This window comes from Maribacter aquimaris, assembly GCF_014596745.1.
Classification (GTDB): domain Bacteria; phylum Bacteroidota; class Bacteroidia; order Flavobacteriales; family Flavobacteriaceae; genus Maribacter_A; species Maribacter_A aquimaris.
On the sequence record NZ_JABTCF010000013.1, the window covers coordinates 1 to 57,671 of the forward strand.

Annotated in this window: 54 protein-coding genes and 1 tRNA gene (1 of these 55 running past the window's edge); 11 read left to right on the top strand and 44 right to left on the bottom strand. The window is 41.9% G+C overall.

The window, feature by feature from the left end:
• Nucleotides 1-127: 127 nt before the first annotated feature.
• Nucleotides 128-1,909 carry a GmrSD restriction endonuclease domain-containing protein gene (locus HPE56_RS17090; RefSeq protein WP_188244975.1) on the bottom strand — a complete coding sequence of 594 codons (1,782 nt, stop codon included), beginning with the start codon at nt 1,907-1,909 and terminating at the stop codon, nt 128-130.
• A gap of 275 nt (nt 1,910-2,184) precedes the next feature.
• On the opposite strand from HPE56_RS17090, the gene HPE56_RS17095 reads away from it, so the two are divergent.
• Nucleotides 2,185-2,517 carry a single-stranded DNA-binding protein gene (locus tag HPE56_RS17095; protein WP_188244976.1) on the top strand — a complete coding sequence of 111 codons (333 nt, stop codon included), beginning with the start codon at nt 2,185-2,187 and terminating at the stop codon, nt 2,515-2,517.
• Nucleotides 2,518-2,840: 323 nt separating this feature from the next.
• Here the strand turns inward: HPE56_RS17095 and HPE56_RS17100 are convergent, their stop codons facing one another.
• The 14 genes from HPE56_RS17100 to HPE56_RS17165 all read right to left on the bottom strand — a co-directional run bounded on the left by HPE56_RS17100 (nt 2,841) and on the right by HPE56_RS17165 (nt 14,207).
• Nucleotides 2,841-3,359 carry a ferritin gene (locus tag HPE56_RS17100; RefSeq protein ID WP_188244977.1) on the bottom strand — a complete coding sequence of 173 codons (519 nt, stop codon included), beginning with the start codon at nt 3,357-3,359 and terminating at the stop codon, nt 2,841-2,843.
• A gap of 76 nt (nt 3,360-3,435) precedes the next feature.
• The gene (locus HPE56_RS17105; protein WP_188244978.1) at nt 3,436-4,269 is read right to left on the bottom strand and encodes a phosphatase PAP2 family protein; all 834 of its coding nucleotides are present in this window, start codon (nt 4,267-4,269) and stop codon (nt 3,436-3,438) included.
• 53 nt (nt 4,270-4,322) lie between these two features.
• Nucleotides 4,323-6,455: a Tex family protein gene (locus HPE56_RS17110; RefSeq protein ID WP_188245084.1), complete on the bottom strand. Its 2,133-nt coding sequence runs from the start codon at nt 6,453-6,455 to the stop codon at nt 4,323-4,325.
• A gap of 102 nt (nt 6,456-6,557) precedes the next feature.
• A complete protein-coding gene (locus HPE56_RS17115) occupies nt 6,558-6,956 on the bottom strand; it encodes a GIY-YIG nuclease family protein (protein WP_188244979.1) in 399 nt (132 codons plus the stop codon).
• Nucleotides 6,957-6,970: 14 nt separating this feature from the next.
• The gene (locus tag HPE56_RS20490; RefSeq protein ID WP_188244980.1) at nt 6,971-7,171 is read right to left on the bottom strand and encodes a GIY-YIG nuclease family protein; all 201 of its coding nucleotides are present in this window, start codon (nt 7,169-7,171) and stop codon (nt 6,971-6,973) included.
• A 14-nt stretch (nt 7,172-7,185) separates the two neighbouring features.
• Entirely contained in the window at nt 7,186-7,386 is a 201-nt protein-coding gene (locus HPE56_RS20495) for a GIY-YIG nuclease family protein (protein WP_188244981.1), read from the bottom strand.
• A 14-nt stretch (nt 7,387-7,400) separates the two neighbouring features.
• Complete coding sequence (locus HPE56_RS17130) at nt 7,401-7,646, bottom strand: hypothetical protein (protein ID WP_188244982.1); 246 nt, start codon at nt 7,644-7,646, stop codon at nt 7,401-7,403.
• A gap of 49 nt (nt 7,647-7,695) precedes the next feature.
• A complete protein-coding gene (locus HPE56_RS20500; RefSeq protein ID WP_188244983.1) occupies nt 7,696-7,881 on the bottom strand; it encodes a GIY-YIG nuclease family protein in 186 nt (61 codons plus the stop codon).
• A gap of 14 nt (nt 7,882-7,895) precedes the next feature.
• Nucleotides 7,896-8,045 (bottom strand): hypothetical protein, encoded by a 150-nt coding sequence (locus HPE56_RS17140; protein WP_188244984.1) that lies wholly within the window; start codon nt 8,043-8,045, stop codon nt 7,896-7,898.
• Nucleotides 8,046-8,191: 146 nt separating this feature from the next.
• Nucleotides 8,192-8,377, bottom strand: a complete 186-nt coding sequence (locus HPE56_RS20590; protein ID WP_188244985.1) for a GIY-YIG nuclease family protein — start codon at nt 8,375-8,377, stop codon at nt 8,192-8,194.
• A gap of 14 nt (nt 8,378-8,391) precedes the next feature.
• Complete coding sequence (locus tag HPE56_RS20505) at nt 8,392-8,592, bottom strand: GIY-YIG nuclease family protein (protein ID WP_188244986.1); 201 nt, start codon at nt 8,590-8,592, stop codon at nt 8,392-8,394.
• A gap of 124 nt (nt 8,593-8,716) precedes the next feature.
• A complete protein-coding gene (metG, locus tag HPE56_RS17155; RefSeq protein ID WP_188244987.1) occupies nt 8,717-10,795 on the bottom strand; it encodes a methionine--tRNA ligase in 2,079 nt (692 codons plus the stop codon).
• Nucleotides 10,796-10,972: 177 nt separating this feature from the next.
• The gene (locus HPE56_RS17160; RefSeq protein WP_188244988.1) at nt 10,973-12,688 is read right to left on the bottom strand and encodes a DUF1501 domain-containing protein; all 1,716 of its coding nucleotides are present in this window, start codon (nt 12,686-12,688) and stop codon (nt 10,973-10,975) included.
• A gap of 10 nt (nt 12,689-12,698) precedes the next feature.
• On the bottom strand, nt 12,699-14,207 hold the full coding sequence (locus HPE56_RS17165; protein ID WP_188244989.1) for a DUF1800 domain-containing protein: 1,509 nt from the start codon (nt 14,205-14,207) through the stop codon (nt 12,699-12,701).
• Between the two features lie 193 nt (nt 14,208-14,400).
• On the opposite strand from HPE56_RS17165, the gene HPE56_RS17170 reads away from it, so the two are divergent.
• Both HPE56_RS17170 and HPE56_RS17175 read left to right on the top strand, forming a co-directional pair.
• Nucleotides 14,401-14,760: a YraN family protein gene (locus HPE56_RS17170; protein WP_188244990.1), complete on the top strand. Its 360-nt coding sequence runs from the start codon at nt 14,401-14,403 to the stop codon at nt 14,758-14,760.
• A 65-nt stretch (nt 14,761-14,825) separates the two neighbouring features.
• The gene (locus HPE56_RS17175) at nt 14,826-15,485 is read left to right on the top strand and encodes an aspartate kinase (protein ID WP_188244991.1); all 660 of its coding nucleotides are present in this window, start codon (nt 14,826-14,828) and stop codon (nt 15,483-15,485) included.
• 3 nt (nt 15,486-15,488) lie between these two features.
• Here the strand turns inward: HPE56_RS17175 and HPE56_RS17180 are convergent, their stop codons facing one another.
• The 6 genes from HPE56_RS17180 to HPE56_RS17205 all read right to left on the bottom strand — a co-directional run bounded on the left by HPE56_RS17180 (nt 15,489) and on the right by HPE56_RS17205 (nt 26,031).
• Nucleotides 15,489-16,811: a TlpA family protein disulfide reductase gene (locus tag HPE56_RS17180; RefSeq protein ID WP_188244992.1), complete on the bottom strand. Its 1,323-nt coding sequence runs from the start codon at nt 16,809-16,811 to the stop codon at nt 15,489-15,491.
• A gap of 69 nt (nt 16,812-16,880) precedes the next feature.
• The gene (locus HPE56_RS17185; RefSeq protein WP_188244993.1) at nt 16,881-18,797 is read right to left on the bottom strand and encodes a CocE/NonD family hydrolase; all 1,917 of its coding nucleotides are present in this window, start codon (nt 18,795-18,797) and stop codon (nt 16,881-16,883) included.
• A 170-nt stretch (nt 18,798-18,967) separates the two neighbouring features.
• On the bottom strand, nt 18,968-19,306 hold the full coding sequence (locus HPE56_RS17190; RefSeq protein ID WP_188244994.1) for a tellurite resistance TerB family protein: 339 nt from the start codon (nt 19,304-19,306) through the stop codon (nt 18,968-18,970).
• Nucleotides 19,307-19,375: 69 nt separating this feature from the next.
• Nucleotides 19,376-22,777 (bottom strand): transcription-repair coupling factor, encoded by a 3,402-nt coding sequence (gene mfd / locus HPE56_RS17195; protein ID WP_188244995.1) that lies wholly within the window; start codon nt 22,775-22,777, stop codon nt 19,376-19,378.
• Between the two features lie 152 nt (nt 22,778-22,929).
• The gene (gene pdeM, locus HPE56_RS17200; protein ID WP_188244996.1) at nt 22,930-23,562 is read right to left on the bottom strand and encodes a ligase-associated DNA damage response endonuclease PdeM; all 633 of its coding nucleotides are present in this window, start codon (nt 23,560-23,562) and stop codon (nt 22,930-22,932) included.
• A gap of 3 nt (nt 23,563-23,565) precedes the next feature.
• On the bottom strand, nt 23,566-26,031 hold the full coding sequence (locus HPE56_RS17205; protein WP_188244997.1) for a ligase-associated DNA damage response DEXH box helicase: 2,466 nt from the start codon (nt 26,029-26,031) through the stop codon (nt 23,566-23,568).
• A gap of 106 nt (nt 26,032-26,137) precedes the next feature.
• On the opposite strand from HPE56_RS17205, the gene HPE56_RS17210 reads away from it, so the two are divergent.
• Nucleotides 26,138-26,560: a TerB family tellurite resistance protein gene (locus HPE56_RS17210; protein ID WP_188244998.1), complete on the top strand. Its 423-nt coding sequence runs from the start codon at nt 26,138-26,140 to the stop codon at nt 26,558-26,560.
• Nucleotides 26,561-26,594: 34 nt separating this feature from the next.
• Here the strand turns inward: HPE56_RS17210 and fbp are convergent, their stop codons facing one another.
• Nucleotides 26,595-27,605 carry a class 1 fructose-bisphosphatase gene (gene fbp, locus HPE56_RS17215; protein ID WP_188244999.1) on the bottom strand — a complete coding sequence of 337 codons (1,011 nt, stop codon included), beginning with the start codon at nt 27,603-27,605 and terminating at the stop codon, nt 26,595-26,597.
• 108 nt (nt 27,606-27,713) lie between these two features.
• Here fbp and HPE56_RS17220 point away from each other — a divergent pair, with 108 nt between their 5' ends.
• The 3 genes from HPE56_RS17220 (at nt 27,714) to HPE56_RS17230 (ending at nt 31,344) form a co-directional block, all read left to right on the top strand.
• The gene (locus tag HPE56_RS17220) at nt 27,714-28,193 is read left to right on the top strand and encodes a GNAT family N-acetyltransferase (protein ID WP_188245000.1); all 480 of its coding nucleotides are present in this window, start codon (nt 27,714-27,716) and stop codon (nt 28,191-28,193) included.
• On the top strand, nt 28,190-29,440 hold the full coding sequence (locus HPE56_RS17225; protein ID WP_188245001.1) for an aspartate kinase: 1,251 nt from the start codon (nt 28,190-28,192) through the stop codon (nt 29,438-29,440). The genes HPE56_RS17220 and HPE56_RS17225 overlap by 4 nt, the downstream gene beginning before the upstream one ends.
• An 86-nt stretch (nt 29,441-29,526) precedes the next feature.
• On the top strand, nt 29,527-31,344 hold the full coding sequence (locus HPE56_RS17230) for a GNAT family N-acyltransferase (RefSeq protein WP_188245085.1): 1,818 nt from the start codon (nt 29,527-29,529) through the stop codon (nt 31,342-31,344).
• Here HPE56_RS17230 and HPE56_RS17235 read toward each other — a convergent pair.
• The 16 genes from HPE56_RS17235 to HPE56_RS17310 form a co-directional block, all read right to left on the bottom strand.
• Nucleotides 31,341-31,760 (bottom strand): arsenate reductase ArsC, encoded by a 420-nt coding sequence (locus HPE56_RS17235; RefSeq protein ID WP_188245002.1) that lies wholly within the window; start codon nt 31,758-31,760, stop codon nt 31,341-31,343. The genes HPE56_RS17230 and HPE56_RS17235 overlap by 4 nt on opposite strands.
• Nucleotides 31,761-31,836: 76 nt before the next feature.
• Entirely contained in the window at nt 31,837-32,370 is a 534-nt protein-coding gene (locus HPE56_RS17240) for a GNAT family N-acetyltransferase (RefSeq protein WP_317173223.1), read from the bottom strand.
• Nucleotides 32,336-32,824 carry a DUF6428 family protein gene (locus tag HPE56_RS17245; protein WP_188245003.1) on the bottom strand — a complete coding sequence of 163 codons (489 nt, stop codon included), beginning with the start codon at nt 32,822-32,824 and terminating at the stop codon, nt 32,336-32,338. Before HPE56_RS17245 ends, HPE56_RS17240 begins: the two co-directional genes overlap by 35 nt.
• A 90-nt stretch (nt 32,825-32,914) precedes the next feature.
• Nucleotides 32,915-33,382: a TM2 domain-containing protein gene (locus HPE56_RS17250; RefSeq protein WP_188245004.1), complete on the bottom strand. Its 468-nt coding sequence runs from the start codon at nt 33,380-33,382 to the stop codon at nt 32,915-32,917.
• Between the two features lie 144 nt (nt 33,383-33,526).
• Nucleotides 33,527-33,913, bottom strand: coding sequence for a VOC family protein (locus HPE56_RS17255; protein WP_188245005.1), 387 nt, complete (start codon nt 33,911-33,913; stop codon nt 33,527-33,529).
• Between the two features lie 3 nt (nt 33,914-33,916).
• On the bottom strand, nt 33,917-34,375 hold the full coding sequence (locus HPE56_RS17260; protein WP_188245006.1) for a DUF1801 domain-containing protein: 459 nt from the start codon (nt 34,373-34,375) through the stop codon (nt 33,917-33,919).
• Between the two features lie 4 nt (nt 34,376-34,379).
• Entirely contained in the window at nt 34,380-34,841 is a 462-nt protein-coding gene (locus tag HPE56_RS17265; protein ID WP_188245007.1) for a DUF4199 domain-containing protein, read from the bottom strand.
• Between the two features lie 97 nt (nt 34,842-34,938).
• A complete protein-coding gene (locus tag HPE56_RS20595) occupies nt 34,939-35,349 on the bottom strand; it encodes a response regulator transcription factor (RefSeq protein WP_317173224.1) in 411 nt (136 codons plus the stop codon).
• Nucleotides 35,350-35,359: 10 nt separating this feature from the next.
• Nucleotides 35,360-36,298, bottom strand: a complete 939-nt coding sequence (locus tag HPE56_RS17275; protein ID WP_188245008.1) for a 2-hydroxyacid dehydrogenase — start codon at nt 36,296-36,298, stop codon at nt 35,360-35,362.
• Nucleotides 36,299-36,489: 191 nt separating this feature from the next.
• Nucleotides 36,490-37,842 (bottom strand): magnesium transporter, encoded by a 1,353-nt coding sequence (gene mgtE / locus HPE56_RS17280; RefSeq protein ID WP_188245009.1) that lies wholly within the window; start codon nt 37,840-37,842, stop codon nt 36,490-36,492.
• The gene (rsmA, locus tag HPE56_RS17285; RefSeq protein ID WP_188245010.1) at nt 37,829-38,698 is read right to left on the bottom strand and encodes a 16S rRNA (adenine(1518)-N(6)/adenine(1519)-N(6))-dimethyltransferase RsmA; all 870 of its coding nucleotides are present in this window, start codon (nt 38,696-38,698) and stop codon (nt 37,829-37,831) included. Before rsmA ends, mgtE begins: the two co-directional genes overlap by 14 nt.
• A gap of 2 nt (nt 38,699-38,700) precedes the next feature.
• Nucleotides 38,701-39,012 (bottom strand): DUF4286 family protein, encoded by a 312-nt coding sequence (locus HPE56_RS17290; RefSeq protein WP_188245011.1) that lies wholly within the window; start codon nt 39,010-39,012, stop codon nt 38,701-38,703.
• Nucleotides 39,013-39,140: 128 nt separating this feature from the next.
• Nucleotides 39,141-40,925, bottom strand: a complete 1,785-nt coding sequence (locus HPE56_RS17295) for a tetratricopeptide repeat protein (protein WP_394355061.1) — start codon at nt 40,923-40,925, stop codon at nt 39,141-39,143.
• Between the two features lie 66 nt (nt 40,926-40,991).
• Nucleotides 40,992-42,263, bottom strand: coding sequence for a serine--tRNA ligase (gene serS, locus HPE56_RS17300; protein WP_188245012.1), 1,272 nt, complete (start codon nt 42,261-42,263; stop codon nt 40,992-40,994).
• A gap of 65 nt (nt 42,264-42,328) precedes the next feature.
• Nucleotides 42,329-43,660, bottom strand: a complete 1,332-nt coding sequence (locus tag HPE56_RS17305) for an HTTM domain-containing protein (protein ID WP_188245013.1) — start codon at nt 43,658-43,660, stop codon at nt 42,329-42,331.
• Nucleotides 43,660-44,586 (bottom strand): bifunctional riboflavin kinase/FAD synthetase, encoded by a 927-nt coding sequence (locus HPE56_RS17310; RefSeq protein WP_188245014.1) that lies wholly within the window; start codon nt 44,584-44,586, stop codon nt 43,660-43,662. The genes HPE56_RS17305 and HPE56_RS17310 overlap by 1 nt, the downstream gene beginning before the upstream one ends.
• Before the next feature lie 52 nt (nt 44,587-44,638).
• Between HPE56_RS17310 and HPE56_RS17315 the strand changes: the two genes are divergently transcribed.
• Both HPE56_RS17315 and HPE56_RS17320 read left to right on the top strand, forming a co-directional pair.
• Complete coding sequence (locus HPE56_RS17315; RefSeq protein WP_188245015.1) at nt 44,639-48,415, top strand: reprolysin-like metallopeptidase; 3,777 nt, start codon at nt 44,639-44,641, stop codon at nt 48,413-48,415.
• Nucleotides 48,412-49,098, top strand: coding sequence for a hypothetical protein (locus HPE56_RS17320; protein WP_188245016.1), 687 nt, complete (start codon nt 48,412-48,414; stop codon nt 49,096-49,098). Before HPE56_RS17315 ends, HPE56_RS17320 begins: the two co-directional genes overlap by 4 nt.
• Here HPE56_RS17320 and pth read toward each other — a convergent pair.
• From pth to HPE56_RS17335, 3 genes are all read right to left on the bottom strand, one after another.
• Complete coding sequence (gene pth, locus HPE56_RS17325) at nt 49,095-49,724, bottom strand: aminoacyl-tRNA hydrolase (RefSeq protein WP_188245017.1); 630 nt, start codon at nt 49,722-49,724, stop codon at nt 49,095-49,097. The genes HPE56_RS17320 and pth overlap by 4 nt on opposite strands.
• Nucleotides 49,725-49,802: 78 nt before the next feature.
• Entirely contained in the window at nt 49,803-50,432 is a 630-nt protein-coding gene (locus tag HPE56_RS17330; protein ID WP_188245018.1) for a 50S ribosomal protein L25/general stress protein Ctc, read from the bottom strand.
• 36 nt (nt 50,433-50,468) lie between these two features.
• Entirely contained in the window at nt 50,469-51,410 is a 942-nt protein-coding gene (locus HPE56_RS17335; protein WP_188245019.1) for a ribose-phosphate pyrophosphokinase, read from the bottom strand.
• A gap of 149 nt (nt 51,411-51,559) precedes the next feature.
• Here HPE56_RS17335 and HPE56_RS17340 point away from each other — a divergent pair.
• Nucleotides 51,560-51,640, top strand: a tRNA-Leu gene (locus HPE56_RS17340).
• Nucleotides 51,641-52,329: 689 nt separating this feature from the next.
• Here the strand turns inward: HPE56_RS17340 and HPE56_RS17345 are convergent.
• Nucleotides 52,330-52,737: a response regulator gene (locus HPE56_RS17345; RefSeq protein ID WP_188245020.1), complete on the bottom strand. Its 408-nt coding sequence runs from the start codon at nt 52,735-52,737 to the stop codon at nt 52,330-52,332.
• Nucleotide 52,738: 1 nt separating this feature from the next.
• Nucleotides 52,739-54,340, bottom strand: coding sequence for a sensor histidine kinase (locus tag HPE56_RS17350; RefSeq protein ID WP_188245021.1), 1,602 nt, complete (start codon nt 54,338-54,340; stop codon nt 52,739-52,741).
• Nucleotides 54,341-55,207: 867 nt separating this feature from the next.
• On the opposite strand from HPE56_RS17350, the gene HPE56_RS17355 reads away from it, so the two are divergent.
• On the top strand, nt 55,208-56,605 hold the full coding sequence (locus HPE56_RS17355) for a short-chain fatty acid transporter (RefSeq protein ID WP_188245022.1): 1,398 nt from the start codon (nt 55,208-55,210) through the stop codon (nt 56,603-56,605).
• 200 nt (nt 56,606-56,805) lie between these two features.
• Here HPE56_RS17355 and HPE56_RS17360 read toward each other — a convergent pair whose 3' ends face one another.
• A protein-coding gene (locus HPE56_RS17360) for an alkaline phosphatase (protein ID WP_188245023.1) crosses the window boundary here: on the bottom strand, nt 56,806-57,671 show its 3' portion. It continues 550 nt past the right edge of the window; only the last 866 of its 1,416 coding nucleotides appear in the window; its start codon lies off the right edge, out of view; it ends in the stop codon at nt 56,806-56,808.

The window sequence follows — 57,671 nt, forward strand, 5'->3', positions numbered from 1 at the left end:
AACCTTCTTCTTTGCCAAGGGCTAGGCAAACCTCTCGTATTCCCCCTTATCCCAAACCCCGGATCAGTCAACACGTCATATAGCGCTAGCCTATCGGCGCGCCATATGCTTAGTTATTAGCCTTTCGTTATTCTTTTTCCGCTATTACACTTTCTCTCGTATCTATAACTTCAAATTTAATTCCGTTCAGTTTTGATTTCAACTGCTCGATTATCAAATCAATTCTTTGCTCTATAAATAAGTCCAAAGCGTTTTCAGGCATTTCGGGTAAACTTGACCATTCCAATATTTGTTCAGGAATTAAATGTGATTTAATAGCCGTTGGAAAGTCAGGGTTTTTGTCATAGTCGCAGATATAATCTAAAGGATTTTTATTGCTAATTTCTAAATTCGTTATTTGGGTCAAATACGCAATATTCATTAGAGAATTATTGTCAATAGTATTAGAACCTGGATTTTTCGCAATGTAGTCTGTTGGAAAAATGTGGTGTAAATTTGGTTTATCAGTTGAGAAAAAGAAGTTTTCCGCAATTACATTTCTATCTGTAAATTTCCAATCTTTCGGTTGGTTAGTAGATAAAAGTGCAAGTATTGCTCTTGAAGAAACACCTTTTGAACTATATGAAGCTTTTCTCAAAGTGTCTCGGTCAATTAAAAAGCGTTCAAATTGATATTCTTCTTTATTTTTCTCTTTGTTAAGAAAAGTAATATGATTTTTAATATCCGTTGTATTGCTCAATAAGTCGTCTCTATGTAAACTATTAAACCAAAAGTATTTCTTTAGAAAATCGTAATCTGGATTGCTGTTTTGATAGAAGTAATTTGATATTGTAAGATAGAAATATCTGTATGGTATTAACTGTGGACCTTTTAAGTTTAATGTGTTCTCGAAAAAGTCGAATGTCTTTAAAATGGCTTTTTTTGAATCTGTCCAAATTGTTTCTATCTGTTCTGTTTTTATGTCGTTTAAGTATCGAGGCGTAATATTTACAATTCCTGAATTTTCGATATTTTCTCTAATTAGAATTGATAGAATTTGCAGATAGTCAAAGTCACTTAATTGCAGAAATCTACTGTTGTTAATTTCTCGAAATCCGTCTATTAAATCTCTTAAATAGAATCCGCTGTCCGAATCCGATTTAGGTCTAAATGTTTTTGCTACAACTATATCAAAAATGTCTAACGGTTTTCCTGCTTGATTTATACGCTCAAATATTTGACAAACTTCTGAAACTTGAATACCTTTTAATTCAATGAATGAAAGTCTGTAATTGTCAAGAACTTGTTTTATGCGACCAAGTTCCTCAATATATTGGTGGTCAAAATTTAGGTCGATTTCTGGGTGTTTGATAACCGTTTTTTGAATGTCGTTGTACTTTTCTTTAATGTCAATAAGCTTTAAAATCAGTCCTTCGTCAAACTTTTTTTTCTTGCCAATATTCCTTTTAAAAGTCCCGTTTTTGTCGTCTATTTCGTCCCAATAGAGAAATCGTTTTTTGTAGCTTTCGTCATCTGTGTCGTCTGAACTTTCAACTGTAATATCCACAAAAAGTGCTGGGTCAAAATCTTCTCTTCCCTCAATCTTTCCGCCATAAAGTGAAGTCAGAAGGGAAGTCGTTCTTTGTTGTCCGTCTAATAAATATTGATATTCGGTTCGGTTGAAATTATCATTAACGATTTTATGTCCGCCAATTTCTCTGTGATTTTGAAGCTTTAAATCAGTTTTCCAAACGAGAATACTGCCTAACGGATAGAATTTATAAATACTGTCCCAAAGTTTTTTTACATTTTCCTTTTCCCAAACTACGTCTCGTTGGAATGTCGGAATTTGATAATCTTGATTTTTCAGTTCGTCAAGATATGTTGTTATTCCTTTGTCTGTTGGTTTGATTCTATCTGTAAAGTTCATTCAGTTTCTCGGTTTTTTTTTAATGAAGGCTAACGTAGGAATATAGATCATATGATCTATATATCCTTAATTCACTAAAATTCCTACAAAAAACTAGAAAAACCAAGTAATTCAATGGAAAAGAGCGATTTAAGTAAATACAAACGACTACAAACGTTTACAAACGAAAGTAAATACTTCATAACCGAATAACTGGTTGAGGCGGTCTTAGGTTTGCAGTGTCGGGTCAAGGAGGCTCGATAGTATTAACTGTTTAACACGTAAAATCAGATATTATGAACGCACTTAGAAACAAAGTACAGTTGATTGGAAACCTAGGGAATGATCCCGAAATCGTAAACTTGGATGGGGGTAGCAAATTGGCGAAATTCTCCATCGCTACCAATGAGACCTACAAAAATGCAAAAGGGGAGAAGGTCACCGATACCCAATGGCACCATGTGGTCGCCTGGGGGAAGACGGCCGAAATCGTCGAAAATTATTTGACCAAAGGCAACGAGGTGGCCGTGGAAGGCAAATTGACCCATCGCTCCTATGAGACCAAAGAGGGCGAAAAACGATATGTCACCGAAATACGCTGTAACGAATTGCTCATGCTGGGCAAATAAACAACCGATAAAAAGAAAAGCCCCGCTATGATGCGGGGCTTTTTTATAGGTTCTTTTAAGATTAGACGTACTAGGCTACTTTCTGCATAAGATCAAAACACGGACACTTTTTGCAGCGTTTCGATTCCTTCTTTTTGTACTTATCGCAACACTTGGGTTTTAAGTCAACGGAAGAATTTACCAAAGCGGATTTCTTCTGTTTCTTCTTGAGTTTTTTCAACTCCTTTTTTTTCGCCTTTTTCTTTTTGCCCATGTATATGCGATAGCAGACAAAACAAATGTACTATTTTAATTAAATCTAAATAAGGTTTATGTGTTAAATCTTATTGTGGCATGGCGTTGGCCGCACTATTGGCCGTAATCTGCTGTACATCCCTATCAAAAAGATAAAGTCCGCCCTTATCATTACCGATAAGGTTTATTTTATCTAAAATAGTCCTCGCCAAGGCTTCTTCCTCGATTTGCTCGGCCACATACCACTGTAAAAAGTTATGGGTGGCATAATCCTTTTCTTCAAGGGTTATGTGCACCAGGTCATTAATGCTCTTCGATACGAATATCTCATGTTCCAATAATTCAACGAACATCTTTTGAAACGTGCCGAAATCCAATTTTGGTGCTTTTAGGGCAGATACCTTGGCATGTCCCCCACGTTCGTTCACGAATTTCACCAATTTGAGCATATGCTGGCGTTCCTCGTCCGATTGGGCGTACATAAAGGAGGCAATACCTTCCAACCCTTTCGTTTCGGCCCAAGAGGCCATTGATAAATATACCTGTGAGGATTCCGCCTCGATCTGTATTTGTTTATTGAGTGCTTTATCTAATTTTTCCGATAACATAATTTACTTTTTTATATGCATATAAAGTTACGTTTTTTAAAGGGAAACACGGTACGACTTTAGGCTTTCTATAGGATTAAAACCGCGCGATGACCCCTATCTGTCCCGGGGCAAAAGTCAGGTTCCAACTTACAAGTTTGTTTTGGTCGTTATATTTTTCAGCGTATTTCGAGTCCAAATAACGATCAATGGCCTCAACGGTGAATACACTCATGGCCACACTAAAGGCCACATCGCTCAACCAATGCTGTCCGTCCCATACCCGGGAAATCCCCGGAACCAGCCCTACGGTATAAATCCCCGCTTTGACCCAAGGGTTCTTAAATTGCTTGCCGATGACATAGGCATTGGTAAAGGCCATCATCGCATGGCCAGAGGGAAAAGAGTGGTAGTTCCTACTCGCATTGAAGGGATCAAAGGTGTCTTTGGATTGTCCGCTTATGGGGCGGGCCCTACCGGCCAATGATTTCATGATCTGTTGTAACAACCCGGTGGCCGATGCCGAGGAGATAAGCAGCACCCCGGTTCTCCGCAATTTCTCGTTTTTGGTGAAAAGACCGGTAAAATATACACCTGCGGTTACCGAATAGTTGTTTTCAGGGTTGCCAATGAATTCCCCATAATCACGAATAAAGCTCGGAACATTATCCTTGCCATCCCTAAAAAATTTGGAGGTTTGGTCGTCAAAAAGGTATAAAAATCCCGTGCCCCCGGCCACGGCCCCCATGGTCTGCCATTGTTGGCCTTTCCAATGTAAGGGTCTGGTATACGCATACCCAATGCTTGTAAACATGGTGCCGGCATCATAGGTGAACATCTGCCAGGTCGTCTTGGGTGCTTTTATAATGGGATCTTGACCCCACGAAATGGTCATCACAAGGGTTAGGATCAAGGGTAGTATAGACTTCATTGACATGGATTACAGGGGGTTTTTAAATACATGGCTGTTTTGTTTAACCCGAATTATTGGTGTAAGGCCAATTGAATTCTTTTTCGGGGCACATCGACCTCGAGCACTTTAACAATAATCTGTTGGTGCAAGCTTACATGGGCGTTGACATCCTTTACAAAGGTATCGGATAAATTGGAAATATGGATCAGTCCACTTTCCTTGATCCCAATATCCACAAAACAACCGAAGTTGGTAATGTTGTTCACGATGCCCGGTAGTAGTTGTCCGGTTTCCAGGTCAGTGATCGACCTAATGTTTTGGTCAAACGTGAATACCTTGGCTTTTTCACGGGTGTCCAATCCGGGTTTTTCCAATTCCTTAACGATGTCCTTTAAGGTGAAAAGCCCAATATTTTCAGTACAATACGCATTCAGGTCAATGCTTTGTAATAGTGGTTTGTTTCCGATGAGGTCCGATACCTTTTTGCCGAGGTCCTTCGCCATTTTTTCAACGATACCATAGCTTTCGGGGTGTACGGCGGAATCATCCAAAGGGTTTTTGGCCTGTTTGATACGCATAAAAGCCGCTCCCTGTTCAAAGGCCTTGCCCCCCAAACGGGGAACTTTTTTAATGGCGGTCCTGCTTTCATAGGCACCATGTTCATTGCGATAGGCAACGATGTTCTCTGCCAGTTTGGGGCCAATACCCGAAACGTAGCTCAAAAGGGGTACACTTGCCGTATTGATGTTGACCCCGACCGAATTCACACAGCTCTCGACTACGGTGTCCAACGAGGTTTTTAGTTTGTTCTGGTCCACATCGTGTTGGTATTGCCCTACACCAATCGATTTTGGGTCGATCTTGACCAATTCGGCCAAGGGATCGGCCAATCTTCGCCCGATGGAAATCGCTCCCCGAACGGTGACGTCATAATTGGGGAATTCATCACGGGCGATTTTCGAGGCCGAATAGATCGAGGCTCCCGCTTCACTCACCACAAAGACCTCAATGGGATTTCTGAATTGGATGCGTTTTATCAGCTGTTCCGTTTCCCGGGATGCCGTACCGTTACCTATGGCAATGGCCTCAATTTTATAGGCTTCGGCCAGGGAACTTATTTTTTTAATCGCCCCTTTACTGTCGTTTTTGGGGGCATGGGGATAAATGGTCTCATTGTGCTCCAAATCGCCCTGAGCGCTCAGGCAAACCAGTTTACAGCCGGTTCTAAAGCCCGGGTCAAGGGCCAAAATTCGTTTTTCACCCAAGGGAGAGCCCAACAACAACTGTTTTAGGTTGTTTGAAAAGACCTGAATGGCCGATTCATCGGCTTTTTCTTTTGCCTTTTTTAGGGTTTCGTTGGATAAGGAAGGGAACAATAAACGTTTATAGGCATCCTCAATGGCCAGTTTTATCTGTGTGCTACACGCATTGTTGCTTTTAAGGATACGCTCTTCGATTTTTTGAAGCGCCCTTTCGTTATCGATTTCGATTTTAACACGGATAAAGCCTTCATTTTCCGCCCTGAGAATGGCCAGAAGACGATGTGACGGACAGCGGCCCAAAGATTCGCTCCAATCAAAATAATCCCGGAACTTCTGGGCTTTTTCCTCCTCTTTTTTGGTGGAGATGACCTTGGTGGTGATTTGGGCGAATTTCTCCAACTGGTACCGTATCTGATTCCGGATGTCGGCACGTTCATTGATCCATTCCGCGATAATATGGCGGGCACCTTCTAGGGCCTTATCTTCGTTTTCTACGGTGTCACTCAGGTATTTCGAGGCTTCGAATTCAATCTCGTCCCCGAAGTTTCGGGACTGTGCCATGATGATCTTGGCCAAAGGCTCCAATCCGTTTTTACGGGCCGTCTCGGCCTTGGTCTTTTTCGACTTTTTAAAGGGCAGGTAAATGTCCTCAAGCGTTGTCAAATCGCCGGAATTCCCTATTTTTTGGCGGAGCTCGGCAGTCAGTACCTCCTGTTCCTCCAAAGCTTTGATAATGGTGGCCTTGCGTTTTTCGAGTGCCTCGAATTGGGCCTTGAACGTGACTATAGCCCCAATCTGGACTTCATCCAGATTTCCGGTACGTTCTTTTCGATAGCGCGAGATAAAAGGTACCGTGCAATCTTGCTCTAGGAGTTCAACGGTATTCTTGACTCCTTTTTCGGGGAGTTGGGTATGCTTTAGGATGTAGGGGATGAGTTGCATGGGGTACTGTATTTTGGGTTGTTTTATGTGTTCGTTTAAGGTCTGATTTATTAAGGTTTGTCCGGTCGAGCGCAGTCGAGACCTTAATCCGTGCATGGGGTACTATTTATGAGTTGTTTTATGTGTTCGTTTAAAGTCTGATGTATAAGGTTTGTCCGGTCGAGCGCTGTCGAGACCTTCATCGGTATCAGTCGGTTTAAAATCGGAATGGGTGGCGTTTCGGCATTGGGCCAAAATCTGTAAAAGGTCGTATTCGCCATTAGCCAAGGCAAGCTTCTTTGTACCACTCCACTTTTTTATTTTCTTTTCAAAAGAAATGGCTTGCACCACATCATTGAATTCTTGATGGAAAATCAACTCGACAGGTCTTCTCCTATAGGTAAAGCAAGTTTTATTAAGGCCTTTTTGGTGTTCATCAAACCTTCGTGCGATATCATTGGTGATTCCGGTATATGTCAATCCGTCCGAACATAATAGTATATAAACATAGTAAAAATTCATTAAGGTTTTCTGCTTTAAACTAGGTCTCGACTGCGCTCGACCGGACATTGGGTTTTTAATTCAATCATTTCCAGTACCGCCCCCACTTGGAAAAGTCCAACCGTATTCCGTACTCCTTTTTGGTGTTCGTTGAATCTTCTTGCGATATCATTGGTGATTCCGGTATATGTCAATCCGTCCGAACACATTAATATATAAACATAGTAAAATTTCATTGAAGTTTACAGCTTTAAACTAGGTCTCGACTGCGCTCGACCGGACATTGGGTTTTTAATTCAATCATTTCCAGTACCGGCCCCGCTTGGAAAAGTCCAACCGTATTCCGTACTCCTTTTTGGTGTTCATCGAATCTTCTTGCGATATCATTGGTGATTCCGGTATATGTCAATTCATCCGAACATAATAGTATATAAACATAGTAAAAATTCATTAAGGTTTTCTGCTTTAAACTAGGTCTCGACTGCGCTCGACCGGACATTGGGTTTTAAAATCAATCATTTCCAGTACCGGCCCCGCTTGGAAAAGTCCAACCGTATTCCGTACTCCTTTTTCGGGGAGTTGGGTATGCTTTAGGATGTAGGGGATGAGTTGCATGGGGTACTGTATTTTGGGTTGTTTTAGGTTTTCGGCTAATGTCTTGTTTATTAAGGATTGTCCGGTCGAGCGCAGTCGAGACCTTAATCCGTGCATGGGGTACTATTTTTGAGTTGTTTTATGTATTCGTTTAAGGTCGGGTTTATTAAGGTTTGTCCGGACATTGGGTTTTTAATTCAATCATTTCCAGTACCGGCCCCGCTTGGAAAAGTCCAACCGTATTCCGTACTCCTTTTTGGTGTTCATCGAACCTTCTTGCGATATCATTGGTGATTCCGGTATATGTCAATCCGTCCGAACATAGTAGTATATAAACATAGTAAAATTTCATTGAAGTTTACAGCTTTAAACTAGGTCTCGACTGCGCTCGACCGGACATTGGGTTTTTAATTCAATCATTTCCAGTACCGGCCCCACTTGGAAAAGTCCAACCGTATTCCGTACTCCTTTTTCGGGGAGCTGGGTATGTTTTATGATGTAGGGGATGCTTTGCATGGGCTACTGTATTTTTGAGTTGTTTTAGGTGTTCGTTTAAGGTCTGATTTATTAAGGATTGTCCGGTCGAGCGCAGTCGAGACCTTAATCCGTGCATGGGGTACTATTTTTGAGTTGTTTTATGTATTCGTTTAAGGTCGGGTTTATTAAGGTTTGTCCGGACATTGGGTTTTAAAATCAATCATTCCCAGTACCGCCCCCACTTGGAAAAGTCCAACCGTATTCCGTACTCCTTTTTGGTATTCATCGAACCTTCTTGCGATATCATTGGTGATACCGGTATATGTCAATCCGTCCGAACACATTAGTATATAAACATAGTAAAATTTCATTGAAGTTTACAGCTTTAAACTAGGTCTCGACTGCGCTCGACCGGACATTGGGTTTTAAAATCAATCATTTCCAGTACCGCCCCCACTTGGAAAAGTCCAACCGTATTCCGTACACCTTTTTGGTGTTCGTTGAATCTTCTTGCGATATCATTGGTGATTCCGGTATATGTCAATCCGTCCGAACATAGTAGTATATAAACATAGTAAAAATTCATTAAGGTTCTCCGCTTTAAACTAGGTCTCGACTGCGCTCGACCGGACATTATAGGGTGCGTATTCAATCGAAGACCCTTCGCCTATCCCAAAAACACAACCAATAATCGTACCCTGCTGAAGGGTTTAATTTATTGTTAATCCATTCCCGACATTATCCTCGTCAGGATTTACAAAGACCAATTTACCATCAGCATTCTCGGTCATAAGTATCATCCCTTCACTTTCAACACCGCGTAATGCCCTTGGGGCTAGGTTAATCAGAACAGTCACTTTTTTACCTACGATTTCCTCAGGCGTAAAACTTTCCGCAATACCCGAAACGATGGTTCGCGTATCTAGGCCGGTATCTACCTTAAGTACCAATAATTTCTTGGCCTTGGCCATTTTTTCGGCTTCGACTATAGTGCCTACGCGCATGTCGAGTTTTGAGAAATCATCGAAAGTAATCGTGTCCTTTTGTGGCATAAGTGCTTTGTTTTCGTTTTCGTTCGCTTTTTTGGTGGCTTCCAACTTATCCAATTGGGCCTGAATTTCGCTGTCCTCCACTTTTCTAAAGAGCAGTTCGGCCTTATTGATTTTATGTTGGGGTGCGAGTAGGGTTTCCTGGGTTGCGACATTCGCCCATAAGGCCTCGTCTGCGCTTGACCCGAGCGCAAGTATTTGTTTTAATTTTCCGGAAGTAAAGGGCAAAAAGGGTTCGCTCAATACGGCCAATCCTGTTGCAATCTGTAGGGCGACGAACATAATGGTCTTTACCCGTTCCCCATCTTGTTTGATGACTTTCCAAGGCTCTTCATCGGCCAGGTATTTGTTGCCCAAGCGCGCTAGGTTCATCAGTTCCTGACCGGCTTCCCTAAAACGGTAGCGTTCAATGGAACTCGTAATGATCCCAGGGTATTTTCGTAACTGTTCCAAGGTTTCCTTGTCCACTTGGGAAAACTCGGAAGGACTAGGAACGACGCCTTCGTAATATTTATTCGTCAAGACCACGACCCGGTTTATAAAGTTCCCCAGTATGGCAACCAGTTCGTTATTGTTACGGGCCTGAAAATCCTTCCAGGTAAAGTCATTGTCCTTGGTTTCGGGTGCGTTGGCCGTTAGGGTGTACCGCAATGCATCCTGCATATCTGGAAAATCCACTAAATACTCATGCAACCATACCGCCCAGTTTTTTGAGGTGGAAAGTTTGTTGCCTTCCAAATTCAGGAACTCGTTGGCCGGTACATTGTCCGGAAGAATATATTCGCCGTGGGCCTTTAAGATACTAGGGAAGATAATGCAGTGGAAAACAATGTTATCCTTACCTATAAAATGTAGTAATTTGGTGTCCTTATCCTTCCAATAGGGTTCCCAATCCTTGCCCTCGCGTGCAGCCCATTCCTTGGTCGATGAAATATAGCCGATAGGGGCATCGAACCAAACATACAACACTTTGCCCTCGCCACCTTCCACCGGTACGGGAATACCCCAATCGAGATCGCGGGTAACCGCCCTGGGTTTTAATCCGTCATCGATCCAACTTTTGCATTGGCCATAGACGTTGGGTTTCCAATCTTTCTTATGGCCTTCGAGAATCCATTTCTTAAGGAAATCCTCATAGCGATCCAAGGGTAAAAACCAATGTTTGGTTTCTTTGGTGGTTGGCACCGTACCTGTAATGGTCGATTTCGGATTAATAAGGTCCGTCGCATTCAGGGTAGAGCCACAATTCTCACATTGGTCGCCATAGGCTTCCTCATGGCCACATTTTGGGCATGTGCCGACTACAAAACGATCGGCCAAGAATTGTTTGGCTTCCTCATCGTACAATTGTGCCGTGGTTTCCTCAATAAAATCGCCTTGCTCGTATAGCTTTACAAAAAAGTCGGAAGCCGTTTTATGGTGGATTTCACGTGAAGTCCTGGAGTAATTGTCAAAAGTAATACCGAACTCCTCAAACGATTTACGTATGATACCGTCATACTTATCAATGACCTCCTTGGGGGTAATACCTTCCTTTTTGGCTTTCATTGAAATGGCCACCCCGTGTTCATCACTTCCACAAACAAAGGCTACGTCCTTACCTTGTAGTCGCTGGTATCTGGCATAGATATCGGCAGGTACGTATACACCCGCCAAGTGCCCAATATGTATGGGACCATTGGTATAGGGTAATGCTGCTGTAATGGTATATCTGGCTGGGGATTTTGCGTTATCTGTCATCAACTTTCGAAATTAAACGACAAAAATACAGATTTTGATGGGAGATTTACCTATTCCTACGGATTTGTGTTGGATTACCCGAGCAATAACAATGGTGTTTTTTGGGTCTAAATCGATTAAAAAAAGAAAGGGCCCTTTTCATATAGAAATAGGGCCCTTAAGGGTAGTGGGGTTTGTTTAAGCAACCATTACCGATTTACTCATTTTCTGATTCTGTACATTAATGCGATAAATATATTTACCGGTAGATAAATGACTTGGCATTCGCTCCCTAATATTTATCTCTGTAGAACCTTCAAACATCATCTCGTTGAAGACGGTCCCCACATTTTGTCCAAGAATATTGTACAATTGAATATCTACGTGGGCACTAAAGGGCATTTCCAAGTAAATATGTGGTGTACTATCCGTAGGATAAAAAGGTTTGTGTACAATAGCATCCAACAATTGGGGATCAAAGGGTGTCTCTGGGGTAGGTCCCGTTGTTGGTAAAGTAGGTTCCCCATCACTGTAAACAATATCCGGGAAATCAGTACCACTACAGTTGAATCCGAGATTTACAGGTGCATAGGGGTGGTTTAATAAATGTTGTTCTACCAAAGGAATATCAACACACAGCCATTCCGCCAGTACCGTGGCATAGAGATCCCTAAAGTCCATCGTAAACTCAAGGTTACCGCGCCCATCGGGATTGTCCAAGGTAGGATGTTCCCCTACAAAGGCACTGCCGTTTAAGCCTGAGCCAAAGAAAAGTGTTGGAGCGGCCTTACCGTGATCGGTACCATTGGAACCGTTTTCGAAAATACGTCTCCCGAATTCGGAAAAAGTCATGCTCAAAACCTTCTCATCCTGTTGGGTAAAGGCAATATCATCGTAAAAATTATCCACGGCAACCGATAAATTGGTCATAAGGCGTTCATGGGTCAAGGGCTGGTTTCCGTGGGTATCAAAACCTCCCATGGAGATCATATATACCTTGGTACCCAAATTTCCTTTGATCAATCGTGCCAAAATGGCCAATTGCCTAGCAAAACTATTGTCTTGGTATTCCACTTGGTTTTGACCACGCATATAGGCCTCATGGATTATTCCTGCATATTCATTGGTGACATTCGATACACCCCTGAGAAACTTGATTTGATCGGAATACATACAATCATCAAAAAGGGCTTCGTCTACGGAATATTGTAGGCCTGTTTCGGCGATTTGCTGTAATTGGTCAACATTATTGGTCACAAAGGCATAGTTGGTTTCCTCACCTTCAAAAACAAGACTACCATAGTTTCCGACTTGTATGGCAGCAGGACCATCGGTAGGTCTGCTTCCAGGAAAATCGGATAGATAATCGGGGAATAAATGTTCAAAATGCCTGCCCATCCAACCCGTGTCCTCCCCTGAGAACCCGGTGGTATTGATATCGGTGCTTCCAAAGATGTCAGTTCCCGTAAAGTGGGAAAGGCTTTGATTTTGATACCCGACACCATGTACCGCTTTAAATTGGCCATCGCCCCACATGGGCTCCAGCGATTTCATATAGGAAGGCACCCCGAATTCATCGGTTAGTTTTAACACCTTACTTTCAGGAATATAAATATTGGGCCTTGCATTGGCATAGGAATCGTATTGTTCCATGGGGATAACCGTACTTAAACCATCATTACCACCATTCAAACGGATAAGGATAAGGATGTTATCGGTTTCAGCCGCGGCTATGGCAGAGGTCAATGGGGATGGGGCAGAGGCCGTTAACATCTGTGATCCCAAGAGCATTGATCCAGAGCCTGCTATGCCTAGCGCCTGTAAAAAGGAACGTCTGCTCCATGCCTTATGTTCGTGATCATGGCCCTCATGTTCTAAGCCTTTAAATGGAGTTTTATCGTGAGTATCGCACATAATCGTAGGTTTATTTTAGTTGAAATTCGGGTTGTCTCGAAAGATGACGTAAAAGCAAGTGTACCTGTGATGGAACGGATGCCGATATATTCAAAATCCATTGTGATGTTCCACCATCCACGAAATCGGGACTGTAGTACGACATAGGAACTTCAGAAATGGTAAATGCCGATACGGCATTGTCGAATTGTTCCGTGGTATACATGCCTTTGGGGGCAATCTTGTTGACGATAGCGGTCACTACGATTTCGGGGTTACTGGTACCGCTATCCGCAGTTCCAACGGCGTTGGTTGCAAATGCTCGGAATTGTTCAGGGTCGTTTTGGTAGAGACCATCAATAATGGTTTCCATGGTAAGCCAACGACCGATCATGAAATTGGTGTTGATCCACGTTCTATTGCGCTGCCAACCTTCAACCTCAACAGGATTGAACAATGTTTGTCCCAGTAGGTCACTGTAATTGATCATACTGGCCAAAGTGGTGTCGGAATAGTTAAAGCTGGTTTCGTTCAGAAAGTTCAAATAAACATCGAACGGACTTTTTATGATGACCCCAATAGCCTCATCATCAAAGAAATGTTCACTTTTAAAGAGTTGGGATAAAACCGGTGCAATGTCATAATCGTTGGCCATGAAAGTGGCTGCCATGCCGTCGATAATAACCTGGGCATTGTTCGAGGCATCCCTGGAATCCGGGTGCACGAAAAACTCATAAAGCTTTCGGCATATAAAATCGGACAATTGGGCACCGCGTTGTTCAAAGAGGATATCAATGACATCGTCATACCCCCAGTTACCGGTTTGACCAAAAATGGTCTTGTTGTCCGTATTGAATTTGGTAGGATCGAAGGTTACGGGTTCGCAGCCTATCTCACCCCGTTCTACATAACCTGAAAGGGCCTTGGCCGTTTCCACAATGTCCTCCTCGGTATAGCCATTGCCATCACCTAGGGTAAAAAGTTCATACAGCTCCCTCGCATAGTTCTCATTCGGGTTGTTACCATTGTTATATACACCATCCAAATAATAGAGCATGGCGCTGGTTATACCGATCTCACTGACAAAAGTCTTGAAATTCGCGATGGAATTGCGTTGCAGGCAATTGATATAATCATAAAGGAAGGAACTACAGTTGTATATAGAGAGTTGGGTTACAAAATGGTTGCTCCAAAAGAAACTCAATCGGTCCCTTAGGTTGTTATTGAGCATGGCATTCGTGTAGGTCAAACTCCATTCGTCTATCTGGGCCCTGCGTAGTTGCCCGGCGGCATCATCATCTGCGGGATAGTTGCTATTGTTCCAATCTGCCCAACTCGGTGCTGGGGTCGGCGCCATATTTATGGCTTGGTTAATAAGATTGTCTACCAAAGCGCCAGCCGATTGTCCAACGACTTGATCAATAGTTTCGACAGAGGCACTAAACCCCAATCTCCGGTACAAATGTGCTGCTTTGGATTTATCCAAAGGCGCAGTGTACGGCGCTAATGTAGAGGTGTTACAATTAACGAAGTATTCCATAGTAATTTTAGGCTTTAAGAACGTTCATGTGCGTAGGGGGCAAATTCTTAACGTCTAAACGAATTGGATATTATGTAAATCCAATTATTTTCGTTGTTATGCCTTTCAAATAACGGTGATACGATCTAAAAATACGACGAAAGTCATATATTTTCGATGAAATGCATTTATTTTGATAAAAAAGAAGGAAAATATGGGTAAACATAACGAATTTGGTAAGGAAGGAGAGCGAATTGCAGTCGATTTTTTGATGCAAAAAGGCTATGTGATAAAGCATAGGAATTATAGGTATTTAAAAGCTGAGATCGATATCATTGCACAGAAGGGTTCGATTTTGGCCATTGTTGAGGTGCGTTCCCGAAGTACTGATTTTGTTGAGAATATTGCAGAGACCATCACCAAGCGGAAAATAGACTTATTGGTAATGGGGGCAGACCACTATGTAACGGAACAGGATTTGGACGTTGAGGTGCGCTTTGATGTCATTACGATTCTAAAGAACAATAAGGTCTTTGAAATCGATCATATGGAAAGTGCTTTTTACCATTTCTAAATTTAATATCCCACAATTTGTTTTATTTGTAACATTATGTTATATTTGTAGACATTTTAAGCATTATGAAAACAATATCGTCCGTAGTAGAAGAGTATATTAAGAAGAAACCTTTTCTTCAAAGTGCTTTGGCGCAAGGGATTATCAACCTAACATCGCTGTCTAGAATCGTAAAGCCGGAAATTGAGGAGCAATTGGGTAAAGATATTCGTAATGGTGCCATTGTCATGGCCTTAAAACGATTGTCTGATGACCTGGAATTTAGGGCTACCCATAAAATCATCAAGGTTTTAAAGAATATCGGTGAAATAACGGTACGGTCCTCTTTGACCGATTATACCTTTTTGGCATCGGAGACCATCCTTACCCAGCAGGCAAAACTCCTTTCGGAAATTCATTCCAACCAGGATGTGTTCTATACGTCATCGAGGGGTGTCAACGAAATCAATATTGTCATTAGCAATATAATGGACAGTACCGTTGAAACTCTTTTTAAGGCGGAACGATGCACCCAGAAGGCGAATAACCTGTCCTCCATAACGGTAAAACTTCCCGCTGAGAATGTCTCGGTACCGGGAATCTATTATTTCATTTTCCAACGGTTGGCTTGGGAGGGTATTGTACTCTATGAAGTTATATCAACGACCAATGAGTTCACCATTATCGTAAATGATGACCAAGTGGATATAGCCTTTAAGACCATTAAGGACCTTAAAATGTTATAAGGGTCATTCCTTTTCCAAAAATTCAACAACTTCCTTATCGTTATCGGGTTTTGCGATAATTCGTTTGTCCTTGTCCAATATAAAATAGGTGGGTGTTTTTTGGATATTATAGGTTCTGGCATAGGCACTTTCCCATTTGCCCAACGCTATGGCATGTTCAAAAAGGGATAGATCCGCCGTTACCTTTTTCCAATTTACATCGTCGTTTTCAAGTCCGACCGCCACAACCTTGACCGTATTGAAGTCTTCCAGTTTTTTATGCAAAGCCGGAAGTTCATGTAAACAGTGGCTACAGGTGCTGCTCCAAAAGACGAGCACATAGTTTTCGGCCCCTTTCAAGTGACTTAATGATTGGGATACGCCGTCTTTCTTCCATTGGATGTCAGGAGCCAATGCACCTATCCGTAATCGATTGTGCACTTCCACTTCGTCGATTATGGTTTTGTTTTTTGCTGTCGATGCAAGTCCTTTTAAATAGGTTTTGTAGATATAGTCAGCGGTTATATTGGAGGTAGTTGCGGAAGCTTGCGTCCATAAACTGTAAAAAAGATGCAATTTATACGGATCATCGACCGATTTCAATTTTTCATTGATGGTGTCCACGTTATGGTTCATGGCCTTCTGTTTTTCAATATCGGTCATGGGCTTTAGGGGCAATGCCGTAAAAACGTAATTGATCATTTTGTCTGTCAAAAATCCCGAAGCCTGTAAAATGGGGTTGTCAAAATCCAAGGCATCGAAATAATGGGTCTTCTTGTTGTTCACATAGACTTCAACCGATTCCGCATTTGTGGGAATATAAGGTTTATTGCTTTTGATGAAATGATAGGCCATAGTGCCCTCCGTCTTTTTTTCATAGGTATCCTGAGTGCTTTGAAGCTGTTTTGTCAGGGCCTTGAATTCTTTTTCATTGGTGCTTGAACTTGTATAGTAATTCGTGATCTGTTGTTCCAAGTCGTTGATTTCCTTAAAATAGGTATTGAAGAGTATATTTTCTTTCGACGTAAAGAACGAGACCCCGTTTTTGGAATCAAAGGCAAAGGTGATATCTTCCTTTCCGTTATAGATGACATCAAAATAGAATTGTTCTTGGGGAACGGCGTAGACCAGTCTATAGGTTCCCGGTAAGGCATTAGCGGGAATCTTTAGATTGAATACCCCATTCTTGACGGCGGTATCGGCGATATAGCTTTGTGTGCCTGGTTTTAGGCGATAGGCGATCAACCACTTGTAATCCTTGGCGGGTGAAAATGTGCCGGAAATGGTATGTTGGGCATGTAGTGGTATGCCGATGATCAGGGCAAGTAGAACAACTAGTTTTTTCATAGATCAAGTAAAATCAAAAATCGGTCCAAATTACAAATTAGATGCTGGACCAATAACGGTTAGCAGGTATTAATTCTTGATAATCGGTTCTTTCAGGCGTACCAAGGGAGGTTGGCAACATTCCGTATTCCCGATCTCTATCTTGGAGGAGCCATATATTTTAATGGTCGATTTAATAAAATCCGCTTCGTCGGCCTTGTAAATATTGTCCACATATTTCTGTGGGTTACGGTCAATGTACGGGAACCAGGTGCTGTGTATCTGGATCATGATGCGATGTCCTTTTTTAAAGGTATGCAATACATCCTGTAAACGAAAACCAACATCGGTGGGTTGGTTGGGGACAAAAGGCTCGGGTTTGTCGAATCCGTTTCTGAACCTTCCCCTGAAAACCTCTGACCGTACGAGTTGTTGGTAGCCTCCCATGACGATATTTTCCGGATTATGCTCGTAATTGGGATGGTCATTAGGGTAAACATCAATGAGTTTCACGATAAAGTCGGCATCCGTACCGGTCATGGATACCTTGAGCTTGGAAAATAGCTCCCCGGCCAGTTGCATATCCTCCGATAGTGTTTCAGATTCAAAGGTTAGTACATCCGGTCTGCGGGATGCTTGCCTTTGGTCGTCGGACATGAATCGTCTGGGGGTGAAGGTCAGCCCCTCAATTTGTGAGGTGTAGGGTACGGGTTTGTTGGGGTCGCTGGTGTACTCAAAGGAAGCGTTTCCATCCGTGGGTTCATTGATCGATAATTTTCCGTTTTCACCAAAATAGAGGGTTATGGGCTCTATGTCCTTGGGAGGCCATGCATCAAAGGTTTCCCATTTTTTAGAACCGGTGTCATACATGTAGGCTTCGGGAAGTGGGTCTGTTTCTTCGTCCTTTAAATAGTGTGCAAAGAATTTTCGTTCGATCTCCTTTTGGTAAAATGTTGAGATACTATCCCCAAAATAAATGTGGTTATGTATGGTCTTTCCGTTTTCCCTGGCCCAACCGCCATGTGCCCACGGACCCATGACGATGGTGTTTTTGGCTTTGGGGCTCGTCGCTTCAATGGTCTTGTATATGTTCAACGGGCCATAAAGATCTTCGGCATCGAACCAGCCACCAACGGTCATTACGGCAGGTTTTACGTTTTTTAAATGCGGGAGAATGTTTCTTTTTTGCCAGAACCCATCATAATTGGGGTGCTCAACGACTTGTTTCCAAAAGAAATTGTCGTAATGGTACTTTTCGGTAATATGCTTAAGCGGACCCATTCGCAAATGAAAGTCGTAGCCATCTGCAGGAGGGTTATTATAAAACCTTTGTATCTTATCGATATACCAGGAGTCCCGGGTAAGGGTGTCCTTTTGATACCCAAAAACGGCATATGCCGCAGTATAGCTTTGTAGAAAAGCTCCCTGATGATGAAAGTCATCAAAGAAAAAGTCTGCAATGGGAGCCTGAGGTGAGGAGGCCTTAAGGGCCGGATGTGCGTCGGCCAATGCCGCTGCGGCATAATGACCCGGATATGAAATACCGTATATGCCTACCTTACCGTTGTTTCCTTTAATATTTTTGATCATCCAGTCAATGGTATCCCAAGTATCAGAACTTTCGTCGATTTCGTCTTTGTTCTTTCTGTTGTTCCCTGGAATTATGGGTCGCATATTATCAAAGGTGCCGTCGGACATATACCTGCCCCGGACATCCTGGAAAACGAGGATATAACCGTCTTTTACCAAGTATTTCGAAGGATAACCGTTTGCTCGGTAATCCGTGAATTTAGAGGCGTTGTAACAGGTACGGTTTAATAATATGGGTGCCTTTTTCGAAAGGTCTTTCGGGGTATACACCACCGTAAAAAGTTCTGCACCATCACGCATGGGAATACGGTATTCCTTAAGGTCGTAGTGTTGACGTAAATAATGTGAATCACTTTCCTGTGCGTAGAAAACACTTGTAAAAAGGACAATAATAAAGGCGTAAAGGTATTTTGACATGGCTTAATGGTTAATCGGCCCGTAAGATAATAATTTTAGGTCATTGGGGTGTTGCTGGATCTTGGATTTTGCTCTATGTATTTTCCAAAGAATCATCTTTTAATCGCTGCTTTCGTTTCAATATAAAATAAAAAAAGGGCCATTGGCAGGAGATTGGTTTTTGGTCGTATTTATTTGCGCTCAATACCGATGAAGGAATAAATATCCAAGAGTAGATCCGATTCTTTTTGATGTACAAATCCATCGGAGATCGCTATTTCATCCAAAATGCTGACCAATTCCAGTTTTTTGTCTTCCGACATGTCCCGTAATATCAATTTTGCCTGTTCTTGGGCGATATTTCGCGCCTGAAGGATAAAATTGCTGTCAAATTCAATGCGGGGCATCATTTCACCCAAGGCGTCCAATTCGCCTTTATGAACGGTGCCATCAGCTAATATGACAGAATCCATCGCATGTACAATGGCTAATTTTTCAGCTATAGTGAAACTTGTGCTTGAATTGTTCATAGTGTAGATATCTGTTAATGGTAGTGTTTAATATACGTAATTATGGTGTAAAGGAAATCGTAGGCTACCCTAGTTGGGGGTAACTGCTGTTGTTTTCTGATTATCGAAAGGGGACAAAGCCTTCAGTGCTTTTTCCAAAGAGGTGATTTTATCAAATGTCAATAACAACCGAAGTCCGTTCCGGGTTTCTTTTTCCTTCATTTTACACAGGCGCGCGTTGGCCTGTACAAATTGGAGTACTTGGGAAAATTGGGCACTTTGGTAAAAAGCCGATTGTTGGTCGCTGATAAAATAACCGATCAATCTGCCTTTCTTCATCACCACCTTTTCAAGACCTATTCCGTTGGCAATCCATTTTATACGGACTGAGTTCAGTAGGTCGACAACCTGCGTGGGCAATTCACCGAAACGATCGATCAGTTCGGACTCAAACTTCTGCAAGGCCTCTTCTTCCTTGATCGAATTAAGTTCGGTATAGAGATTCAATCGTTCTGTAATGTTATTGATATAATCATCGGGGAAAAGTAATTCAAAATCAGAATCGAGCTGGGTATCCTTAACATAAACCTTTTCATGGTGGCCCTCAACCTCCTCATATAATTCCTTGAACTCATTTTCCTTGAGTTCTTCTATGGCTTCTGCCAGTATTTTTTGATAGGCGTCAAAACCGATTTCATTGATAAAGCCACTCTGTTCCCCTCCCAAAATATCACCGGCACCACGAATTTCCAAATCTTTCATCGCAATGTTGAAACCACTTCCCAATTCGGTAAATTGCTCGAGCGCCTGTATTCTTTTACGGGCTTCGGAGGTCATGACATCATATGGTGGGGTAATAAAATAGCAGAACGCCTTTTTGTTGCTACGGCCTACTCGACCCCGCATTTGGTGCAAGTCGCTAAGTCCGAAATTATTGGCATTATTGATGAATATGGTATTGGCGTTTGTGACATCCAATCCACTTTCAACAATCGTTGTGGAAACAAGTACATCGAATTCCCCATTCATAAAGGCGAGCATCAATGCTTCCAGTTTTTTACCCTCCATTTGACCGTGACCAATACCTATTTTGGCATCGGGCACCAAGCGTTGGATCATACCGGCTACCTCTTTGATGTTCTCAATACGGTTGTGGATGAAAAACACCTGTCCGCCACGTTGTATTTCATAGGTGATGGCATCGCGGATGGTTTCTTCCCCAAAACGTATAACATGGCTTTCGATAGGGTATCGGTTGGGTGGTGGGGTGTTGATGACCGAAAGGTCCCGTGCCGCCATTAAGCTGAACTGAAGCGTACGTGGAATGGGGGTTGCGGTCAACGTAAGCACGTCAACATTCTCTTTGATCGATTTAAGTTTGTCTTTTACGGAAACCCCGAATTTTTGCTCCTCGTCAACGATCAAAAGGCCAAGGTCTTTGAATTTCACGTTTTTGTTTACCAGTTGATGGGTGCCGATAATGATATCGACTTGTCCGCTTTCCAGCTTTTCAAGGGTATCCCTTTTTTCTTTGGTCGTTCTAAACCGGTTGAGATAGTCAACGGTCACCGGCATTTCCTTTAAGCGTTCCGTAAAGGTCCTGTGGTGTTGAAAGGCCAGAATGGTCGTAGGGACCAAAACGGCGACTTGTTTGCCATTGTCCACAGCTTTGAATGCAGCACGTATGGCCACTTCGGTCTTTCCAAATCCAACATCCCCACAAATAAGGCGATCCATGGGTCGTTCACTCTCCATGTCCTTTTTAATATCCTCGGTGGCCTTACTTTGGTCCGGGGTGTCCTCATAGATAAAGGAAGCTTCCAATTCCAATTGCATATAGCTATCAGGGTCATACTGGAATCCTTTTTGCAATCTTCGCTTGGCATACACCTTGATCAGGTCGAAGGCAATTTTCTTGACCCGTGATTTGGTTTTTTGTTTTAGTTTTTTCCAGGCGGCAGAACCCAATTTGTAAATCTTCGGGACAGCGCCGTCCTTACCATTGAATTTCGATATTTTGTGAAGCGAATGGATACTGACATAGAGTATGTCGCGATCCCCGTACATGAGTTTGATCGCTTCCTGCTTTTTGCCTTCAACATCTATTTTTTGGAGTCCCCCGAACTTGCCGATACCATGATCGATATGGGTTACATAATCACCAATATCCAATTTGTTGAGATCCTTAAGGGTGATGGCCTGTTTCTTGGTATATCCGTTTTTCAGTTGAAACTTATGGTAACGTTCAAATATCTGATGATCGGTATAGCAGACCAATTTCAGGTCATCATCGATAAACCCCTGGAATATAGGGAAAACCACTGTGGTATATTGAATGTCGTGGTCTACCTCGGCAAAAATATCATGAAAGCGTTTGGCCTGCTGCTGCGAAGCGCAGAAGATATAGTTCGTATATCCGTTTTGGCTATTTTGATTGAGGTTGTCAATCAATAAATCGAATTTCTTATTAAAGGCGGGTTGTGGCTTTGTCTTGAAAACGAGTTCTTCGACCTGGGTGGACTTGGATGATAAGGTAGTTCCGCCCATTTCCACCAAACCGTAATCCTTCAACTGTGTTTTCAGCAGTTTTGAATTTACGAACAGTTCCTCGGGTTGGGCATGTTTTATTTCCTTGGATAATTTGGCAAATGACTCCTGTGCTTTTAGGAAAAATGAATCCAATCGATCGAAGAGTAATTCAAGGTTTTTCGTAAAGACGATGGTCTTGGGTGAAATATATTTTAAGAAACTCTCCCGGGTCTCATCCAAAAACTTGTTTTCTACATTCGGGATAATCGAGATCTTGTTTACCTTCTCCGTTGATAATTGCGTTTCCACATCGAAGGTTCGGATACTATCTACCTCATCCCCGAAAAATTCGATGCGGTAAGGCTGATCATGGGAAAAGGAAAATACATCGACTATGCCCCCCCTAACCGAGAATTCCCCAGGTTCGGTCACAAAATCCACACGTTTGAACTGGTATTCGAAAAGCACCTCATTAAGAAAGTCCAAAGACAGGGAATCATTGATTTTGATCTTCAGTGTATTCTTGTCCAACTCTTTTCGGGTGACCACTTTTTCAAAAAGGGCATCGGGGTACGTAACGATGACCGCCGGTTTCTTTCTTGAGTTTATACGATTCAGGACCTCGGCCCTAAGGAGTATATTGGCATTGTCGGTCTCTTCTATCTGATACGGCCTGCGATAACTACCGGGGTAGAACAATACATCTTTCTCCCCGATCAACAGTTCCAGGTCATTGAGGTAATAAGCCGCCTCCTCCTTGTCGTTGAATACCAATAAAAAAGGTTTGTCAGCGTTTTTGAAAACATCCGAAACAACGAATGAAAGGGAAGAACCTGTTAGGCCTTTCAACGAAATCCCATCATTTTGATGGGTACCCTGGATTTGGGAATCGGCAATAGCCTCCTGCAGTTTCCGGGTTTTCGGAGACTGTGCGAACAGTTGTTGGATTGTGGATTGGGTCAACCGTTATATTTTTTAGTGCACCCCTGTTTTAACAACAAATAAGCTAAGTGATGTTGAAACAGTTGGTTAAACTAACCAAGAACGTATCCAGGCTGGTTTGTTTTTTACAAGTGCAAATATAGGTTGAAGCCCTTGGTTGCCCAAGGGAAGGGTTATATTTTTATAACCATGCCTTCGGCCAAGGCATAGACTTCGTCCTCTTTTTTTCGTTTTAGGGTATATGATCCCGTGAATTTTCCAAAAGCGGGAAGGATCATTTGATCCTGGGTTTTAAAAAAACAGGGGAGCCGTAACGATTGTTTGCCACTTCCTTGGATCTTAACGGCTGGGTGTATATGTCCGCAAAAATTGAAATAGCCTTGACGAGGCTCGGGGTGGTGCGTCAGTAGACACTTGTCCAAAATAAGTTCATCATGGATCTCAATACCCAATGCTTCATATTTTAAGGGGGAAATCACATCATGGTTACCGTTGATCAGGATTACTTCTGTGGCGATTTGTGCAATCCAGGCTTCAAAATAGATCCATTCAGTGTTCAAGTGGGCATGGAATAAATCCCCAAGGAAAATTATTTTTTCAGGATTAAAATATGCGATTACTTCATCCAATAACTCAAAATTGGCACCAATGGCTTTAAGAGGGACCGCTGCCCCAAATTTTCTGAAGTGGCTAACCTTGCCCAAATGTACGTCACTGATCAACAGGGTGGCTTTCCCTTTCCAAAACACGGCACCGGATGCGTGTAAGATGAATTCGTGGTCGTATATCCGAATGTTTTGTGTCACGCCCTATTTTTTTAAAAGTTTTGCCGTCATTCGCTTGATGCGGTCGGCTAATTTTTCACTCGATAATTTTTCCCGTAACCTGTCGGTAATCAAAGGAAAGGAAAATGGGGTGGGTTGCCGGCATTGTTTACAAACGATTTTTTGTTTTTGGATTCGTTCCAAAGCCATGCGTAGACGACCTTCCTCCAATTGGTGCTCAAAGGTTTCGGTAAATGCTTGTTGATAAAGCAGATTGTCGGCCTCATAATCCTTGAACACATCAAAAAACAATTGTGAACTACTCTGTAAATGCTTCATTTTAATCCCTTTTTCGGGATAACCGGTGAATACCAACCCGCTAATGACCGCAATATCCCGAAATTTGCGTTTGGCCATTTCCGTTGCATTGAGACTTTTCTGAAGATCATCGAAGACATAGGCTGTCGTAAATAGGTTGTTGTCCAGGATTTCCTGAATGTCCAGTTTTTGGTCGGAGAGCAGCTCAAAACCGTAATCATTGAAGGCCAAAGAGAATGTAATTGGGGATAATAAACTGATTCGGTAACTGAGTAAGCTACCCATGGCCTCGTGTACGGCACGTCCTTCGAACGGATAAAAGATATGGTGGTGACCATCATTGGTTTCAAAGGTTTCTATTAAAAATTCATTGGGTTTGGGAACGATACTCTCCTCGCGTTGTTTGTCGAAGATGGTTTTTAAGGATTTGATTTCTATCGATTGTTGTGATTCCGGAAGTGCGGCCGAATACAGTTCATTTCTCAATAATTCGGACATTTGCGTTGAAAAGGACATTCTTCCACCCATCCAAGCGGGCACTTTTGTCGATTTTTTACTTGAATTCCGTACATGCACCTGCATTTGTTTGATTCGGATGAATTCCAGATTTCTTCCAGCAAAGGTAAATACATCACCTGTTTTTAATTTTGAAATAAAATACTCCTCAATCGTCCCAATATACCCCCCTTTTTGATAGCGCACCGTTAAATTGGCATCGCCGACAATGGTGCCGATCTGAAAACGATGTCGCATGGCAATTCCCCTGTGGTTTACTTTAAACCGGCCGTCTTCCTCGACTTCCACCTTTTTGAATTCATCATAGGTCTGCAAACTTTGACTCCCCATGACCAAAAAATTCAATAGCCATTGCCATTGTTCCATGGTAATAGCCTGATAACAAAAGGTGTTTTTGATTTCCTTATGGATAATCGAGGGATAAAAACCATCAGAAACCGCCAAGGTGGTCAGGTATTGGACCAATACGTCAAAACTATTGAGATAGGGTATTCGGTCCTCAACTTCTTTTTTCTTAACCGCCTGTTGCAATGCGGAAGCCTCAACGAGTTCCAGGGCATGTGTGGGTAAAAAATAAATGACACTTTCCTTACCGGGCCTATGGCCACTGCGGCCTGCACGTTGTATAAAACGGGCAATTCCTTTGGTGCCCCCTATTTGGACTACAGTTTCAACAGGTGCAAAGTCAACCCCTAGGTCCAGACTCGATGTACAGACCACGGCCTTTAAACTTTCATTGCGAATCGCCTGTTCGACCCATTGTCGCGTTTCTTTATTTATGCTGCCATGGTGCATGGCTATCTCCCCTGCATATTCGGGATGCTTTTCAAGGATTTTTTGAAACCAAATTTCGCATTGACTTCGGGTATTGGTGAATAATAGGGTGGTTTTACTATTATTTAAGATCGGTATGACCTTTTCCAACAAATGCAGCCCCAAATGCCCACGCCATGGGAAGGTTTCCATTTTTTTAGGAATGATACTCTTAACGGTAATTTTTTTAGCGGTGTTGGCCTTGATCATCACAGAATTGTCCAAGGCCGGTGAAGCAGGCCCCAATAATACCTGCCGTGCTTCGTCTAAATTGCCAATGGTCGCTGAAATGCCCCAAATACGTACCTTTTTGCAGACGGATTTCAATCTGGATAGCCCCAATTCGGTTTGTACACCTCTTTTGGTGCCCAATAGTTCATGCCATTCATCAACCACAATGGCGGAGCAATTTTTGAAGGTTTTTGCATAACCTTTTGTCGCCAACAACAATTGCAGGCTTTCGGGAGTGGTAATCAGCAAATCGGGCATATTCCTTTTCTGTTTGACCCTTTCACTGGTACTGGTGTCCCCTGAACGGATCCCAACGCTGAGACCGGTACCCAGATCGTTGGCCACACGTTCTGCGGATTGTTTAATTTCGTGGGACAATGCCCTTAAAGGGGTTATCCATATCGCCTTAAGGCCTTTCTTATGGGTGGTTTTGTAATCAGGGTGGTTCTTAATGTAGTCCAAGATGATAGGAAACCAAAGGGCATAGGTCTTACCACTACCCGTTGGGGCGTTCAGGAGTCCGTTTTTTCCTTGAAGAAAGGTCTTCCATGTTTGCCTTTGAAAGGCAAATGGTTTCCAGTTTTGTTGGTCAAACCAGTCCTCCGCAATCTTGTAAAGTTGGTCTGTTGTCATAGATCGATCTAACTTTCAAAGCTGAAAGTACAAGATAAAATAATCATAGGTAGGTTTACATATCACTTTTAAAAAATTATATTTGTTGAAATTAAATGAAGTAAACATGCCTATTTTAGATTTATACGACCACAGTGGGAAACGGAGAAATTTGGCTCATTTTGCCGCAATAGCTTCCTTGGCGGCTGTTGATGGGGACGTGAATTCCCATGAAATGAAACTTTTGGAAAGATTCGCGAATAAGCTGGATATTTCTGAGGCCGATTTTAGGGAGGTGATGAAAACCCCGACTAAATATGCGATTGATCCCCAAAATAGTTCTAAGGAAAGGTTGGAACGCCTATTCGATCTTTTCAAGATTATCTTCGCCGACAATGAAGTCGACGATGATGAAATGGTTTTGTTGAAAAAATATGCCATAGGTTTGGGTTATCCGAGTGATAAAGCGGATAAGATCATTGGAAAATCAATTGCGATTTTTTCCGGACGAATAGACTTTGACGACTATTTGTACATGATAAATAAATAGGCAGGGATCATTATCGTCCTAGGAGTCCTAGGGCTTATTTATACTTATCGAGGAATTCCTGTAGTTTATCCACCATATTTTTGCTTCCAACAAAGAAGGGGACACGCTGATGTAGCTCCGTAGGCACGATATCCAGTATTCTTGTTCGACCGCCAATAGCCTTGCCATTTGCCTGTTCGGCAATAAAGGCCATGGGGTTGCACTCGTACAACAGGCGTAATTTACCACTTTCCGAAACACTGCTCTTTGGGTACATGTAAATACCGCCCTTAATCATATTTCTGTGGAAATCAGAGACAAGAGATCCTATATATCTTGAGGTATAGGGTCGGTCCTCTTTCTCTTCCTGACAGTATTTTATATAATCTTTTACCCCTTGTAAAAAATGAACATAGTTACCTTCATTCACCGAGTATATTTTTCCGTTTTCAGGGAATCTCATATCCGGATGTGAAAGGTAAAAAGTGCCAAGGGCCGGATTAAGGGTAAAGCCGTTCACGCCATCCCCGGTAGTGTAGACCAACATGGTGGAAGTCCCATAGACAATATATCCTGCCGCGACCTGTTTATTGCCCGGTTGCAGGAAATCCTCCAGTTGCACGGGTGTGCCTGCAGGGGTAACCCTTCTATAGATGGAAAAGATCGTCCCAACAGAGACATTTACATCGATATTGGAAGATCCATCCAAGGGATCGATCAATACCACATATTTGTTCTGATGCTTTTCGTCATTACTGTTAATGCTGATAAAATCATCTTCCTCTTCAGAGGCGATACCGCAAACAATCTCACGGTTTTTCAAGGTTTGAATGAATATGTCATTGGCAAGTACATCTAGCTTCTGCTGGTCTTCCCCTTGTATATTGGTGTCCCCTGCAGCACCGAGAATATCGATCAATCCCGCCTTGTTCACTTCATGGTTTACAACTTTGGCCGCTAGGCGAATGGCGTTGATAAGCCTTGATAATTCCCCAGAGGAATATTGAAAGGACGATTGGTTTTCGATGATGAACTCTCCAAGTGTTTTGTGTTTGTTGCCTAGCATGGTTTTGTGTGTTTTGAATACAAATATCGGGTAATTTGTGAAACTACAACGTTTTCGGAATAAATTGATTGTTTAAATTTATAACTTCGTGTTTTATTTGTAACAATTATGATATTTACTATTCGAGACGCCGTGAAGGCCGATATGCCCCAAGTGCTTGATCTTATTAAAGAACTCGCCAGTTTTGAAAAGGAGGACAATGCCGTAGAGGTCACTATAGAGGATTTGGAGCGCGATGGTTTTGGGGAAAATGTCCTATTCCACTGCTTTGTAGCTGAATCCAGTTCTAAAGTGGTAGGTATGGCCTTGGTTTATCATCGGTATTCCACATGGAAAGGGCCCATAATCCATTTGGAGGATTTGATTGTGGCGGAAACAATGCGCGGTAGTGGTTTGGGCTCGGCACTTCTGGATGCCGTAGTTACTTATGGGGCTAAGCTTGGTGTAAAACGTATCAATTGGGAGGTGTTGGATTGGAATGAGCCTGCTATTGCATTCTATGAAAAGAATGGGGCAAGGGTCATGCGCGATTGGGACGTAGTGCAATTGGACGAAAAAGGAATACAGAATTATTTAAATAAGATATGAGAATTTTCAAATTTGGAGGGGCATCGGTTAAGGATGCTGCCGGAGTACAGAACCTTGTGAAGGTTTTGAAGGAAGTAGGTCACGAAAATACATTGTTGGTGGTTTCTGCCATGGGCAAGAGTACCAATGCCATGGAAAAGGTGGTAAATTTCTATTTTGAGGATAAGAATGTCCTTAATTCGGCGGTTCAAGAGGTTGTGGAGTATCACAATGCCATTATGTTGGATCTGTTCAATTCGGATAAACACCCGATTTTTGATAGGGTAAAAGTGCTTTTTGATGAGGTTCGGGGCTTCTTGGCCTGGAATAAATCACCCAATTATAATTTTGTCTATGATCAGGTCGTGGGTTATGGCGAATTGGTGTCGACCACGATTTTAAGTGCTTACCTGAACGATGAGGGTATAAAAAATTCGTGGTTGGATGTACGCGATTTTATTAAGACCGATAACAATTATCGGGATGCTATGGTCAATTGGGAAATCACCCAAGAGCGGATTTCAAAGGGTGTCGATAAGGATAGGTTCTATATTACCCAGGGTTTTTTAGGGAGTGATGACAACAACTTTACCACTACATTGGGGCGTGAGGGCTCGGATTATACCGCCGCTATTTTTGCGTATTGTCTCAATGCCAATTCGGTTACCATATGGAAGGATGTCCCCGGTGTGTTGAATGCGGATCCCCGTTATTTCGAAGAGGCCCAACTACTGAATCAGATTTCATATCGCGAAGCGATAGAATTGGCGTTTTACGGAGCCTCGGTCATCCATCCCAAAACGTTGCAACCTTTACAACGCAAAGAGATTCCGTTGTTGGTGAAATCCTTTATAAATCCCAAGGGGGCAGGCACCAAGGTGGGTAAGGGAACAACCCTAGAGCCACAGGTTCCGTGTTATATCATGAAGAAGGACCAAGTATTGATGCGACTTTCTTCCTTGGATTTTTCGTTCATCGTAGAGGACAACATCAGCGATCTTTTCAAGATGTTTTATGACCATAAGATCAAGGTAGGCCTTATCCAGAATTCCGCTATTAGTTTTTCTGTATGTGTAGACAATCGATTTGGCAGGTTGCAAGAATTACTGAACTTGCTTAAAAGTAGGTTTAAGGTGGTGTGCTACGAAGGCGTTTCACTCTACACCATTAGGCATTTCAATACAAATGCCATAGAAACCTTACAGAAGGGTAAGGAAATCCTGCTGGAGCAAAGGGCGAATGAGACCGTACAATTGGTAGTGAAATAACTGTCGTAAAAATGTATTCTGGACTGTTAAAATGGTACTTCCAATAGGGATTTTACTATATTTATGCTTTCTAAATGAAAAAGAGCATGGGTTTAGTTACCGCTAAGGAAGTAGCCAAAGCAATCAATCTTGATAAATATGGTTTTTTGGGTACTTTTATGGGGTGGGTCCTAATGAAGATTACCCGGATTTCCGAAATAAACGACTTCTACACTAAGCATGAACATCTCGAGGGCATGGAGTTTCTGGATGCCATACTCCGCCATTACCAGATAGATTTTGAAGTGCCCGAAGAGGATTTCAAACGGTTGCCGAAAGAAGGGGCCTACATTACCATATCCAATCATCCCTTAGGGGGTATTGATGGGGTGTTGCTATTGAAATTACTGGTTAGCAATAGGTCCGATTTTAAGATTATCGCCAATTTCCTATTGAATAGGATCGAGCCGATATCCCCTTATATCCTACCTGTCAATCCTTTTGAGAACCATAAGGATGTACAAAGTAGTATTGCGGGTTTCAAAAGTGCGATGGCACACTTGGGGGATGGGCATCCCTTAGGTATTTTCCCTGCGGGGGAAGTGTCTACCTATAAGGATGATAAGCTGATCGTTGATAAGCCCTGGGAGGAGTCTGCCCTCAAATTGATCCGAAGGGCGAACGTTCCCGTGGTCCCCATATATTTTCATGCCAGGAACAGTAAGTTCTTCTATAGATTGTCTAAAATCAGTGATGTTTTTAGAACCGCTAAATTACCCTCGGAAATATATTCCCAAAGAAATAGGCCCATTAAGGTTAGGATAGGACAACCGATATCGGTAGCGATGCAAAATGAGCAAAAGACCTTGGAGGAATTTACCGAGTTGCTTCGTAAGAAGACCTACCTGCTATCCAATGCCTATGAAAAGGAGCGTTTGATCGATCAGTTGCCCACCTCCTTGAAACTTCCTAAAATGCCAAAAAAAATAGCTTCTGCCGTTAGGACGGAAGTTATTCAAGGTGAAATTGAAAAGCTTCGGGAAAAGGACTGCAGAATGTTGCAAAGTAAGAACTATGAGGTCTTCTTGGCGACGGCCAATGATATGCCATTTATCCTGAAGGAAATAGGCCGACAGCGTGAGGTAACCTTTAGGGCCATAGGGGAGGGAACCAACAATTCCATAGATTTGGATAAGTTTGATGAATATTACCATCATTTGTTCCTATGGGATGACGAGGATAAGGAAATCGTCGGTGCATACCGAATGGGAATGGGTTCTGAAATCTTTGAAAAACATGGGATCGACGGTTTTTATTTGCAGGACCTTTTTCGGTTTGAGCCTGAACTGCATGGGATGATGCGGCAGTCCATAGAGATGGGCAGGGCCTATATCATTAAGAAATACCAACAAAAACCAATGCCCTTGTTTCTTTTGTGGAAGGGTATTGTACATACGACCTTAAGGCATCCAGAACATAAATACCTGATTGGTGGGGTCAGTATCAGTAATCAGTTCTCCAATTTTTCGAAATCCTTGATGATCGAGTTTATGAAAAGTAATTATTGGGATCCGTATGTGGCCCAGTATATAAGCCCGAAAAAGGAGTTCAAGGTAAAACTGAAGGATGCGGACAAGGACTTTATTTTTGATGAGACCAAGGCGGACCTTAATAAATTCGATCGTATGATCAATGAGGTGGAACCCGGAAATCTTAGGCTTCCGGTCTTGATCAAGAAATATATCAAACAGAATGCCAAGGTGGTGGCCTTTAATGTTGATCCACTTTTTAATAATTCGGTAGATGGATTGATGTATATACGTATTGCCGATTTACCGGAAAGCACGGTTAAGCCCGTAATGGAAGAGTTTCAGGCCGAGCTCGAAAGGAAGTTTGCAGAGAACCTACAGAACAATGGGGATTAGTGTAATTCCCTAAGAATGAATTTTTGGCAAAATTCCTTTATTTCATCCCTGACCTTCAAAAAGATTTTATGTTTTTCCTCTGCGGAGCCTTCCGCTTTGGAAGGGTCTAGAAAATTATGATGCAAACGTTTTGCGTTTTTGGACGGAATGTATGGGCAGTTTTCATTGGCATGGTTGCAGACCGTTATGATAAAGTCGAAATTGATATCGAGGTATTCAGTAACGTGGTTCGAGGTGTGTCCTGAAATATCGATGCCATCTTCGGCCATAATGGCCACGGCCCTTTCGTTTAGGCCGTGGATTTCTATCCCAGCACTATAAATATTGGCCAAGCCATCTTGTAGTTTTTCCAAATAACCGTGTGCCATTTGGCTTCTACAGGAATTACCCGTGCACATTACCAAGATGTTCTTCATCTGTATTCTCTTTTAATCGGTTTGCCCTACATGGGTGATTGGTCCAAGCAGGTTAATTGTACAGGAAAGATAAGGATTAAGTGCCAACGATTTTACTCCTCCGTTCAAAGAGTAGATCGTCTTTCCAAATACCTTCCAATTGACCGATCTTTTTCCGTATGCCGATATATCGAAAACCAGCTTTCCTGTGCAGGGCAATACTTCCTTGGTTCTCAGGGAATATACCAGACTGTAAGGTCCAGGAACCTTCATTTTCACTGCTGGCTATGAGGGAATGCATGGGTAAGGTACCCAATACCTTACCCGTATAGGCCGTACCAACATAGATACTTACCTCGGCCACGCCCCCATACACACATAGGCTTGATGCCGAGGATAGCGCTGCCCATCCCAATATGCTATCGTTTTCCACGGCAACCCATCTACAGGACGGGAGATGTGCTTTGTCCCAAGTTTGGAAAGCGGGTATGCTTTTTTCAAAGGTGGCATAACCGGTGGCTATTCCCTCAGCGTAAATTTTAGCCACTGAATCCCAATCAGCTGGATGCATTTCACATAGGTACGCCGAGGTAGGATTAACAGCATCCCGTTCCAGGGGTGCAACACGCAACTTCCTGTTCGATTTTTTCAACGGGTTGCCCGCAGGTGGCCTTTGCTTTACAATCCGTTCGTTCCACGCCCAATCGCAACACTAGCTTCCCGGCGGTAATGGAATGTCCATTTACAAAAAGCTGCGCCGTATGAAAGGAAGGGTTGCTGTATTCAAATTTGATTTCCACCTCCTTTTCCATGGGTTTTATACGGTCAACCTTGTCCAGTATTGCCAGTGCCTTATCGGTGGTCATATAGTCCCTTTTGCCTTTCTCCTTAGGACTTTCCCAGAGTTGTACAATGGTTTCTTTCCAATAATCGGTGTTTGCACCACAGTCGATGGCATCGATGATGATATTCTTTACCTCTGTAATGTGGTAATTGGCACCGACAAGATAGCCTTCTTTGTATTCGAAAAGAAGACTTTTGCTTGGGTTGGACCTGAGTAATTCCAAGAATTCATTTGTTTTCATAGTTCCTCTATATTATATTTGTATATCGCAATATAACGATAATTAAATATATAAATAAAGCCGAATGTTGATTTTCGGCTTTTTATTATTTTAGAACCAAGGCTTTTTGCCTACCTGATAGGTGTTGTAAAACTCCTCATCCGATTTGGTCAAGTATATGATTCCTTCTATTAATCCAATGACACTTGGGATCCAAACGAATAACAAACCTACACCCACACAAGAGAGTACATAAGCAGCTATGGTAACACCCAAAAGGATAAAACCTTCTTTTTGGTATCCGAGAAGAAATTTATGAACCCCCAAGGAGCCCAAGATTATCGCTAGGATGCCAACAAGGATTTTTTTGTTTTCCCCGCCTGCACCACTAAAGGCCTCTTTGGCGCTATCGGTAAATTCTTTAGCGGTCTCTTTGGCATCTTCGGTAAAATCACTGGCTTTTTCCTTTGCATCTTCTGCAAATTCCTTGGTCGCGTCTTTAGCGTCCTCTATTTTTTCGCTGGCTTTATCCCCTAGGTCTTTAGCTTTGTCGCCTAGGTCTTTACTCTCTTCTGACATAATGATTATTATTGGTGGTTAATACTAGGGTTAAATGTAATAAAAAAACTTAAACAGAAAGGGAAAGGTGCCAAACATTATGGGGACATAAAACTTTAAAGGCCAAATAATTGTCGATTTTCACGTTGGTTTGTGTGTTTGTTTTTATAAAAATGCCTTGTCAATGGGTTCCCAAAGCTCCAATTTATTGCCTTCGGGATCTAATATCCACCCAAATTTCCCGTATTCATATTCTTCAATTTCGCCAACTACGGTTACACCCTCCTTTTTTAATACTTCCAACAGTTCCACGAGGTTACTTACCCTGAAATTCATCATAAACTGTTTTTTGCTGGGTTCAAAGTAGGGGGTATCCTCTTTCATTGGGCTCCATTGTGTAGAACAATCATTGCCTTCCTGGTCCTTCCACCAGAAAGTACATCCGTATGGGTCGGTGTTCAGTCCCAAATGGTTTTTATACCACTCTTTTATTTTATCGGGGTCTTTGGTCTTAAAGAAAAAACCACCGAGACCAGTAACTCTATTTTTCATGGATCACGTTTTTTTTATGTTTTTTGTATAGCGGATAATCCAGTCGTCTACGCTCATTTTTGTACAGAGTTCGCCGATAAGTCCGTAGGGAATGGTTTCCATATTTTTGAATCGAATACAGCTTTTGCCTATATCCAACTTTGTTTTTACATATTTCGGGAATTCTTCGACAAACCAATCATATAATTCCTTATTCGCATACATACCGGAGTGATACAAAGCGACAAAATTCTTTTGGGATGCCACGTTCATAAAAGGCAAAGGTAATGCTGTATTGCAATGGTACCCGTCGGGATAAAGGTCATGGGGGACCACATATCCCAACATGCCATAGGTCATTTGTTCCTTAAATCCCTTTGGTAGATGGTCTAGAATTGTTTTTCGGAGTTTTTGAATGACGATCTTACGGTCATCGGGCAATTCATTGATATATTCTTCGGGTGTGTTTGCCTTTGATTGCATACGGTCATTTTTTATGTTGAAGGACAAGTGAGGATAGTAAACTTATAACCACACCTATTGTCAATACGGTAACAAACATAATAAATGCCATAAAACCACTACTGTATTCCGGAATCTCCCCTTCATAACCCTCTGTGACCATAACGGCCTTATACTCCTCAAAGAAATCAGGGTTAATTACAGTGGTATAAATCAAATCAGCAAGGGCTATGCCCAATGCGGAAATGGCCGAAATCGATATCCCGATGATCATGCCCTTGCCAAAGGAGAGTTTACCTTGGTTTTCTTTATCCCTAAAATGTTTTATCCCAAAAAAAACAAAAATCAATGAAGCGATAATCGTTACATATCCTATAACTTCCTGGGTGGAATAAGCAACTCCCTTTCCAATATAAAGCCCTAAAAGGAAAAGTATAGTGGAAAGAACAAATCCGTAACCACCATATTTTAAAATGACTTTTTTCATAATTAGTGTTTTAGTTGATCAAAGCTACTATGGGGGAGGCTTAAATTGCTCATACTAAAGTACCAAAATGGGCAAATTTGATATTCTAGGGTAAAATTCAAATGATCTTGAGCTCCTGGGCGATTTGAATGGCGTGTGTTCTTCTTTTTGCATTCAATTTAACCAGTAAATTGGATACATGTGTTTTTATAGTGCTTTCCGATACGAACAACTTATCTGCAATTTCCTTATTGGATAAGCCTAATGCGACTTCCTTCAAGACTTCGTATTCCCGAGGACTAATTTCAAGGGATTTTGTTTTTTCTAGATTCACTCCCGTTTTGGGGAATGGATCGGTATGAAGACTTTTTTTGTGTAGGTAAACCCCGACTATAAAAAACACAATAGCAACAATGGCAATAATGATTTCCGTGTCCATGCTTCCGGTCACCATCGCGTATTTACTGATTTGAAAAAGAAGCAAAAGGGCAAAAACCAATATCCCAAAAATCAGAACTGTTTTTTTCACAATCCTAAAGTTAACAAAATCTTTCTTTTATTTTATCGACGATGGTTTGTGCCAGTTTTTCTTTACTCTCAACGGTCCAGCCGGCAACGTGGGGCGTAAAGAGTACATTCTTGGCTTTTATAAGGTAATCAAAGGCTTCAGGCATGTTATGGTCATCGAACATGTTCTCGAACGATGATTTTTCGTATTCCAGGACATCCAGTCCGGCACCGAGGATGCTGCCCGATTTTAAATTCTTGACCAAATCCGCCGTGATCACACATTTGCCCCGGGCGGTATTCAATAACCAGATCGGTTTTTGAAAGCCATTGATGAATTCATCATTGATCATACCTATGGTCTCCGGTGTTTGGGGTACGTGTAAACTAAGGACATCGGTTTTTTGTTGAAGTTCCATGATACCCACCTGACGGGCGTTTTCATCACCAACACCACCAATAATGTCATAACATATCACTTCGACGTCAAATCCCCTGAGTTTTTTGGCAAAGGCCTTTCCCATATTGCCGTAACCGATTATACCCACGGTTTTACCATCAAGTTCGAAGCCCCGGTTGTCTTCCCGGTCCCATTTTCCATTTCTTACTTCCGAGTCCGCCTTATTCAGTTTGTTCAAGAGGGAAAGAAGTAGGCCCAAGGTGTGCTCACCGACGGCATTTCTATTGCCTTCCGGGGCCGAAGCCAAGAATATATCTTTGCTTTTGGCGTGGTCGATATCAATATTTTCCAGTCCGGCTCCCACACGTCCTATAAACTTAAGATTGGTGGCCTTGTCAAGGAATTTGGCGTCAATACCGAACCTGCTGCGGATGATGATTCCATCATAAGTATGTATTCTCTTTTCGATCTCTTCCTTGTTTGAGGTATAATCCTCATCATTTTGGAAGCCGAGTTGGGCGAATTGCTCGATCATCAACGGGTGATTGGTGTCTAGGTGTAATATTTTCATAAAGTAAAGATATAAAGTAGTTGCGACTCCTACGAGGGGTAGGGCTCATTTTAATGGGTGACTTATCTGTATTTTTTTAAGCAAGAATCGTCATGGGGATTTAAATTCAGCATATTTTTCGTTTAAATTGATGGCTTTCATTCGTACGATGTTAGGTTCAATAGGATGTACTTCAGTAAAAGGATTTCCAATCAAATACCCAAGAGTATTTTAGCAATGGAAAAATAGATTAGAATACCGAAAATATCATTACTGGTGGTAATGAACGGTCCTGTGGCAATTGCAGGGTCAATACCTCTTTTATGCAAGAATAATGGGATAAATGTACCTATGAGTCCGGCTACGATAATGACCACGACCAATGATATGGAGATGGCCAATGAGGTTAGGAAATCACCTTTATAGACCCAAGTGAAGATCAGTAGTACGGTCGCCAGGACAACCCCATTCAGCATGGCCAAAAGCATTTCTTTGATCAAACGGCTGCCGACACCCCCTTTTAGGTCATCATTGGCAAGTCCCTGTACGATAATGGCACTGGACTGTACACCCACGTTACCCGCCATGGCGGCAATCAGCGGTGTAAAGAAAAAAAGTATGGCATGGCTACTGATCATATTTTCAAAGCTGCCCATAATGGCGGCAGCACCCAACCCACCTACGAGGCCTAGGAAGAGCCAAGGAAGACGGGCCCTTGTAAGGTTCCAGATACTGTCATCGGCCTCTACATCCTGTGAGATACCAGCGGCCATTTGATAATCTTTTTCTGCTTCTTCCCGGATAACATCAACAATATCATCGATAGTGATTCGCCCAACCAGGCGGTTCATTTCATCTACCACGGGAATGGCCTCCAAATCGTATTTTGACATGATTTTGGCGACTTCCTCGGGTTTTTCATTTACACTTACCGAATCTACCTTGGGGATATAGACATCGCTGATATGGCTTTTGGTAGAGGTGGTCAATAAATCCTTTAACGACAATCTACCTTTCAATTTATCATTGTCATCGACCACATAGATAGAGTGTACCCTGGTTACATTTTCGGCTTGGGCCCGCATTTCCTTGACACAGGTAAGTATATTCCAGCTTTCACGGACTTTCACCAACTCCTTTGCCATGAGTCCACCCGCCGAATTCTCATCATAACGTAAAAGGTCAACAATATCCTTGGCGTGTTCCCTATCCTCAATTTCAGAAATGACCTCATGAATGATTTCCTTGGGAAGTTCCCCAACAATATCCGCCGCATCATCGGTGTCCAATTCTTCGAGCTCTCCTGCAATCTCTTTTGCCGAGAGGTTGTTCAGGATGGCTTCACGAACATCCTCGTCGAGTTCGGTAAGGACATCAGAGGTTTTGTCACTATCGAGAAGCTTGATCAGATAAGTGGCGTGCTCCTCACTGAGTTCGTTGATGATTTCGGCAATATCGGCATAATGCACCTCATTCAGAAGCGATTCCAAGCTGGAATTCTTCTGGTCATCTATCAGGGCCTCTATTTCTGATAGAAACTCGTCCGTGAGTTTAAATGGAGTCATTCGCAATTTTCTTTGTCAGCCCAATAAAATCAGCCACAGCCAATTGTTCGGGACGTTGATCAAAGATAGCATCTTCTTTGAGAATATCAGAAAGCTCAAAGCTTTTTAAGCTATTTCGAAGTGTTTTTCTACGCTGGTTAAAGGCTGTTTTTACAATCCTATAAAATAACTTTTCATCACATTCGAGATTGAAGTTTTCTTTCCTGGTAAGACGAAGAACACCCGATTGTACTTTTGGTGGCGGATCAAAAACCTCAGGTGATACGGTAAAGAGATAGGTGGCATCATAATAGGCCTGAGCCAAAACAGAAAGTATGCCATAGGTCTTATTTCCTTCCTTGGCGCAGATACGTGCCGCTACTTCTTTTTGGAACATACCTGAGAATTCAGGAATCTGATGACGCCATTCCAACATTTTAAAAACGATCTGGGTTGAAATGTTATAGGGGAAGTTTCCGGTAATGGCATAGGATTCCGTGCCAAAGAGGGATGATAGGTCATATTTAAGAAAATCGGCCTCAAGAACCTTAAAGGTGCTGTTGTTGCCTAGGATCTCGGGATGCTCCAAAGAAAAGCTCTGGTTGAGGTAGGTGACAGATTCCGAATCCAAGTCCATTGCTACCAAATCGATTTCATTCTGTAAAAGGTATTTGGTCAACACCCCGGTGCCGGGTCCGATTTCCAGAACATTGCGGTATCCTTCAAAAGAGAGGGTGTCTGCAATCTGTTTGGCTATGGTCTCATCTTTTAGAAAATGTTGCCCCAAATATTTTTTGGCCTTTACAGGGCCGTGATCCTTGTGGAATTTCTGATTCTGGTTATAGGATTTTGAGCCCTTTTTTTTTCTTTTACCCATATTTAGTGTTCGCTTACAACTTCCAGTTCTGTTCGAAATGAAACAAATTTATCGGAAAACAATTTTACGGCTTCCTGGCGTAATGCGGGGGCGTGTTCGTCATAATACGACTGTAGTGTTTTCCTGTCGATAGTTGTGAATTGTACGGCATAGGTGATACCGCCCATGTCCTCTTCCATCATTACCCTGCACATTTTGGCGGAAAGGAATTTCCCGGTAGCCAATACATCCGGAATATGGGTGTCCTTCATCCAGGTAAGCCATTGGTCATGTACTGATTCGTCAATATTCGTTGTAACGTTGTATATATACATTGTCCGATCTTTTATCCTCCCAAGGGGGAAGTTTAAACTTGTTTAATAATTATTTGGAAACCCAACCGTGTGCTTTTCTATGAACATAGTAAACGTCCTTCCCACATGGAAGGATATAGGATGGGCCTTTAATTTATACTATCGCCCCTAAGCATCCTAAAATTCTTTCGTGCTTGGGGAAAATAATAACTGTCTTGATAATTGTAAATGATCTTTTCGTACTGTTCTTTTGCTTTTTCGGGTTCGTTCAATACATTTCTATAAAGTTCCCCAAGGGCGAATAAAGCATCGTCGGCTAAAATGTCGTTGGCATAGAATTCCGTTATTTTTTGGTAATTGAACTTGGCAGCTTCATAATCCTTGAGTCCCACAAGTAGTTCCCCTTGTTTAAGAAGTGCCTCATCCTCGATTTTTTCTCCCTTGTGGTTTTGAAGGATGTCGTCTAGCACGGCTATAGCCTCTTTTGTCTTTTTTTGATAGGCCAGAAGATCGGCACGTGCATATTTTTTTAAGGCTATTTGTGTCGAATCTTCCAAGGAGTTGTCGGCAATAAGCAAGCTTAATTGCATGGCATCATTGGCTATCAGCTGTGAGGTGGAACTGCGTAGTACTTTCAATTGGGTAAGGGCCCAATCAAAATCCCCTTTGTAAAAACTGGTTTGTGCGACCTTGAATCTTGCGTTTTGACCGAGTACGTCATTTTTGAGGCTTTTTTGTACCTGTGAGAAGTAGATAAGGGCCTCATTGAATTTTTTGTCGAAAACCAGGATATCCCCCAAAGCCAGCTTAACATAGGCTTTGCCCCGTGTATTCAAGGGTAGTTCCAGACAATTTTTAAGAATCCCAATGGCAGGCTCGGGGCTGTCTTGCCTAAAAGTCAAAAAATTGGCATAGGCAATTTGAAGTTGCAGTGTTTGGCTTTTGTACCCATGGGTAGCGATGAGGTCTTTGAATTGTTGGTCAATGCCCGTCAAGTTCTTTTTGTTTTCTTCCAATAATTGTATGTCGATCAGATTCAATTGGGCATTCAATTTTATGATCTCATCCACCGATTTTTCTGAAATGTATTCAAAGATCGATTTTGCTATTTCCGTTTCATTGTCATTCAAGGCTAGATTCCCGAGATTCTCAAGGCGTTGAATGGTTCCCCCATCCAAACGTTTAAAAATGGCTTTTTCCTGCCTAAAGGCACTATTGTATTGCTTTTGTTGAACAAACAACCAACTTAGAAGGTCGTTCCACAACAAATCAGGGTCTTGTTGGGCGTGTTTTAGGAGGACTTTTTTTAATTTAATGTTGTTTTCGTTTTCGGGATCGGCAGAGATAAAGTCATCGATACTTCGGAGTACATTCGATTTGGAGGTCTTGCCATTGACAAGTAAGTTCAAATAGGAATCGTACATTTTGTCAATATTCCCTTGTTCCCCATAGATACGGGCCATTTGATAATTATAATCTAGCGTGGGGTTTAATTCCATAGCCTTTTTATAGGCGCTTAACGTATAATCCAAAAGCGAATATTCCTGAAAACGTTGGGCTATTGCATAACCGTAGTTGGGATTCCTCTCAATATCCAAAAGGGCCTGTTGGTAGTACTCTGCAGCTTTCTCCGGGGCATTTTGCAGGGCGTGGTTGTATCCCAATTGGATCAGTAGGATGGGATGGGTATTTCCTTGCCCTATTTTTTCGAGTAGAAAATCCTCGACATCCGAATAGCGTTCCAACTGCTGGTAGCAGGCAATTAGTCCATCTGAATAATCGGTTCTTCTTGGATTTTTTTTAACTAATTTTTCATAAAAAACCACGGCTTTCCCAAAATCACCATCATTGAAATATTGCTTTGCCAAAAAGTTATCCTGGGCGGAAGCCATTGGCGCGCAGCAAAAAACCAAAATGATCAAGATTATTCTCAAAAGCACGTTTTTCCCAAAGATACGTAGAATGGAATAAGCCAATGTTAAGGTTTACAAAAAACCTATTTAGTCGATCATGTCGAAGCCACAATAGGGGACAAGTACATCAGGTATTTTTATACCCTCAGGGGTTTGGTAGTTCTCCAAGATTCCTGCCAAGACCCTAGGTAATGCCAATGAACTGCCATTCAAGGTGTGGGCCAACTGGGTTTTCCCATTTTCATCCTTGTATCTCAGTTTTAATCGATTGGCCTGGTAGGCTTCGAAATTGGATACCGAACTGATTTCCAACCAACGATCCTGTGCTGTGGAGAACACTTCGAAATCATAGGTCAGGGCAGAGGTAAAGCCAAGGTCACCACCGCAAAGTCTCAAGATTCGGTATGGCAACTGTAGATCCCTTAAAATGGTCTTTACGTGTTCCACCATTCCGTCTAAAGCCTTATAAGAGGTGTTGGGGTGTTCCACACGGACAATTTCCACCTTGTCAAATTGATGTAGGCGGTTGAGTCCACGCACATGGGCACCATAACTACCGGCTTCCCTTCTAAAACATGGGGTATAACCGGTTAGGCAAATAGGAAAATCACTTTCGTTGATAATAACATCCCTAAAGATATTGGTTACGGGTACTTCCGCTGTGGGGATCAAATAAAGGTCATCGGCCCCAACATGGTACATTTGCCCTTCTTTGTCAGGTAACTGTCCCGTGCCATAGCCAGAGGCTTCATTAACGAGCAGCGGCACCTGCATTTCGGTGTAGCCTGCCTCGGTATTCTTATCCAGGAAATAAGCGATCAAAGCCCGTTGTAATCTCGCCCCTTTCCCTTTGTAAACGGGGAAACCGGCACCGGTTATCTTCACGCCAAGTTCAAAATCTATAATATCGTATTTTTTGGCGAGTTCCCAATGGGGTAGGGCAGAACTATCCAATGTAGGAATGTCGCCTTCGATAAAAATCTGTTCATTATCGTCCTCGGAGTTACCGGCAGGAACCAAATCGTTGGGAATGTTCGGTATTTGATATAGTAAATCCTGTAATTCCTTTGCAGCAGTGTTCAGTTCGTCACCCAGCCGTTTGGAGTCCTCTTTTAAGCCTCCCGTCTTTTCCTTTAGAACATTCGCTTCCTGCGCTTTGCCACTTTTGAAAAGCATCCCGATCTCTTTCGATAATTTATTGGATTCAGCTAAAGTGTTGTCCAATAAAGATTGGGTAGTACGTCTTTTTTCGTCTAATTGAAGTACTTTTTCCAATAATGGGGCAGCATCAATATTTCGCTTTTGTAGGGCAGCGATTATTTTATCCTTTTCTTCTCTTACGACCTGTAACTGTAGCATGGAATTTTGATTAAGAGGCAAATTTAAGGTTAATTGATCAATGTATCAATTGGGGTTTAACTATTTTATTCGGTCTTGACCCCAAAATTTGAAGGCAATATCCATTCGTGATGGCCAAAATGGTCCCATGTTTCATTGGCCAGATCGACTTTTGGGTCAATGAAGGCTTTATAAGGCTTTCCGTTGATACTGACTTTTGAGTTTACGGCATACACCGAAACACTATTACCCTTCTTCTTTTGTTCTTTTTTCAGGTATTGGGAGAATTGCCAAATAAAATCGGGGTAGGCAGCAATTTTCCGCAATTGTTTTTTAGATAGGTGGTCTTTCAATTTTACCATATAGGCCGCGCCGTCATCCTTGTTTACCACCTTGAATTGTATTTTACCCGTACGGCTTCGTAACATCATACGCCAACTTAGGCGATGCCCCTCCTCGGTCCATAAGACATCATCCTTTATAAAATGGTGTCGAATGGGCAGTAGCACCTGGATTAGAAGATAGGTGCCACAACCTAGAAGTATCAACCTTTTGTTGGCCGGAGCTTCGCAATTGTTTACGGGATAGCCCTGTTTGCCTTTAAGGAAAATACGACGGATGGTTTCAGGTTCAAAAAAGAACACGGTAAAAGCCAAGGCCAGGTAAGGGAAAATCCCAATTTGGAAAATAATGGAATTAAAGAGGTGAAAGAAAATCGCTATGATGAAGGCAAACTTACGTGTTGGTTTCCATAGTAATGCCGGTACGATCAAGGCATCGAAAACGATTCCCGATACCCCAATGATCTTATGAACCCACGAAAGTTGTAATACGGGGCCGATCAGCGGGTAGTCCTTACGTTGTTGCATTAGGATTTCAATAATACCGAAATCGAGCCAATCGCCATAAAGTTTGGCGATTGAGGCATAGGTGTACACCAAGAAGAGTTGCGCAATGATAATCCATTTCACGTAAGCGAACATGGTGTTGGTCCGTAGGGAAGGGTTTTGTTTGGCATCTATGGATAATCCTGAGTTTGCCGGAAAAAAACACATTAAAAAGGAAATCAGGAACAACAGATAGTAGTGGTTGTTGTAAGACGATTTTTGCATGAGATATACCCCCAGCCAAAGCAGTGTAAAGCCGATGATACTAAATCGATATTTATAGCCCAAGGCAATACAAAGGCCAAAGGTCCCCATTACGAGAAAATAGAAATACATACCATTGCCCGGTAAGGGCTGTAACCAATCAAACCCAATAAAATTAAAAGTGAATCGGGGAAGGATCAAGGTTTCTTTTACCCAACCGGTAGCGATGGCCCCAAAACTTTCCAAAGCGATTAGAATTCCGAAGAAAACCCTGAAAATAAGTAAAGGTGCATTGTCGATTTTGCTAAAAAGTAAACGATCGAACATTATTTGTTGAGTATGGCAAGTGATGCCTCTTTGTCTTTTTGCAATTGGATTCTCAAGGCCGCAAGCGATTCGAATTTGTGTTCGTCCCGGATACGCGCCAAAATATCGACCTGTATTTGCCGGTCGTAGAGGTCCTGGTTAAAATCGAAAAAATGGATTTCAATGCTCTTTTCCGTACCGGATACCGTCGGGTTGAACCCAATATTCATCATACCATAGACCCATTCATTGTCGATTTTGGACTGTACTACGTATACACCGATTTTAGGTATTAATTTGTAGGATTCCTTGATGGAAAGGTTAGCCGTAGGAAAATCGAGGGTGCGCCCCAAGCCTTTGCCTCTTCTTACCTCACCCGTCAACATATAGTGGTATCCCAAATAATTATTGGCGGTTTCTATATCCCCATCTTCCAGGGCTTTACGGATTTTTGTGGAACTTACCGATACCTCGTCGACTTCCTGGGCCGGAATTTCATCAACCTCGAAATCCAAGGCATTGCCAAAAGCTATTAAATCGTTGATGTTGGCATCCCTGTTTCTTCCAAAGCGATGGTCATAACCTATGATTATCTTTTTTGCGTTTAGTGAGTTCACCAAAATGTCGCGCACAAATTCCGTGGCCGATAACCTTGAAAATTCTAAGGTAAAAGGATGTATTATTAGATAATCCAGTCCTAAATTGCCAAGAATCATCATTTTTTCATCAATGGTGTTCAGTAATTTGATATCCGTGTCCTTTTGTAATACCATTCTCGGATGGGGAAAGAAGGTAAGTACGGTCGATTTAAGATGGAGTTCCTTGGCATTGCCAATAAGTTTGTTCAGGATTTTCCTATGCCCGATATGAACCCCGTCAAAGGTCCCTATGGTTATGGCCGTAGGGTGTTTTTTATCATATTTATCGATGCTTTGGACTGTTATCACTTATAATAAAAAATAAAAAGACTTATATTTGAATTTGATTAAAAACCCCTTAATGGTTTCAAAATTACGTCTTGTTTTTTCAATATCCATATTATTTCTTTCCTTTTACGGATATGCCCAACGTGATTATTGGAAGCAGGAATCTGCCCAGACGTACTTAAAGGCATCGATTTCCAACCGGTTCAATGTTAAAAAAGCGAGCGTTTTTTCCTTTGATGATACCGTTTTCAAGCGGCAATTCAAACTCGGAAAGGAAGGTAAGACCAATACCATAACCGTAGGGTTCCCCAATGAAAAGGGTGAGCTTATCGATTACGCCATTAAGGAAACACCCGTCTTTTCCAAAGCATTGGCAGATAAATACCCGAATATAAGTTCCTACACAGGTTATAGCTTAAAAAACGATAAGGATAAGATACGGGTCAGTGTTTCGCACAAGGGCATTCAGGCCATGATCATCCATGCCGATAAAAAGGGGAACACCTATATACAAAAAACCACAGGTAATGATTATATCGTCTATTCCCGTGAAGGGATTTCCGATATGGATACCTCTTTTGTCTGTGAGACCAAGAGTTCGGTAATCCAATCCATGCCTTCGCTTACCGCAAAGCAGGTAGATGAACAGAAGCTTAGGAAGTTTAGGCTTGCGATATCCGCGACAGGTGAATATACCACTTTTCACGGGGGTACGGTGGCAGATGCATTGGCAGCCATAAATGCTACGGTAACCAGGGTCAACGAAGTATTCGAATCTGATTTAGGGGTTACTTTGGAGCTGGTTGCCGATACGGATAAGGTCATTTATACCGATGGGGATACGGATCCCTATGGGAGTGACTTGAATTCGGAAGCACAGAGCACCATCACGGATAATATTGGGGCGGCTAACTTTGATATAGGCCATTTATTCCATAAGGTCGAAAATAGTGATCAAAATGGAGGTAATGCGGGTTATATAGGGGCCGTTTGTGTAGACAATAAGAAGGCCAGTGGGTATTCTTCCAAAGAAAATCCTGAGGGCGATACGTTTGATTTGGATTTTGTTGCCCATGAGATGGGGCATCAATTCGGGGCAAACCATACATGGTCCTTTGAATCTGAAGGTACCCAGGTACAGGCAGAACCGGGAAGTGGTACGACGATTATGGGCTACGCCGGAATTTCCGGTGTGAACAATGTCGCTATGAACGGTGATGACTATTTTCATTATTACAGCATATTTCAAATCTCCGAGTATTTAGATAATGTGGATTGTGCGGAAACCATAAATATTACCAATACCCCTCCTGTAATCGTTCCCGTGGCGGATTATGTCATACCGAAGTCGACCCCATTTGTGCTGACCGGTAATGCTACGGATGCAGATCTGGGTGATGTGTTGACCTATACTTGGGAGCAAATTGATGATGGTGTGGTGACCCAATCCACTTTTGGGCCCACAAATCCGAGTGGGGCCAATTTTAGGTCGCAAAAGCCATCAACGGAGCCCACCCGATATTTTCCTAAGCTTTTAAGTGTGTTATCGGGGGATTTAACAGAAACCAATCCTACCGTGGATTCGTCATGGGAGACCTTGTCCGAAGTGGAAAGGGAAATGAATTTTGCTTTGACCGTGAGGGATAATGCCGTGGGTGGCGGTCAGGTGGTGTTTGATTTGATGAAGGTTTCCGTCGTGGATCATGCCGGTCCCTTTCGAGTGGTCTCACAAGCCACGAGTCAAATTTATACGGCGGGTACGGTGCAGAATATTGTTTGGGATGTGGCCGGGACCAATATGGCCCCAGTGAATGTGCAGTCGGTCGATATCCTTTTGTCCATTGATGGGGGACTTACCTTTACCATACCCTTGGCAGAGGATGTACCGAATGATGGGGACCATAAAGTGGTTTTGCCAGGAACACCGACAACAACAGCCCGTATTATGGTGAAGGCTAGGGATAATATATTCTTTGCTGTGAACAAAACGGATTTTACTATAGAAGAGGCTGAAATAGTCTTGAATTTTACGGAGTTGGAATATGAGGTTTGTCAACCCAATGACCTGATTACCACATTCAACTATGAGGCCTATTCAGGTTTTGATGAGGAGGTGACCTTTAGTGTGCCCAATCCGCCGTTGGGTCTTGATATTACCTTTTCACCAGAAACAACTAGTGTTGATGCCCTCGTTACCGTTACCTTTTCGAATACGGCAAGTGTGCCAGAGGCTTTGTATGACGTTGAGATTGAGGCGAGCTCCACCAGTGTGACAAAGAGTATTGTCTTGGATTTAAGGGTGTATGACGCCGTCTTTCCGGATGCTACACTGTTAGCGCCTGCCGATGGTGCAATCGACATTTCCGCCAAGACCTTTTTAGAATGGGAGGATGCGGCTTCCTACACTTCGTATGAGGTGCAGATCGCCACAGATGTATTGTTTACGGATATCATTGAGACCAGTACGGTTTTGGAGAATACCTATTCCCCCTTGAACCTGGATTATGAAACCGATTATTACTGGAGGGTAAAACCTATTAATAGTTGTGGTGAGGGTTCCTTTTCGGCGCCTTTCGGCTTTTCTACGATTGAGTATAACTGTACATCGGTGGTTGCCGCCGAGGATTTGGAGATTTCCTCCATAGATACCCCAACCGTAATCTCGAAAATCGCATTTTATGATGATATGGCCTTGGCAGATATCAATGTTCATGTAGAATTGGACCATACCTATTTGGCCGATTTGGTGGTTAAATTGATTTCCCCCGCCGGGACCTCCGTGGTTTTGCTATCGAATTCATGTGGGGACCTACAGAATATTGACGCCACTTTTGACGATGATGCCCCCAACTTTATTTGTAATGGGGATCCAGCCATTAGCGGGACAATAAAACCCATAGGGTCTTTAGGGATTTTTGAAGGGGAGTCACTTTTTGGGGAGTGGACCTTGGAAATCAATGATACGGCAGCGTCGGATGGAGGCATTTTAAAGGCTTTTTCGTTGGATGTCTGTATAGAGGGGGCTTTTAGGCCTGATGATGATCAGGACGGCGTTTTTGACGATGGTGACGATTTGTGTTTAGGAACGCCCATAGGTGCCGAAGTGGATGTAAACGGATGTCCCGTGTATCGATTTCCGTACAATAACTTTAGCGTTTCATTGCAAAGTGAGGCCTGTCGCGATAGTAACGACGGCGTCATCGCTATCGCTGCAATGGAAACCCTTGATTACGAAATTAGTGTGCGTGGTAATGGCGTGGATGTGAATGATAATTTTACCGATTCCTATACTTTGGGGAATTTAATGGCGGGTACGTATAATGTGTGTATTGGTGGAACGGACGGTTTACAGGAATATGAGGAGTATTGCTTTGAGGTGGTCATTACACAACCCGATGACCTGTTTGTGAGCTCTAAAACCTCCTATGAAAACGAATCGACGGTTTTAACCCTTCAAGGTTCTGATAACTATACTGTTGAATTGAATGGGGAGGTGGTGCAAACAAAGGCATCGGAGATAACCCTAGAATTGCAGAAAGGCAATAATTCGCTTAAGGTGTATACCGATCTACCTTGCCAGGGTGTTTATGAGGAGGCTATATTTTTGAGTGCGAAACCCGTGGTATATCCTAATCCCTTTGTGTCTTCCACTACTGTTTTTCTGGGTGCGAGTGATACGAATGTACGGGTTGCGGTATTTACGGTGGAAGGGAGATTCGTCAGGGCCGAGACATATCGATTCAACGGATCGGAATTACCTCTGGATCTGTCAACGTTGCCATCTGGGGTATATATTGTCAAATTCTCGGGTGAGCATATAAAAGGAACATCTAAAGTCATAAAACTATGAGGGTAGTTATACTGTTATTCTGTTTCTGTGGTGTCCTTCTGTTGGGGTGTAAAAAGAAAAGTACACCAAAATCCCCGGAGGCTTCTGTTTTGGTTTTCCCCGATAAAAACTCTGAATGCACTACTGGACGTGATTTGAATGAGACAACAAGCCAGGTTGAGTTTAAATGGATGGCATCGGAACATACAGAGAGTTATGAACTTCGGGTGACCAATTTAAATTCCAACATCACACAAACCACCATTACAAAGAGTACATCCGCTAAATTGCCGATTGCCAAGGGAGAGCCTTTTTCTTGGTTGGTACGGTCAAAGAACACCAATGTTACTGAAACGGCCACCAGTAGTACTTGGAATTTTTATAATGCGGGGTCCATAACGACCTATGCCCCTTTTCCGGCCCAGTTGGTCAATCCCCAGAATGGGGCTTCACTTTTCAAGGATATTAATAATGAAATAACCTTGGAGTGGACCGCCGCCGATCTTGACGATGATATTATCGGATTTGATATTTATTTCTCTACGGAAGACCCGCCTGAGATCCTGGAAGCGTCCTTGGCATCCACCAAAAGGGAAGAAACCGTCAGTGTAGGTTCCAATATCACTTATTACTGGAAAGTGGTTACAAAGGATGCGGAAGGCAACAGTTCGGATTCCGGTGTCTTTGCCTTTAAGGTGCTTTAGGTGTTGTTGAAGTGGTTCATCGTAATTTTAACTCCGGAAAGAACAAAGGAAATGATTAGTTGGGATGATTTTTCCAGCCGTTCAGGGAGCGCTTCCCTTTCTTTTTCGTTCCATTCCCCAAGTACATAGTCCACTTGTCTGCCCTTGCTGAATTCGGCACCTACACCAAAACGGAATCTGTTGTAGTTGACAGAGTTCAGATAAAGTTGGATATCCTTAAGTCCGTTATGCCCTCCGTCGCTACCTTTCGTTTTTAGGCGTATCGTACCAAACTCCAAGTTAATGTCATCGGTTACCACCAAGACATTCTCCAGGGGTATTTTTTCTTTGTCCATCCAATATTTCAAAGCTTTTCCACTTCGGTTCATATAGGTCGATGGTTTTAGGCAAAGTATATTCCTGCCTTTTACCTTGAACGATCCCACGTCACCCAATTTGACGGTTTCAAAGGTAAAATCCTTCTCCTTGGCCAATTGGTCTAAAATCTTGAATCCGATGTTGTGCCTCGTTTCGGCATATTCGCTTCCGATATTGCCGAGGCCTATGATCAAGTACTTTTTCATAGGTTCTGTTTCCTCTAAAAATGATTTTTTGTTACCAAATAGGGTCCTTAAAAACTGTATCATAACAATCTGGGAATTGTTATAAAAATACAAAAGCATCCCGAATATTCGGGATGCTTTAGACTTAAGGGTAAACCCAATTTATTCGTTGCTTTCAGCAGCTTCTGCAGCTGGGGCTTCAGCTCCTTCTTCTTCAACCTCATCCTCATCGTCAACCGTAACCGCGGTACGTGCAGTCTTAACTTGAACGACAACAGTGGTGTCGGGGTGTAAGATGGAGAATTTATCACTTTGCAATGACTCAACGGAGATGTTATCCGCGATTTTTAATTTGGATATATCAACATCAAAGAAATCAGGAAGATTGTCAGGCAATGCCTTAATCGTAAGTTTTCTTTTTCTAAAGAGCAAACGACCACCGTTTCTAACCCCTGGGGAGTTTCCTTGTAAACGTACAGGGATGTCCATGGTAACCTCTTTGTCTTTGAAAAGTTGATAAAAATCGATATGAATGATTCTATCGGTAACAGGGTGAAACTGTATGTCTTGCATAACAGCATCGATCTTGTCGCCATTGTCCAACTCAATCACAGCAGTGTGTGCATTTGGAGTGTAAACCAATTTTTTGAATGATAATTCATCCGCTGAAAAATGTAATGGTTTTTCCCCTCCGTATACTACGCAAGGAACCTTTCCAGCATTACGTAAGGCTTTCGTTGCTTTCTTGCCCACGCTTTCTCTTTCTGATCCTTTAATTGTAATTGACTTCATCGTTATATTTAAGATTAATAAAATATTCTTTTTTGTTTACATCAAGAACTTAGAGCTTATTGATGTGTTGTGGTGTACCCTATGCATAACATCCGCGAACAAATCGGCACAACTGATGACCTGTACCTTGTCGCTTTTTATTTCTATAGGAATTGAATCGGTGATGATCAACTCTTTCAATTGTGATTTTTCTATTTTTTCGTAGGCATTGCCCGATAATAGTCCGTGGGTGGTAATGGCCCTTACACTAAGAGCGCCACGCTCCATCATCAAATCTGCCGCTCTTGCCAAGGTTCCGGCCGTATCTACCATATCATCTACCAAAACCACGTTTTTACCTTTAACGTCCCCGATAAGCTCCATATGGGAAATGATATTGGCCTTGGCCCTTTGTTTGTAACAGATGACCACATCGCAATCCAAGGCTTTTGAATAGGCATAGGCCCTTTTGGAGCCTCCCATATCCGGGGAAGCAATGGTCAAATTATCGAGGTTCAGTTTTTTCAAATAAGGCAAGAAAAGGGTAGAGGCGAATAAATGGTCTACCGGTTTCTCGAAAAAGCCTTGGATTTGATCGGCATGAAGATCCATGGTTATAATACGGGTCGCTCCTGCCGTTTCAAGCATTTTGGCAATCAATTTGGCCGCAATGGGAACCCTAGGTTTGTCTTTTCTATCTTGTCGTGCCCATCCGAAATAGGGCATTACAGCGGTAATATGTCGCGCCGAGGCACGTTTGGCGGCATCGAGCATCAACAACATTTCCATCAGGTTATCAGAACCCGGATTGGTTGATCCGATAATGAAGATACGGGCTCCACGAACGGATTCCTCGAAAGAGGGTTGAAATTCGCCATCGCTATATTTGGAAAACTGTACCTTACCTAAATGGGTACCATAGGACTTTGCAATTTTTTCCGCAAGTTTTGTACTCTGTGTACAAGCAAAAATCTTAGGTTCAGGTCTTTGGTAAGCCATGTTTAACGCGTTGTTTTTCAAATTATTAAACTCCTTTTGGTCGAAGGAGGTGCAAATTTAGAAATTTATTTGGGTTGCTAAAGGATAAATCTTGTTATTTTTTGTTCTTGAAAAGAAAAATTTTTATAGTTTTGCAGTCCTATTAAAATGCTCGAGTGGCGGAACTGGTAGACGCGCTGGATTCAAAATCCAGTTCCTTTGGAGTGCGGGTTCGATTCCCGCCTCGAGTACAGAAGAAAACCTCAACACACTATTAAGGTGAAAGTTGAGGTTTTTTTGTGAAGGATAATCTTGTTCGGGTTCCCCCGAAGTGTCGGGGCCGCCTCGAGTACAGAAGAAAACCTCAACACACTATAAAGGTGAAAGTTGAGGTTTTTTTGTGAAGGATAATCTTGTGCGGGTTCCCCCGAAGTGTCGGGGCCGCCTCGAGTACGAAAGAAAACCTCAATACACTATTAAGGTGAAAGTTGAGGTTTTTTTGTGTAGGATAATCTTGTGCGGGTTCCCCCGAAGTGTCGGGGCCGCCTCGAGTACAGAAGAAAACCTCAACACACTATTAAGGTGAAAGTTGAGGTTTTTTTGTGCAAGATAATCTTGTGCGGGTTCCCCCGAAGTGTCGGGGCCGCCTCGAGTACAGAAGAAAACCTCAACACACTATTAAGGTGAAAGTTGAGGTTTTTTTGTGCAAGATAATCTTGTTTGGGTTCCCCCGAAGTGTCGGGGCCGCCTCGAGTACAGATACAACCGTAAAGATTTGTTTTTAAGTGTTTACCGTATTTTTATGGCCTTTTTGAACTATTTTTTTAGAAAAAAACCATACTGTAAACGAAAAAGAACCTTTCGGCATTGCACCTTGGGAGAATTGGAGCTTACAGTTGGCGTTGGTTTTTATAATGTCCTAAAGAGATCATTATTAAATTCACGAAATTTCCAAATTATCGATGATGTTAAGAAATTTCTCCTCCGTTATAGGTTTGACCAGATAATTTGAAACTTCCTCAATTTGTTTAGAAGCTATTAGGTCGTCTGGGTTTATCGATGAACTAAAAATATAAATGGGTATATTTTTTTTGATTTTGGTTTTCAATAATTTGAACATATCCAAAAATTGCCATCCATCTATGATCGGCATATTCAAGTCCAGGAAAATTATGTCAGGCAGGTTGTGGGGATACCCTAGGTTTTCTTCAAAAAAGTTGATGGCCTTTTCCCCGTTAGAGTACGTCTGTATGTTTTTAGTTCTGTTTGTAGCATTTATGATCCGCTTTGATGCGAATCGATAAATATCATCATCGTCGATAATGGCTATGGTTTCGATCATATTCATTTTAAAATATTATTTCAAAGGTAGCTCCTTTATTTACTTCGCTTTGCACGGTGATTTCCCCACCCATCGCCTCAACTTGTGCTTTGGTTATAAAGAGTCCAACCCCCTTTGCTTCCGGATGTTTATGAAACGTCTTGTGTAATCCAAATAGTTTATGTCCATGTAATTCCAGGTTGATGCCTAGACCATTATCGACAACCGAAAGTTCAATTTTATCGCTGAGGTTTTTGGATTTAAAGTGAATTTCCGGAGCTCTGTCTTTTGACCTATATTTTAATGCATTACTTAAAAGATTGTGCATAATGCTCTCTAGGTACATAGAGGAATACTCTATGGTTGGAGCCTCAGAAAAATCCGATGTTACAACTGCACCGGACTCAATTATCTGACCCTGGAAGTTTTCTTTTAATTTTGAAAATATATCCTCAAAAACCAATATGGTCTTTTCCTTTTTGGAACTATGCCTTATGGTAACCACTTGCATCAGGTCTTCCAGGGTATAGGAAAGGTTATCAACTGTATTATGGAAATAATCCATCAACTGATCTTTTCCTTCAATTGATTCTTCTTCCCTATAGAAACCCAATAGTGATTTGAGATTACCCAAAGGACCCCTAAGATTGTGTGATATGATATAGGAAAAATCCTCTAATTGCTTATTTTGGGTTGTTAGATACTTGGTCCGCTCCCTTACTTTCGACTCTAAATTAATATTGTCTTTTTTTATTTTGTGTTGGGCCGCCTTTCTTTCATTGTCGATCTTGTTGAGCAATTCTTTTGTAGACCATAGCGCGTACAGCAAGATCAAGGTAAAACAGGTAGAGAATAAGGCTATTCCGAAATCGACCGTGATTATCGCTAATCTTGATAAGATTAGTTGGATAAAACCGAGTACTAAAATTGCAGGCAGAATTTTTCGGAATAAATTCAAGGCCATAACATTTCCGATCTGTTTTCCGGTAAACATCCCGGTTATCCCCAATTTTGGATTGAACATGGTCGTAGAGACGGACATGATAAAAAGTGTAACCGAGGTATGTAGTGCCATTGAAGTAAAGAATGACAACTTGTATAAGGAAGGTACATTGAATAGATACCCTATGATTGCAACAAACGAAAGAAACGAAATTAGGTGTAATCCGTATTGCGATATTTCTCTATTTCCTACCCTGTTGGATCGAATAAGAAAGAAAACCAATCCGAATAAAATGAAACAAAAGGAAGTTATAGGGGATGGTCTTCCCGGTGCCGTATCATCACGGAGTAACGCTACCTCATCATTAATAAAAAACTGATCGATCCCAAGGTCAATGATCAAGATGTCCTGTGTTAAGGAGATAAATGCAAAAACAGCTAAAAGGATTGAAAAAAACCTTATCGTTTTATAAGATTTGTATTGAATCAAAGAAATTGTAATCCCGCCGGAAAGTATAAAGAACAAGGCGGTGTTGAACTTCATGGAAACATAACCGGGAATAATGGTCATGAGAACTTCAATATCAAATGCCCATCCTAAGAGAACGACCAATCCAAGTAGGATTGCAATTAGTCCCACCCAAAATTGAATGGTGTAATCCTTAAGTTTGTTTACGGTTTTGATCAATGATGGTTATTTGGGTTGAACTATCTGGTGTTGGATTTTAAAAACATCGGATGTTTATTTCCCAGTGTTCTTTAAGTCATTTTCTTAAGAACGGTTCTGTATGGATTAAATTGTAGGAATATTCATATAATCTGTTTCTAACCAACTGCATCGGAAACAATTATTACTATTAGGGTTGTGCCTGTTTTGAATGAAAGGGTACAATTAAACAGTTTCCATATGAAAACCAAAGGGGGTGTTCTTATTTTGTAGGAAAAATAGAATACTCCCCCTTCGTAGGTGTAAAAAACGCACCAAAAAAGATAGGGAAGCCATACCCCGTTGTGTTTTAAGCTTGGAACTTTGTGGGATAATGAACTAACCTATCGCTGCAGTTGATGCACATTGCCTTTTTCCAGTCAAGGTTATCATTTATACGATTAAACCATATCGCATTTTGGCAGAACCTCAATAAGTATGGTATTTCGTTTTACGCTTAAAAACAAAAAATACTGACCACAAGAACCTGTAGTGTCTGATACAAAGACTATTACAATTGCCCTAATTCTTATCGAAGCTGACCTGCACGCTAAAAGTACGGATAATCGTTACCTTAAGGGGTATCTTAAAACCCCAACACACTGTTAATGCGGTAGTTGGGTTTTTTTGTTTGATTTTTCCCCAAGATACCTTCTTATGAAAACAATAGGACAATTGTTTCCTTAAAAGTCTGTAGCCCAAAGGTGTAGAATTTCCTTCGGGTGGGATTTTTAACTGGAAATTCCTGAAATCCATTATCTTTAGTGAACAGGTGGATGTTTTCCGTTGGAAAAGTCAGCAACGGGACCGTAAACAAAACCGTTGGGAAGAACCATTTAAAAGTTGAATATGATTGATAAACTTGGAAAAAAACTAACGAATCTATTTTTAAAATATATACCCAACGCATTTGTTTTTGCAATACTCTTAACCTTTATAACCGCTCTAGGGGCTTTACTTTGGTTAGACACCACCCCAATGAAAATCATAACCGCATGGTATGATGGATTTTTTGATTTATTGGGGTTTGCGATGCAAATGGTCTTGATTATCATTACGGGATTCAGCATCGCATTGTCGCCTATAATCAAAAGCGGGATAGATTCCATTGCGCGACATATCAATTCCCCAAAACAGGTATACTTTTTAGTTGTCTTGATCGGTTTATTATTAACCCTTGTAAGTTTTGGATGGGTCGTTATTACCTGTGTTTTAGCAAGGGAATTGGCACTACGGGTTAAAGGGGTTAACTATCCTTTTTTGATTGCGTGTGTTTACATTTCAGCTGGGGGCTGGGTTTCAGGATTATCAAGTTCGATCCCCCTACTTTTAAATACGGAAAATAATTTTTTGATTACATCCGGGATATTGTCGGAAGTTATCCCAACCTCCTATACCTTGGGGTCAATCTTAAATATCACTATGATTGTTACCCTGCTTATTGCAACACCGTTGATTTTACTTTTTCTACGACCTAGGGACGCACAGAATAAGGAAATAACCGATTTGATGACCGTTAAGGATACTTCGAATAACCAAACTATAAAGGAAGAGGCTTTAAGTTTAAGATTGCCATTTAAATCTTATTCCGACAAGTTGAACAATAGCGTAATCCTTCAGATGATCATTGTTGTAATGGGCTTTGTCTATATCTTTTATCACTTTATGACAAAAGGATTTGATTTGAATCTTAATATCATGATTTTCATATTCCTTATTCTTGGTTTACTTCTGCATCAAACACCGATGCGTTATGTCATTGCGATGAAACAGGCAAGTAGTAATATTTCCGGAATATTGTTTCAGTATCCTTTTTATGCCGGTATTATGGGTATTATGTTATATACGGGGTTGGGAGAAGAACTTGGACAACTATTGGCAGCGCAGGCGAGTGTGGATTCTTATCCTTTTTTCGCTTATTTAACTGGAGGTATCGTCAATTTCGCAATTCCATCGGCTGGAGGTGAATTTGCCGTGGTTGGCCCAAGTATGATCAATGCGGTAAAAGAAATAGGTGCAGGATTGCCTGCAGATGAAATTACTGCAATGATTGCAAGAGCCTCCTTGTCTGTGGCGTATGGGGAAAGCTTAAGTAATATGTTACAGCCTTTTTTCTTGTTGCTTGTATTGCCAATAATGGCGAAAGGCATTAAAATACAGGCACGTGATATTATGGGCTATTTGGTTTTACCGTTTCTCATCCTTTTTGGTATTCAATCTATTTTGGTTACTTTCTGTCCGATATAAAAATCCCATTGTCAAACCCCTTTTAAAAAAAATAGGCAATACCAACGAAAGCACTACAATGTATCCTATGAAAAGTACGGGTGTAGTTTTCTGACGTCAAATAAGAATCCTTTCAAAGGGTTCTATTCCGTTACTTTCCACAAGGTAATTCGCTATAGCTATGTATTACGTTATCCCATGGGCAATTGCCAGGGAACGGATTAGAAGTTGTTCTCAACTTCAGCAGCTTCCAACATCAAATAATGCAAGTCGGTGTTTTTAATAAAAGGCTTCAATAGATCACTTCCCGGACCGAACATCGCAAGCTCCACATAATCGCCCGAATGGTTCATACTGATCCACCCAACGGAATTGTGTTGTTTCTGAATCTGGGCCAATTCATGAAAAGGCAGCTGTTTGGGGTTGTACAATCCTTTTTCGGTATTTATGTCGTTGTAGTAACTTAAAAGCACATTGGCTTCTTCCTTTGTAATGTTGATATTGTTTGCGTATTCGATTCTTTCCTTTAATTGGGAAATTGACGTTTCTTTTCCAAGACCATTCAAAATCCATTCATTGGTGTGTTTGTATTGTTGGATGCTGTCAAATTTTTTATTGGCCTCTTTATCATAAATGACTCCAGGGTTTGCATTACCGTGGTCCGTTGTAATGATCACCAGTGTGTTTTCATCCTTTTCAGCAAAATCTATCGCCACTTTCACGGCTTCGTCATGTGCCGTTTGGTCGTATATTAAACCGGCAATATCATTACCGTGGGCGGCCCAATCCACTTTACCCGCTTCTACTTGTAACACAAAACCTTCTTCATGGTTTTTCATGCGGTCAATCGCTTTTTGTGTCATTTCAGCCAACGTGGGGATTTTTTGGGCGAGTTCCTTATTGTTGTTTCTGTCCACGGTATAAGGCAAGCCATCATTGTAAAAAACACCTAAAATGGGTTTGTCCGTAGTTGCTTTTAGCATCTCGTCCCTGCTTTTGACCACTTGATAGCCTTCAGCCTCGAATTTTTGGTACATATCTACCTTGTCCTTGCGATATTTTTCGGAAAAATAATTATTCCCCCCAC

Coding starts and splice junctions, on each gene's coding strand:
- HPE56_RS17130 (WP_188244982.1), bottom strand. CDS start 7,646: ATGCACGGATTAAGGTCTCGACTGCGCTCGACCGGACAATCCTTAATA.
- HPE56_RS20500 (WP_188244983.1), bottom strand. CDS start 7,881: ATGAAATTTTACTATGTTTATATACTACTATGTTCGGACGGATTGACA.
- HPE56_RS17305 (WP_188245013.1), bottom strand. CDS start 43,660: ATGTTCGATCGTTTACTTTTTAGCAAAATCGACAATGCACCTTTACTT.
- HPE56_RS17245 (WP_188245003.1), bottom strand. CDS start 32,824: ATGAAAACAAATGAATTCTTGGAATTACTCAGGTCCAACCCAAGCAAA.
- HPE56_RS17175 (WP_188244991.1), top strand. CDS start 14,826: ATGAAAACAATATCGTCCGTAGTAGAAGAGTATATTAAGAAGAAACCT.
- HPE56_RS20490 (WP_188244980.1), bottom strand. CDS start 7,171: ATGAAATTTTACTATGTTTATATATTAATGTGTTCGGACGGATTGACA.
- HPE56_RS17110 (WP_188245084.1), bottom strand. CDS start 6,455: ATGCAACTCATCCCCTACATCCTAAAGCATACCCAACTCCCCGAAAAA.
- HPE56_RS17170 (WP_188244990.1), top strand. CDS start 14,401: ATGGGTAAACATAACGAATTTGGTAAGGAAGGAGAGCGAATTGCAGTC.
- HPE56_RS17255 (WP_188245005.1), bottom strand. CDS start 33,913: ATGAAAAATAGAGTTACTGGTCTCGGTGGTTTTTTCTTTAAGACCAAA.
- HPE56_RS17160 (WP_188244988.1), bottom strand. CDS start 12,688: ATGTGCGATACTCACGATAAAACTCCATTTAAAGGCTTAGAACATGAG.
- HPE56_RS17090 (WP_188244975.1), bottom strand. CDS start 1,909: ATGAACTTTACAGATAGAATCAAACCAACAGACAAAGGAATAACAACA.
- HPE56_RS17355 (WP_188245022.1), top strand. CDS start 55,208: ATGATTGATAAACTTGGAAAAAAACTAACGAATCTATTTTTAAAATAT.
- HPE56_RS17330 (WP_188245018.1), bottom strand. CDS start 50,432: ATGAAGTCAATTACAATTAAAGGATCAGAAAGAGAAAGCGTGGGCAAG.
- HPE56_RS17320 (WP_188245016.1), top strand. CDS start 48,412: ATGAGGGTAGTTATACTGTTATTCTGTTTCTGTGGTGTCCTTCTGTTG.
- HPE56_RS17095 (WP_188244976.1), top strand. CDS start 2,185: ATGAACGCACTTAGAAACAAAGTACAGTTGATTGGAAACCTAGGGAAT.
- HPE56_RS17315 (WP_188245015.1), top strand. CDS start 44,639: ATGGTTTCAAAATTACGTCTTGTTTTTTCAATATCCATATTATTTCTT.
- serS (WP_188245012.1), bottom strand. CDS start 42,263: ATGCTACAGTTACAGGTCGTAAGAGAAGAAAAGGATAAAATAATCGCT.
- HPE56_RS17275 (WP_188245008.1), bottom strand. CDS start 36,298: ATGAAAATATTACACCTAGACACCAATCACCCGTTGATGATCGAGCAA.
- HPE56_RS17105 (WP_188244978.1), bottom strand. CDS start 4,269: ATGAAGTCTATACTACCCTTGATCCTAACCCTTGTGATGACCATTTCG.
- HPE56_RS17115 (WP_188244979.1), bottom strand. CDS start 6,956: ATGAATTTTTACTATGTTTATATACTATTATGTTCGGACGGATTGACA.
- HPE56_RS17335 (WP_188245019.1), bottom strand. CDS start 51,410: ATGGCTTACCAAAGACCTGAACCTAAGATTTTTGCTTGTACACAGAGT.
- HPE56_RS17260 (WP_188245006.1), bottom strand. CDS start 34,375: ATGCAATCAAAGGCAAACACACCCGAAGAATATATCAATGAATTGCCC.
- HPE56_RS17190 (WP_188244994.1), bottom strand. CDS start 19,306: ATGAACAATTCAAGCACAAGTTTCACTATAGCTGAAAAATTAGCCATT.
- HPE56_RS17250 (WP_188245004.1), bottom strand. CDS start 33,382: ATGTCAGAAGAGAGTAAAGACCTAGGCGACAAAGCTAAAGACCTAGGG.
- HPE56_RS17205 (WP_188244997.1), bottom strand. CDS start 26,031: ATGACAACAGACCAACTTTACAAGATTGCGGAGGACTGGTTTGACCAA.
- HPE56_RS17165 (WP_188244989.1), bottom strand. CDS start 14,207: ATGGAATACTTCGTTAATTGTAACACCTCTACATTAGCGCCGTACACT.
- HPE56_RS17230 (WP_188245085.1), top strand. CDS start 29,527: ATGGGTTTAGTTACCGCTAAGGAAGTAGCCAAAGCAATCAATCTTGAT.
- HPE56_RS17220 (WP_188245000.1), top strand. CDS start 27,714: ATGATATTTACTATTCGAGACGCCGTGAAGGCCGATATGCCCCAAGTG.
- metG (WP_188244987.1), bottom strand. CDS start 10,795: ATGACAGATAACGCAAAATCCCCAGCCAGATATACCATTACAGCAGCA.
- fbp (WP_188244999.1), bottom strand. CDS start 27,605: ATGCTAGGCAACAAACACAAAACACTTGGAGAGTTCATCATCGAAAAC.
- HPE56_RS20505 (WP_188244986.1), bottom strand. CDS start 8,592: ATGAATTTTTACTATGTTTATATACTACTATGTTCGGACGGATTGACA.
- HPE56_RS17210 (WP_188244998.1), top strand. CDS start 26,138: ATGCCTATTTTAGATTTATACGACCACAGTGGGAAACGGAGAAATTTG.
- HPE56_RS17235 (WP_188245002.1), bottom strand. CDS start 31,760: ATGAAGAACATCTTGGTAATGTGCACGGGTAATTCCTGTAGAAGCCAA.
- rsmA (WP_188245010.1), bottom strand. CDS start 38,698: ATGGGTAAAAGAAAAAAAAAGGGCTCAAAATCCTATAACCAGAATCAG.
- HPE56_RS20590 (WP_188244985.1), bottom strand. CDS start 8,377: ATGAAATTTTACTATGTTTATATACTAATGTGTTCGGACGGATTGACA.
- HPE56_RS17185 (WP_188244993.1), bottom strand. CDS start 18,797: ATGTCAAAATACCTTTACGCCTTTATTATTGTCCTTTTTACAAGTGTT.
- HPE56_RS17290 (WP_188245011.1), bottom strand. CDS start 39,012: ATGTATATATACAACGTTACAACGAATATTGACGAATCAGTACATGAC.
- HPE56_RS20495 (WP_188244981.1), bottom strand. CDS start 7,386: ATGAATTTTTACTATGTTTATATACTATTATGTTCGGATGAATTGACA.
- HPE56_RS17265 (WP_188245007.1), bottom strand. CDS start 34,841: ATGAAAAAAGTCATTTTAAAATATGGTGGTTACGGATTTGTTCTTTCC.
- HPE56_RS17345 (WP_188245020.1), bottom strand. CDS start 52,737: ATGAATATGATCGAAACCATAGCCATTATCGACGATGATGATATTTAT.
- pth (WP_188245017.1), bottom strand. CDS start 49,724: ATGATACAGTTTTTAAGGACCCTATTTGGTAACAAAAAATCATTTTTA.
- HPE56_RS17100 (WP_188244977.1), bottom strand. CDS start 3,359: ATGTTATCGGAAAAATTAGATAAAGCACTCAATAAACAAATACAGATC.
- HPE56_RS17225 (WP_188245001.1), top strand. CDS start 28,190: ATGAGAATTTTCAAATTTGGAGGGGCATCGGTTAAGGATGCTGCCGGA.
- mgtE (WP_188245009.1), bottom strand. CDS start 37,842: ATGACTCCATTTAAACTCACGGACGAGTTTCTATCAGAAATAGAGGCC.
- HPE56_RS17180 (WP_188244992.1), bottom strand. CDS start 16,811: ATGAAAAAACTAGTTGTTCTACTTGCCCTGATCATCGGCATACCACTA.
- HPE56_RS17140 (WP_188244984.1), bottom strand. CDS start 8,045: ATGCAAAGCATCCCCTACATCATAAAACATACCCAGCTCCCCGAAAAA.